Source organism: Bifidobacterium vespertilionis (assembly GCF_008698145.1).
Taxonomy (GTDB): domain Bacteria; phylum Actinomycetota; class Actinomycetes; order Actinomycetales; family Bifidobacteriaceae; genus Bifidobacterium; species Bifidobacterium vespertilionis.
Genome location: NZ_RZNZ01000001.1, coordinates 57,672 through 115,342, shown reverse-complemented (window position 1 = coordinate 115,342; position 57,671 = coordinate 57,672). Strand labels below are relative to the sequence as shown.

Genomic DNA, 57,671 nt, shown 5'->3' with positions numbered 1-57,671 from the left:
GACTCGTCCCTGTCCTTCGCGGCGGCCAAGCTGCTGGGCGGACTCGCCTTCTGCCTGGGTCTGGTGCTGGTGCTGTGCTGCGGATCGGAGCTGTTCACCGGCAACTCGCTCATGGTCTCCGGCGCGATGGAGCACCGCATCGGCTGGGGCGCGATGCTGGGCAACTGGGCCGTGGTCTGGATCGGCAACCTGCTGGGCGCCCTGCTGGCGGTGGCGCTGGTGTCCGCCGCGCACATCCTTGACCTCAACGCGGGCGCGGCCGGCACCACGGCCATCGCGGTCGCCGCGGCCAAGATCTCCCCCAGCTGGCTCACCCTGTTCTTCCGCGGCATCCTGTGCAACATCTTCGTGTGCCTGGCCGTGCGCATCGGCTTTGCGGCCCGCTCCGTGGCGGACAAGGTGCTGGGCATCCTGCTGCCGATCAGCGCCTTCGTGGCCTGCGGCTTCGAGCACTGCGTGGCCAACATGTTCTTCCTGCCCATGGGCCTCGTGGCCAAACTGACCGGCTACGCCCTGCCCTCCGGCGCCGACGCGTCCGTGGTGAGCGTCACCGGCATCCTCTACAACATCTCCGCCGCCACGCTGGGCAACATCGTCGGCGGCGCGATCTTCGTGGGCCTCGCCTACTGGTTCGTCCAGGGCCACCACGCCGATCGCGGCATCTTCGGCAAGGGCGGGGCGAACTGATTAAGCTGTTTGGTTTGGCCATCAACGACCACCAATGGCCAAACCAAACAGCCCACTATTCATTATTATTCAAAGTCCCATTTTTTAGCACTGTTACAGAGATATAAATAAAAACAACAAATAGAGAAAAAGACATGACATAGTATCCAATTACGTCATAATATCCGAGATAAAGAGACAAAACCATATCCCACACACAGTGAGACAAACAGATACCTAACAGAGCCCCCGTACAACGGTACAACAAAACAATAAAGATTGGCCATATAAATGCACGCAGTGCGGGCCATCCTTGGTATAGATGAAATACTCCACGCATCAAGCTATTTAAGATTAAAATAACCCACCATGGGATATTGCCACGCCTCAGACAAGTTACCAGTAATGCCAGTAATACAGTTTCTTCCTCCAACGGCCCAATAAAGTTATTAGCAAAAGCGAGAAACTCAGCAAAAGGCCCGATGGTAATCATTCTTGTATCAACATATTGATACTTTATATTGAAGTAAGACATAAAAAAAACTGATTACAAAGCTTAGCCTATTTGCTGCGCTAAAAAATAAACAGCCCCACAATAAAGGGCAACAATTGAATATTCCAAGGAACCTTCAATTGCCTGCATGATGGAGAAACGCGTCGACGCAACATATAAGTCGCGCCAATTGTACAAATAATTACAACAAGTCGTATGGCATGTGTATATGCTATTTCCCACTCATTCAGCGGGCCAAGATAACCACCAGCGTCTATGACCTTACCGCCATTAATATTTGTTAATGATATTTCTACACTGCCACCAAAGTCTATCCAATACAAAATGGCAATTATTGGTATGCTAATTAATGCAAGACGTATAGGATGCTTCGATGGGACAAGGCCAGTCCGATCTACTCGAACAGTATTCCAAACAGTCATCCACGCCGATTGCAATACGCGCATAACCTCAACCCCTTCTAGAATCAGCTATACAATTTATGATACCACATTCCGCCACGATCATAAAAATATTCGTCCGGGCGCACCAACGAACGTTGACGCCAGCCGCATACTCACGAATAAACCTCTGTTGCGGTTGTGAGACGGCAGCACCCTCCCCAGCCCCATTGTCCCGTATGTGGACCAAGTCCGCCGCCCGTACGGCGCGTTCGCTAGAATGTTGATGCTTAGTCAAGCCGTGAACCACAAGCAAAGGACGCATCCGTGATCACCTTCCACAGCACGCGCAGCACCACCGATTCGCTCACCGCCAAGCAGGCCATTCGCAAGGGCATCGCCGACGACGGGGGCCTGTTCGTCTCCGATTCGCTCGGCCAGACCCATGTGGACCTTGCGAACATCGCCTCCAAGAGCTATCAGGAGATCGCCCTCGACGTGCTCGGCGCGCTGCTGCCCGACTATACGGCCGATGAGCTCAAGGCCTGCATCGACGAGGCGTACGGCAGCCAGTGGTCCGATCCGGCCATCACGCCCCTGAAGCCCCTGGGCGACGACTTTGTGCTGGAGCTGTTCAACGGCCCCACCTCCGCGTTCAAGGACGTGGCCCTGCAGATCCTGCCGCGCTTCATGGCCCGCACCACGCCGGCCGGGGGCGACCCGGACGAGAAGATCATGATTCTCACCGCCACCTCCGGAGACACCGGCAAGGCCGCGTTGGCCGGCTTCGCGGACGCGGCGGGCACCGGCATCACCGTCTTCTACCCGGAGGGCAAGGTCTCCCAGGTGCAGGAGCTGCAGATGACCACGCAGACCGGCTCCAACGTGAAGGTGGCCGCGGTCAGGGGCAACTTCGACGACGCCCAGTCCGCCGTCAAGCGCATCTTCGGCGACCGCGAGCTGGCGGACAGGCTCGCCGCCGACTCGCACGTGGTGCTCTCCTCCGCCAACTCGATCAACGTGGGCCGTCTGGTTCCGCAGGTGGTCTACTACTTCTCCGCCTACGCGCAGCTGCTCCAGCAGCAGATCATCAACACCGGCGACGAGGTGGAGTTCGTGGTCCCCACCGGCAACTTCGGCGACATCCTGGCCGGCTACTACGCCAAACTGCTGGGCCTGCCGGTCAAGCATCTCGTGGTCGCCTCGGACAGGAACAACGTGCTGTTCGACTTCCTGACCACCGGCTCGTACAACCGCAACCGCCCGTTCTTCCAGACCATCAGCCCGTCCATGGACATCCTCATCTCCTCGAACCTGGAGCGCATGCTCTACTACTTCGCGGAGAAGGACACGCGTCTGATCTCCATGCTCATGAACGACCTCAAGAACTACGGCTGCTACGAGGTGCCCGAGGAGCTGCTCGCCAAGATCCGCCACGTGTTCGGCTGCGGATGGGCCAACGAGGATCAGGTGCGCCAGGCCATCGCCGACTGCTGGAAGAAGAACCGCTACGTGATCGACCCGCACACCGCCTGCGGCTACTTCGTGATGCAGCAGATGCCGGCCGACCCGCTCACCCCGCGCGTGCTGCTGTCCACCGCGAGCCCCTACAAATTCCCGCGCGTGGTCAACGAATCGCTTGGCCTCGACGCCACGGGCACCGACTTCGAGTGCATGGATGTGCTCGCCGAAGCCACCGGCACCAAGGCTCCCGCCGCCCTGCGTGGACTGGAGACCGCCGATGTGCGATTCAGCGATGTGATCGGCATCGATGAGATGGAGGACTTCGTCGCGGGCACGGCCGAAGCGCTCTGATCGTCCTTTCCCAATCGTTCGCGCCCTGATGCGTCTCATTTCGCCACCGATTCCGACAATGGCAGCGTTTCGAGACACATCAGGGCGTTTCTGCGTCTCATTTCGCTACCAATTCCAGGACCGGGTGTGACTTGAGACACGGGAGGGACTCAGGAGGGACACAGGCGGGCAATGCATGTCTCATTTCGCCGCCAATTCCGAAACCGGTGGCGAAATGAGACGCTCCGGGGCGTTTCTGCGTCTCAAAACGCATCCGGTTCTGGAATTGGCGGCGAAATGAGACAAAGGAGAAGCAGCGAGCGTCTCAAACTGCCGCCGCCAATTTCGGATTTGGTGGTGATTCGAGACATGGCAATGTCTCCGCCCACCCGCATCACACCAGCCGGGTGCGGTACTCCCCCGTCTCGGCCACGGCCTTGATGCCCTCCACGGAATGGTCAACCATCGAACGCACCGCCGCGTCCGTGTAGAACGCCATGTGCTGGGTCATCACCACGTTCGGGAACTGACGCAGGTAGGCGATGCCGCGATTGGTGAGGATGTCCGTGCGCCGATCGCGATGGATCAGCTCCTCCTCGGTCTCCACGGTGTCCAGTCCGAGCCCGCCGATCTTCTTCGCCTCGATGTTGTCGATCAGCGCCTCGAGATCCATGAGCTCGCCGCGGGCGCAGTTGATGAGCACCACGCCGTCCTTCATGCGCGCGATCGAATCGCGGTTGATGATGTGCTTGTTGGCGTTGTGCCCATGCTCGATCAGCGGCATGTGCAGGGTGATCAGATCGGACTTGGCATACAGGGTGTCGATGTCCACGTATTCGGCCACCTTGGCGGCCTCGGGGTTCGGATACGGATCGTATGCGAGGATTTTGCAGCCGAAGCCGGTGAGGATCCGGATCACCGTGCGCCCGATGCGGCCGGTGCCCATCACGCCCACGGTGAGATTGCGCATCTCGCGGCCCTGCAGACCTTCCAGCGAGAAGTCGTACACCTGTCCGCGCCACAGGGCCGGCTTGTAATTGCGCAGCACCAGCAGCATGAACATCACGGTGTATTCGGCCACGCCGTTGGGCGCGTAGTCGGCGTTGAGCACGGCCACGCCGAGCCGCTTGGCCGCGTCCAGATCGATGTGGTTCACGCCGATCGTGCGCGTGGCGGCCACGGCCACGCCCATGCCCTTGAGGATCTCCAGCAGTTCGGCGCCGAGTTGGCTGTGGCCCAGCACGCTCACGCCGGCGGCGCCACGGGCCAGCTCCGCATTGGCGGCGGTCAGCGCCTCCGCGTGCAGCTCCACCTCGACGCCCGTGCGCTCGGCGGCATTGGCGAAATCGGCGCGTTCATCTTCCCGTACATCAAAAGCAGCGATTTTCATGCGATCATTCTATCGCCGCCGTTATTTGGAATCCGGCCCCGGCGTGCTGTTGTACCGATCCTCGAGCATGCCAAGCAGGTCGATCAGCGGAATGCCGGCGGTTTTGGCGGCGACGCACACCGCATCCAATGTGGCGCCGACGCGGGCCGTGAGTTGCTCGCGCATGCGATCGGCGCTGCGATCCGCCACGAAGGTGCCCTTGCCCTGCACGTTGACGAGAATGCCGTCTTCGGCCAGCTCGTTGTAGGCGCGCGTGATGGTGAGTATGGAGATGCCCAGCTCACCGGCGAGCTTGCGCAGCGACGGCAGCGGATCGCCCGGCAACAGGTCGCCATTGAGCACTGCGGCGCGGATCTGCTGCTTGATCTGCTCATAAATCGGTTTGCCGGAGGTCTCGGAGACGGTGATTTTCATACGACGCCACCTCCTGTTGACCTGTACATCTGTATAGCATTACAGTATCACGGATTGGGGCAACTGTGCAAGTTGATTGCATAACAGCGGCCGCGGTTGCAATCCGGTGCCCCTTATGGCGCAGAATGAGCGAATCCATTGCGCCAGAGGGCAATTCAAGTCCGCTAGTCATCCGATTCGCTCACTTTGCCTTCGGCAACGTACAGAATGAGCAGATCCAATGCGCTACAGCCCAATTCACCTCCACTAAACATCAAATCCGCTCATTCTGTGCCGTCAGACATCCGATCCGCTCATTCTACGGCGCAAGGAATCCAGAATGAGCAGATTTATTGCGCTAGGTGACGATCTGAGCCCTGACGATCTGAGCCCACCAGACATCCGATCTGCTCACTTTGCCTTCGGCAACGTACAGAATGAGCAGATCCAATGCGGCACAACCCAATTCCACCCCGGTAAACATCCGATTCGCTCATTCTGCCATCCGAAGCGCACAGAATGAGCGGATCCATTGTGTCGGATGGCCCAGCGCGCCAGCCGGCCCACTTAGCCACTGAGCCACTTAGCTCAGCGCCACTTCGGCCTGCATCAGATGCACGTTGGCGCGCATGAGCTTGGCGTCCTCGCGCGTGATCTCCTTGCTTTCCAGCATCTCGCGGATCGTGTCCATCTCCATGCGCATGGCATCGGCTCGCGCGGCCTCCAGCGCGGAGGCATCGGCCATCTGCGCGGCGGACATGGAGGTGTCCAGGATCTGGTTCAGGCCCCTGCGGTACTCGATGAGCAGCTCGGCCACGAGCTCCACATCGTAGGCGTGGCTCAGCAGCAGGTCCTGCAACTTCTCCATCACATCGCTGTACAGCGGCACCTGCACGGCGCGGATCGCCCGCGTGCGTTCGGCCTCGAGACCGGGCGTGCGCTGGGCGATGCCCTCCCAGAACCGGCGGATGACCGGCATGAAGCGGCGGCGCAGCTTGGCGATCCGGAAGCCCAGGCCATGCCCGCGCCCGTTCGCGGCCGGATCCAGCCGCTCCAGCACGCCGTCGATGTGTTCCAGCAGATACTGCGCGCCCTGCAGCTGCAGTCTGGTCTCCTCGTCCGGGTTGAGGACCTTCTCGCGGGATTCGATGGCATCGCGCAGCCAGTCGCGCTCCCATTTCAGCGTCCGCACGCGCAACTCGTTGGCCTCCTTGGGCGAGGTGGCGGAGTTGATGTTCGTCTCCACGCGCTCGATGCGATCGTAATAGCCCTTGAGCACCTGTGTGACGGCCGCGTGGGTTTCGGCGGTGTCCGCATCGACGATCTTGGCGATCGTGCGGCGGAGCATCTCCACATCGCGTCTCGACCACTCCTCGTTGGAGGTGTCCTCCGGCTTGGGCGACAGCTTGGGCAGCATGACGTTGGAGAGCACGATCGACAGGACGATGTACCCGGACACGATGAACAGCAGGATGTTGCGCACGGGAACCGAGGCCCCGGCGTCGATCGAATACGGCAGCGTGAACGCCATGGCCAGCGAAATGGCACCCTTGGGACCGCCGAAGGTCATGACCACGGCCGAATGCCAGCGTTCCGGCGTCATTTTGCGGCGCAGGCCGGTGACCGTGTCCTTGGCCAGACGCAGCGTGGCGGCGCACCAGACGAAGCGCAGCAGCAGCGTGAGCACGGTGAGCAGCAGCACCAGACCGATCATGGCCCACAGATTCACGCGCGGGTCCTCCCAGATGGCGCGCATGGCGATGGGCAGCTGGATGCCCAGCAGCACGAACACCGTGCCGTTGAGCGTGAAGTCGACGAAGTGCCACACGGAATTGGACACCAGGTTGACGCGGGCCACATCACCGCCCACGCCCTTGCGCGGGAAGGTGATGACCACGCCGCAGGCCACCACGGCCAGCAGGCCGGAGATGCCCACGTGCTCGGAGATGAGGTACACGCCGAACGGCAGGAAGCTCTCCATGAGCATGCGCGTGGTCACGTCCTCAAGATTGTGCTTGCGCAGCATGAGGACCAGCCGGTCGAACAGCAGGCCCACGGCCGCGCCGATCAATGTGCCAAGCACGAAGCTGGCCAGCACCTGGCTGCTGAAACTGACCGGGGAGAATTTGCCGGTCGCCAGTGCGACGAGCATGGTCTGGAAGCCGACCAGGCTCACCGGATCGTTGAGCAGGCTTTCGCTCTGCAGCACTGACTGCTGTCTGGGCGTGAGCTTCACCACGCCGCCCAACTGGGCCACGGACACGGCGTCGGTGGGGCTGATCACCGCTCCCATCGCCACGGCGGCCATCATGGGAATGGCGGGCCAGATCTCGTGCAGGGCCACGCCGCTGATGGCCATGGTCACCAGCACCAGTCCCACGGCCAGTGACAGGGACAGGCCGATGTCCTTGCTCAGCGCCTTGCGGTCGATGTTGCGCGCCTCAAGGTAGAAGAGCGGGACGATGAACAGCAGCATGAACATGTCCGGTTCGAACTGGACGTTCTGCAGCGACGGCGTGAAATACCAGATGATGCCGAAGGCGATTTGGATGAGCGGGGTGGAGATCTTGGGCAGGAAACGACTCAGGAAGGAGGAAATCAGAACGGCGAACAGAATCTCCGTGACCAGAATCGCAGTACCCATGGCCCTAGCTCCCTTGTGGCACCCGTGCGGGCAGCCTTATCCGAGGAAATCTTACGCCGTCCGGCCGTCCGGGAACGGCATCCTAACGCAATGCGAACAAATGATGCCGTTCCCCGCAGCGCGTCCCTTACGGTTTCCTTACGCACGAATGCCCACTCGGCCATGCGCCAACCCGCCCTGCAACGTGCGCGCTACAGCGTGCGCGGCGCCTCGGAGAAATCGAACAGCACCCCGTCCGCCTCGTCGCAGATGGCGGGCCAATCACGGTCCGAGGAGTCGTCGTGCATGGCCCATACGGACATGCCCACGGACTTGGCGGAGCGGATGCCGATCAGGATGTCCTCGAACACCGTGCAGTCGCGCGGATCCACGCCCAGACGGGAGGCGGCGAGCAAGTAGACGTCGGGGCGGTCCTTGCCCACGTCGTTGGCGTCGTCCACGCTCACGATCACGTCGAACAGATCGAAGATGCCCACGTGCCTCATGGCCGGCTCCCGGAGCGCGGGCGGCAGGGAGGTGGCCACGGCGAGCCTGGCGCCGCTGGCCTTGAGATGCTCCAGATATTCCCGCGCGTGCGGCTTGGCCTCCACCATGGTGCCGTACGCCTCACGGGCCATTTCATCCCATTCGGCCATCAGCTGCTCGGGCGTGTCCGTGAGGTCGAAGCGGGCGATCGTGTATTCGGCGATCTGTCGGAACTGCATGGATCCCACTTTGATCATGTAGTCGTCCGGCACATCAATGCCTCGCTTGGCCAGCGAATCGATGTCGATCTGGTCCCACACGCCCATGGAGTCGAGCAGGGTGCCGTCCAGATCGAAGATGGCGGCCTTGCCGGCGTTGGATTGCGATGCGTTCATGGTTCTTCCTTCCCGTGGGTTGCGGCGATCACAGTTTTGACTCGGCGAGCAGCTCGCGCGCATGGTCGAGCGACGTTTCGGACTCGCTGCCGGAGAGCATGCGGGCGATCTCGCGCACACGGTCGTCGCCGTCGGCGCGGGATACGCTGGTGGACACCCCGGCCGGACGGGACTCCCCCGCGTTCCCCGCGGCCTTGCTCACCACGAACTGCGCGTCCGCCCACGAGGCCACCTGCGCCAGATGGGTGACCACGATCACCTGCGCACTGCGGGCCAGCATGGCGAGACGCTTGCCCAGCTCCACGGCGGCCTTGCCGCCCACGCCGGCGTCCACCTCGTCGAAGATGAACGTCATGCCGGATCGTCCGTCGCCGGACGCGCCGGTGCCATCGCCGGTGTTCTTCTCGCCGGAAGCTTTATTGCCACCACCTTCTTGCGGTGCGTCCGTTCCCCTTCGCTCCGCCGCCGCGAGCTCCAGCGCAAGCATCAGTCGGCTCAGCTCGCCGCCCGATGCGCTCTTGCCCATCGGCAGCTGCGGGGAGCCCGGGAACGGGGTGAACAGGAAGGAGATGTCGTCGCCGCCGTGCGCGTCCAGCGCATCGGGACCACCCAGCCGGGAGACGACCCTCACCTCCAGACCGGCCCCCGCCATGGCCAGATCCTCCAATTCGGCGCTCACCTTGCGGCCCAGGGCCTTCGCGGCCCGCACGCGGGCGCCATGCAGCGCCTCGGCGGCCTTGACCGCGGTGGCGAGCAGCGCGGCCCGCCGTTTCCCGAGCTCGTCAATCTTCTCCGGAGAGGCGTCCAGATCCTCCAGCTCCATGCCGGCCTGCTCGCGCCAAGCGAGCACGTCGTCCAGCGTGGGACCCCAGCGCCGGAGCAGTTCGTCCAAGTCGTGGATGCGCTCGTTGATGGCGTCCAGATCGGCCCCGTCCTCGCTTTCGTCGATCTGCCGTGTCAGGGAGAGCACCACGTCGGCGATCTCATCGCCGATCGACTCGAGCCGGTCGGCGCTCTCCTCGAACACGCCGCCCATGCGGATGCCTCGCAGCGACTGCACGGCCCGGTCGAGCAACTGGGAGACGCCCGATCCGCCGTCATCGTCATAGCCGGCCTGCGCGGAATCCAGCGCGGCCACGGCCCCGCCCACGCCTTGCGCGATGGCCGCGGCGTTCTCAATGCGGTCCCGCTTGGCCTTGAGCTCCTCATCCTCGCCGGAGACGGGGGCGACCCTGTCGATGCGCGCGATCGCATCCTTGAGATAGTCGGCGCGTTGGCGGGCCTCGGCCTCCTGCCCCTGCAGCTTGGCGAGCTTCTCGTCCATGGCCTTGAGCTCGCGCCACGCCGTGCGGTAGGCCTCCAGCGTGGCGGAATCGCCGGCATAGGCGTCCAGGAACTCGCGCTGGCGGGTCGGCGAGGCGATGCGCAGCTGGTCGGCCTGCCCGTGGATGGTCACCAGTTCGCCGGCCAGTTCCGTAAGCACACCCCGGGGCACACTATGGCCGTTGAGCATGGCCCTGGAACGCCCCTTGGCAGGCACACAGCGGGTGAGGAACAGTTCGCCGTCCTGGGGCCCCGACCCGGCTTCATCGGCGATGGAGGCGGCCTTGGAGCCGTCCAGCACCGCGAAGATGCCCTGGGCGCGCGTCTCGTCGGCCCCCGCGCTGATCCGTCCCGCATCCGCGGAGGCGCCGGAGATGAGCCGGATGGCGTTGAGCAGCATGGACTTGCCCGCGCCGGTCTCGCCGGTGATGGCGGTCATGCCCGGCGCGAAGTCCAGCAGGGCGTGGCGGATGGGCGCGAAATCCAGCACCGCATGGTGGATGGGCCCCAGATTGCGGATCTCCAGTTCCTCGAGCATCAGCGCGCCTCCGTCAGTCCCAGTCCGCCGGAGGCCGCGCCGCAGTCCCCGTCTCCATGCCCGCCGCGGTCCGCATGATCGGACTGCACCTGCTGCGCATGCTCGCGCCAGCCCACCACGGGCAGATCGAACTTGGTGACGAGCCGGTTCGTGAACGGCACGCCGGACAGGCGGGCGAGCCGCAGCGTGTCGCGGGACTGGCGCACCTCGATGCGCGTGCCCTTGGGCAGAACGCGCTGGCGGCGGCCGTCGCAGCAGATCCAGCCTTCGGACATGGAGTTGTCCAGCACCTCCATGGTGAACGTGGAGCCGGCGCCGATCACCAGCGGTCTGGCGAACAGCGCGTGCGCGGCGATCGGCACGAGCTGCAGGGCCTGCACGTTCGGCCAGATGATCGGGCCTCCGGCGGAGAAGGCGTAGGCGGTGGAGCCGGTGGGCGTGGAGACGATCACGCCGTCGCAGCCGAAGGAACTCATGTCCACACCATCGACCTGGATGCCAAGCTCCACCATCTTGCCGCGGTCGGCGCGCTCCACGGTGATGTCGTTGAGGGCCCAGTCCTGCAGCGTCCCGCCGCCGTCCGGCAGGGTCACGTCCACATGCGCGATCATGCGCTCGTCCACGGAATAGTCGTGCTCGGCCACGCGCCTGATCGCGTCGGGCAGCTGGAAGCTCTCGAATTCGGCCAGGAAGCCCACATGTCCCATGTTGATGCCGATGATCGGCACCTGCGTGCAGTGCACCAGCTCGGCGGCGCGCAGGATCGTGCCGTCGCCGCCCAGCACCACCACGATCTCCGTGTTCGCCTTGACCACGGGCGGCTGCACGCCGAACGCCGGGGCCGAAAGGTTGTCCACGATCGTCACCTCGAACCCCACACGGCGCAGCTGCTCCACAACCTCCGCGACGACGTTGCCGCTGGCTCGCAGGCGCTGATGGGTGACCACCACGGCATGGCGTGTGCTCATAGGGGAAATCCTTTCGACGGCGGGCGCCGATTGGCGCATGTGGTTCCAATCCTAGCGGCCCGAACGCGAAAAAACGGCGTATCATCGACACATAGTGAAACCGAGAAGGATCAGACGACCGTATGGACGCAAACCGCGCGGACCGCGCGGCGGGCTCATCCATACCCTGAAACTGCCCGGTTGGAAGCGGCGCGCGGACACCTCCGATCTGGTCACCACGCAGAGCGATTCGGCCATGGCGAACGCCAGCCGAACCACCGAGTCGGGCGCTCCGGACTGGGTGCGGCACGCGCTGCGCCTGCGCGACGACGGCGGTCGGAGGGAAGGCCCGGGACCAGTGTCCGCGCGCGCCCGGATCGACGGCATGCTCGCCCATCCCGGACAGATGTCCGCATGCTACTTCCTGGCGCTCATTCTCATTGTGGCCCTGCTGCTGTGGCTGCCGGTCTCCTCGCGCGAATTCGGATCCACATCGCCGCATGTGGCCATCTTCACCGCGGTCTCGGCACTGTCCACCTGCGGCATCCCGGTGGTCAACACGGCCGTCCACTGGACCATCTTCGGACAGGCCGTGATCCTCATCGCGGTGCAGCTGGGAGGCCTGGGCGTCATGACCTTCGCCTCCATGATCGCCATCGCCACCAGCCGGCACATCAAGGTGTCGCAGCGTCTGCTGACCGCCACGGAACTGGGCGCCACCAAGCTCAGCGAGGTCAAGAGCATCATCACCGTGGTGCTCGTGAGCACCTTCGCCATCGAGGCGATCACGTTCGCCGCCCTGTTCCCGGGACTGTACCGGTCCAACGGCGGCCGGGTGGGGCGCACGGTCTGGCAATCCCTGTTCTACGCGGTCTCCGCATACAACAACACCGGGTTCACGCCGGATGCGACCGGACTGGTGGTCAACAGCTGGGGCGTGGGGCTGCCGATCATGGCCAGCGCGTTCTGCGGCACCATCGGCTTCCCGGTGATCCTCAACGTCTTCCGCACCACCCGCGCCCGCCGGTCTCCGCGGCACTGGAGCCTGCACACCAAGCTCACGCTCGTCACCACAATCGTCGTGGTGGCGGTGTCGCTGCTGTGGTTCCTCGCGGCGGAGTGGAACAATGCGACGCTGTTCCCCGGGGCGGACGATTCCAAGCGTTTCCGGTACGCGCTGTCCGCCGCCGTGATGCCCCGATCGGCCGGATTCGACATCACCTGGGTGCCTCAGGTCAGCGAGCAGACCAAGGTGTTCATGAGCGCGGTGATGTTCATCGGCACCGGCAGCTCGTCCACGGGCGGCGGCATCCGCGTGACCACGTTCGTCGTGCTGCTGCTCATCTGCCGGGCCGCCCTACTCAACCAGCGCGACATCACGGTGTTCCATCGCCGCCTGCCCCGCCAGGTGCGTCTCATGGCGGTCAGCGTGGCCTTCACCTGCCTGATGGCCGTCTACGTGGGGGCGATTGCGCTGATCATCGCCACGGGATGCACGTTCGGCGACGCGATCTTCGAGGCGAGCTCGGCGTTCAGTCTGGGCGGCTATTCGGTGGGCGTGGCCAGCCCCGACTCCCCCGCATCGCTGTACATCCTCGCAGTCCTTATGCTGGTGGGACGACTGGGCCCGATGACGATCGCCTATACAACGTCCAAGACCAGACCGCAGTCCGTGGTCCGCTACCCGGAGGAGACGATCGGCGTGGGCTGACCGGGCCTCGACCGGCACGGACGACGGAAACGACACGGAAAACCAGAAGGAAAGAACCACAAGGAAAGGTTGGAACATGGCCAATGCGAACGCCAACAGCGTGCTGGTGGTCGGACTGGGACGCTTCGGCAGCGCCGTCGCGCAGACCCTCAATGATCTGGGCCAGGATCTGCTCGCCGTGGACAAGAATCCGACGCTGGTGGCCCGATGGTCCAGCGTGTTCAACGTGGTGGAGGCGGACATGACAGACATGCTCGCCGTGGAGCAGATCGGTGCCTCGGACTTCCAGAAGGCGGTGGTGGCGATCGGCGACGGCGTGGAGGCGTCCGTGCTCACCGCCGGCAACCTGCTCGACGCGGGGCTCACGGACATCTGGGCGAAATCGGTGTCCAAGGAGCATACGCGCATCCTGCAGCGCATGGGCGTGCGGCACATCATCAGCGCCGAATCCGACGCCGGCAAGCGCGTCGGACACCTCATCGCCGGCGACTACCTGGACTACATCGAGATCGAGGGCCCCTACACGGTCGTGAAGATCCACACGCCCGCCTCCATGGTCAACAAGACCGTGGGCCAGGCGCGCGTGCGCGAGCGGTTCGGCATCACGGTGATCGGCGCGATCACGCCCGGACTGCCCTTCCGGCACGGCGATGAGGACACCGTGATGCACCGCACGGACGAACTGATCGTGCTGGGCATGCAGGACCAGATCGACCGGTTCATCCGCGAGTAGGAACAACCCTGCCGATCCTGAGCGCAGCGAAGCGCAAGCCCGTCCCAAACCGGGCCGTGCACTGTTCATGGTGCCGGTTTGCCCCGTTCGCCTTCCCGATATCCATCCTTTACGATGATCAGCCATACTGGATAGCGAGAGAGAACCGCCAGGGGAAGGCGGGAGAAGGGGTTGGAACGGCAATGAATACAACGGTGTATGAAAACGGCGAGGTGCCCGCCGGGCAATATGGGGAACTCAGGACCTTCGGCACGGTGTCGATCGCGGACGACGTCAGTCTCGAATCGCTCAGCGTCCAGGGCGTGGCGACGGCCCACAACGTGCGCGGTGGCGTGCTGGTGGTGGACGGCACGCTGATCGTTTCGGGATCGCTGCGCGTGCACACGCTGGGAGGCAACGGGGAATTGCGGGTGGCCGGATCGGTGCGGACCGGACGCATGCAATTCACGGGCCTAATGCAAACCGAACGGGAACTGCGCGTGATCGACAGCCTGGACGTCAGCGGCATCCTGCGCAATGGCAAGCGGGTGGACGCGAACACCGTGGATGTGGACGGGTTCATGGATGTGACGCTGCTGCACGCGGTTCACACAGTGAGGATCGAGCCGCTGGACACGATGATGCTGTCCTGGGAGTGCTTCCGCCAGTACGACCACGCCAGCACGGCCGGAAGTATCACCTGCATGGATCTGGAGGCGCGCGACCTATCCTGCGCAAAGCTGAAGGCGCGCACGGTCACATTGCGGGGCAACAGCTACGTGCAGGATGTGAACTGCGCCAAAACGTTGAAGATGGATCGCTCGTCCGTGGCGCTTCAGGTCAGCGGCGGATGCGAGCGGATCACGCTCAACGAGTAGGGCCGGCGGTCAACCACAGCAGGTACTCGTGGTTGCCGTGGGTGCCGGCGATCGGCGACGGGGCGTGCGCGCGCACCGCAAGTCCCTGTTCCCGGGCGCAGTCGGCGACCTTGTTCAAGGCCCCCTCGCGCAGGGTCTCGCTCTCCACGATGCCACCCTTGCCCAGATTGCCCCGGCCCACCTCGAACTGAGGCTTGACCAGCAGGACGATCTGCGCGCCCGGCGCGGCGAGCTGGGCTATGGACGGCATCACATAAGTCAGGGAGATGAAGGAGACGTCGGAGACGATGTAGTCCGGCGCGAACGGCAGATCGGCGGGCGTCACGTCACGGATGTTGACGCCGCTCATCTCGATGACGCGCGGGTTGCGCGCAATGCGCGGATCCAGCTGACCGTGCCCCACGTCGAGGGCGATGACTTGTTCGGCCCCGCCGCGCAGCAGCACATCGGTGAACCCTCCGGTGGAGGCGCCGATGTCCAGGCACCGGCGGCCACGCGGGCCGGGCAGTCCCTGCGGTCCGAACGCATCCAGGGCGCCCAGCAGTTTGTAGGCGCCTCTGGATACGTAGTCGTCGCCCTTGTCCACGCTGATGTCCGCGGTCGCGTCGACGACGGCGGACGGCTTGGCCACAGGCTCGCCGTCCACCAGCACCGCACCCGATTTCACAAGCCGCTGGGCTTTGGAGCGGGTGTCCACAAGCCCGCGTTCCACGAGTTCCACATCGAGCCGGTTGGGCATCAGGCTCCTTCCATCATCAGGTCCGGCGACATGTTCCGGTTGGCGGCTCAGTCCCGGTGGGCGTCGAGCTCGGCGAGCAGGCGGTTGAGCGTGGCCTGCATCGTGTCGAGGCGGCTGTCATCATCCATGCCGCCCAGCTCCTGCAGATGCGGATAGCGTTCCACCAGCGGGCGGCGATCGTCCTTCACATCATGCTCGCGTGCCATGGCGGTCACTCCCCCGCAACCGGATCGATGCGGAACCCGGGCAGATCGGCGGCGTCCAGCGTCTCGCCGGCGTCGGCGCGCTCCCATGCAAGGCAGCAGGCCGCGCGCAGGGCGTCGAGGGATTCGACGTCGTTGACGGCAATGCGGCCGCCATCGAGGCGTGCCGTGGCCTCGCCGCAGGTCCACGTCCCGTCGGCCGCACGCTTCGGCTCAGCGTGGGGCGTGTTGAGACCGGTCAGGTTGCGGGCGATCATCGTCGGACGCAGTTCGGGCTTGGCCAGCATGAGCTGCATGGGATCCGCCACGCCGGTCAGCACGACCATGGAGTCGTATCCGCCGCGGTTGCCCGCCTCGATGTCCGTGTCCAGACGGTCGCCGATCGCGATGGACCGCTCCTTGGGCACCAGATCATGGCCCTCGCCCGCGTTGAGCATGCGGGCCTCGTCGTACATGGCCGATTCGGGCTTGCCGGCCGATCCGATCGGCTGCACGCCCGTGGCGGCGATCACCGCGTTGACGAGTGAGCCGCAGCCGGGCGCGATGCCCTGCTCGCGGGGGATGCTCAGATCGCGGTTGGTGACGAAGTACACGGCTCCGCGCTCCACCGCATAGGCGGCCTGCGCGAGCTCGCTCCACGGCATTTCCGGATACCAGCCCTGAATTACGGCCACCGGCCCTTCATCCACGTTGGACACCGGGACCAGCCCTGCGCGGGAGACCTCCTCGCGCAGATGCGGGGCGCCGATGGTGAGCACCTTGGAGCCGGCCGGCACCTGATGGGCGACCATGCGCGCGGCGACCACCGAGGAGGTGATGACCTGCCAGTCCTCCACCTTCAGGCCGAAGCCGCGCAGCTGGTCCGCCACCACATGCTGGAAGCGCGACGAATTGTTCGTGGTGTACTCGATCGTCATGCCGTTGCGCTCGGCCTCGGCGATGGCCTCGGCGGCGTGGGGCACCGCGTTGCGTCCGCGGTACACCACGCCGTCGAGGTCCAGCAGCGCGAGCTGGTAGGCGCGCGCCACCGAGGTGGGAACGCCCTTGAGGAAGCGGGTCATCACTCGGCCTCGACGGCCTTGGCCGGCTCGGTGACGGACTCGGCGCCATCCTCGGCCGTCTCGGCGGGAACGGATTCCTCGTCGTCGCCGGGCTCGGCATCGGCGTTGTCCACGTCGTCGGCTTCGGTCTGCGCCTCGTCCTGAGCGATCTCGGCCTCGTCCTCGGCAGCGTCGTCCTCGCGCTCGATCTTCGACTCGACCGGGCCGGGTTCGGCGTCCTCGGCGTCGTCGGACGGCTCAGCGTCGTCGGATGGCTCGGCGTCGTCAGACGGCTCGGCGTCCTCAGCGTCCTCGGACTCGGCTTCTTCAGGCTCGGTCTCCTCGGATCCGGACTCGGCGGACGGCTCGGCATCCTCGGATTCCTCATCCTGGTCGCCGGACTCGGCATCACCATCGTCCTCGGAGGACTCCTCGTCCTCATCCTCCGGATCCTCCGGCGCGAACTGGGCCTCATCCTCGGTGATGCCCAGCATATCCATCTGGTCGTCGGAGAAATCGGCCAGATCGTGGTCGACCACCATATCGTCGGAGTCCGGATCGATGTCCTCGTCCGCGTACTGGCTCTCCAGCTTGTCCAGCAGGGAATCGAGCTCGGCGGCCTTGTCCGCGTTGCCGCCCTGCTCGAGGAAGTACTGCTCGGCCTGGAAGGCGCGCATGCGGTATTCGCCGGAAATGCCCTTGGAGCGGCCCAGCGTGTCCGCGATCTCGGCGGCCTTGCTCCACAGGCCCAGATCGGACAGGGCGCCCGCGTAGACCAGGAACATCTCGGCCTTGGCCTCGCCACGCAGCTGCTTGGCCTCGTCGCCGGTGGCGATCTCCACGGCCTTCTTCGGGTTGCCCAGACCACGCTCGCAGTCGGCGATGAACGGCAGGTAGTCAAGGTAGCCGTTCATGCGGAACGCGGTGCGGAACTCCTTGACGGCCAGCTTGTAGTCGCCCTGACGGTAGGCCACGAAGGCCAGCGTCTCGCGCGCGAAATCGATGCGGGAGGCCTGGCGGGCGACCCACTTGGCATGCTCGAGGGCCCACTTCGGGTCGGACTCCTCCAGCGAGTAAGCGGCGAGGATGTGCAGGCCGATGTTCTCGGCGTGCTCCTTGCTCAGACCCCTCAGGCGTTCGCGCTCATCCTTGGAGAGCATGTACCACTCCATGCCCTTGGGCATGGTCGGCTCGCCCGGGCGCGCATCGGTGTACGGGTTCTGCGACGGGAAGGACATGGTGCCGTCTGAATTGCGGCGGGCCTTGTCCCAGTGGGCGCCGCCGCGACGGTTCTCGCGGAAGTCGCCGTTGTCGTCGAAGTGGCCGCGGCTGCGGTCGTTGCGATCGTAGCGGGGCTTTTCGTCGCGATCGCCGTCCTTGCGGAAGTCCTTCTTGAAGTCCTTGCGATCCTGGAAGTCCTTGCGGTCGGCGTGATCCTTGCGGAAGCCGCCGCGGTCGTCGTCGCGACGATCGTCGCGGTGGAAGTCCTTGCGTTCCTCGCCGTCCTTATGGAAATCCTTGTGGAAATCGCGATCCTTGTGGAAATCGCCATCGCGGTGGAAGTCCTTGCGGAATCCCCTGCGTTCCTCGCCATCCTTGTGGAAGTCCCTGCGGAAGCCGCGGTCGTCGCCGTCACGACGGAAGTTGCGACGATCGCCGCCACGGTCGTTGCGGTCCCTGCGGAAGCCGCCGCGATCATTGCGGTCTCCGCGGTCGGAACGGAAGCCGCCGCGATCGTCACGATTGCCGCGGAAGCCTCCGCGGTTGTCGCCATCGCGGTGGAAGTCCTTCCTGAAGTCCTTGCGGTAGCCGCCCTCGCGACGATCGTTCTGTCCGTCGCGCTCGAAACGGCCCTCGCCGCCCTTGCGATCATCGTCGCGGCCGTAACGGGGGTTGTTACCGCCACGGCGGAAGCCCTCGCCGTCACGACGGAAGTTGCGACGGTCGCCACCGCGATCGGAACGGAAGCCGCCCTTGTTGAAGCCACCGCGGTTGAAACCGCCCTTGTTGAAGCCGCGCTCCGGACGGTCGCCGCCCTCGGCGCCCTCGCGGGGCTGCTGGTCGTTGTCGCGCGGCTTCCAATCGCGGCGATCGTCGCGATTGAAGCGCGGGTTGTTGCCGCCACGGCGGAAGCCGCCCTGGCCACCCTGACCGCCACGGCGGAAGCCGCCCTGGCCACCCTTGCGGAACGGACGGTCGCCGCCCTTGAAACCGCCCTCGCGGTCGCGGTAGCCGCCCTCGCGACGCGGACGATCGCCGCCTTCGCCGCCCTGACGGTTGCGATCGAAGCCCTCGCCGTCGCGGTGGAAGTTGCGACGCTCGCCGTAGCCGGAGCGGCCGCCGTCCTTGCCGCGGAAGCCGCCGCCGTTGCGGGAGCCGAAGGATCGGCCGCCGCGACCGCCGTTGCCGCCGCGCGAGCCGCGGAAGCCGCCCGATCGACGCTGATAACCGCCCTGATGGGAGCCGTTGCTGTGTTCTTCTGCCATGTCGTTCTTTCTGTGAAATGCCGGCATCGAAATGCCGGCATGGTTCGTTTGTGCGTTTGCTTGCTATTGCGTCGGGTTATGCCCGCAGGGGCGCGTTCAGCGGTTCTCGACCGCTCCCAGCGCCTTCTTGCCGCGGCGGATCAGCGCGAAGCGGCCCTGCAGGAAGTCGGATTCGGACAGCGTCTGCTCCTCGTCCTCCACGCGTGCGTTGTTGAGGTACACGCCGCCGGACTTGATCGCGCGACGCGCCTCGGATGCGGACTTGAACAGGCCCGCGGTCTGGGCGGCGTCGATCACGCGATCCCCCGGCTTGCCCGCCGGGAAGATGTGATCGCCGTTCCCATCCGCCACCTTGAAACCGTCGAGCACCGACTCGAGCGTGTCCTCGTCGATGTCCGCCAGATCGCCGCCGCGTCCGAACAGGGCGGCGGAGGCGTCGATGGCCGCCTGGGTGGCCGCCTCGCCGTGCACGAAGCTCGTGACCTCCCACGCCAGCGTGCGCTGCGCCTCGCGGGCGCCCGGGTTGGTCCTGGACTCCTCCACCAGACGCTCGATCTCCGCCTTGGGCAGGAAGGTGAACACCTTGAGCAGGTTCTCCATCTCCGCGTCGGGGCGATTGAGCCAGAACTGGTAGAACTTGTACGGGCTGAGCATGGTGCCGTCCAGCCAGACGGCGTTGCCCTCCGACTTGCCGAACTTCTTGCCCTGCGCGTCGGTGATGATGGGGCTGGTGAACACGTTGACGTCCACGCCGCGCACCTTGTGGATCAGATCCAGTCCGGAGGTGAGGTTGCCCCACTGGTCGGAGCCGCCCAGCTCGAGCGTGCAGTGGTATTCGTCGTACAGGTGCAGGAAATCGTTGCCCTGCAGCACCTGGTAGCTGAACTCGGTGAAGGAGATGCCCTCCTCGGAGTTCAGGCGGCGCGCCACGGTGTCCTTGGCCAGCATGGTGCCCAGTCGGAAGTTCTTGCCCACATCGCGCAGGAAGTCGATGACGGACATCTGCGCGGTCCAGTCGTAGTTGGACACGAAGCGCACGGGATTGGCGCCCTCGGTGTCCAGGATGCCGCCGATCTGGCGCTTGAGACGCTCGGCCCAGCCTGCCACGACGTCCTTCGGGTTGAGCGTGCGCTCGCCCGACTGGCGCGGATCGCCGATCAGACCGGTCGCGCCGCCCACCAGCGCGATGGGGTGGTGCCCCGCCAGCTGCAGATGACGCATGTTGATGAGCTGCACGAGGTTGCCGATATGCAGGGAGGCGGCCGTCGGATCGTAGCCGCAATAATAGGTGATCGGCTCTCCGTTCAGCGCGTTGGCGAGTCGATCCCGGTCCGTGGACTGGGAAATCAACCCGCGCCATTCCAGTTCATCAAGCAGGTTGTCGAATCCCGCTTCCTTGAAGTTGGTGACGTGAGCCATAGCTAGGTCGCTTCTCCCTATCGAATTGTGGTAATTGAGCCTACCCAGTGTCTCAGCAGAGGGCGACACACACGCCCGGACCCCGGACCGGCCATCACAGCGGCCGTCACAGCGACCTGAGCGTCGCCTCGCCCATCTGATCGACCACGCCGTCCGCGAGTAGCTGATAGCAGCGCTTGGAGGGGTGGAAGTTGTCCGACGCCCAGAATTCCGCGTCCGTCAGTCCCGTGTCGTGATGGGTCATGTCCACGAACAGAACGCCCCGATCGGCGCAGATGGCGCGGCTGATCGCGGTCTGCGCATCCGTCATGTCCAGAATCGCCTTCTTGAGCGTGGATCCCAGCGCCGGCGAACGGTACACCTGACCGGAACTAATCACCACCACATGGTCGCTCAGCGCCTTGGCCTCATCGATGGCCGCGGTCAGGTCCTCGCGCCACTCCTTGGCGGTGCGGCGGGCCATCAGATCATTCGATCCGGCGCACAGCACCAGCAGATCGGGATGCCCCTTGACCTGAGGCAGGAAGCGGAAGCGGGCGCGTCGCATCGTGGCCCCGAGCCTGCCGTGGGAGCGCCAGTGCACGGGCCGGCCGGTGACATGCGCGATCGACCGGGCCATGTCCGGCACCAAGCCGTCGCTCTGGCGCTCCACGCCGCAACCCACGGTGAGCGAATCGCCCACGACCACCAGCGTGATCGGGTCGGTGTCCGCCGAATCCGCGGCATCGCCCTGCGCGGCACGGGGCTTCACCAGTCCCTCGCGCGGCCCTTCCGGCTCCGGCGCCAATTTGACGGTGTGTTGCGCCACCAGCGCCTCGGTCAATGCGATCGGCCTCTGCCACCACTGCAACGCCATGGTCCACTCCTCTGCCCGTCGTGCACATCTTCAACCGTTTGGGATTATACGGTCCGGCCGCCGGCCCTCCAATAGACAAACGGGCAACGACTGTCCATCACTTACCCTTGCCGCGACCCCTGCGATTCGGGTTCAGGATCTCGCGCAGCTGGTCGATGAGCTCGCGATGGTCGAAAGAGGTGAACTCGGGGAACGCGTTCAGCATGCGCCTCTGCTGGGCGGTGAACAGCTCAGCCGCCCGATCGCGCAAACGGGACAACGGAACCTGCGGCCCCGCGGCAAGCGTGCGCGTGGCGTCGCTCACGGCGGCCCCCACGGCCTGCCGCCCGGCGTTGATCGACTCGCCGGCCTTGCTGGCGTACTCGTCGACGGTCCTGCGCGCGGTTCGGCGTGCAGCCACGCCGTATTCCGCCGCGATCTGGCCGAATCGTTCCACACGCTCCATGAAGCCCTTCATGCCGGCCAGGGTGACCGCCAGATCCACGGCCAGCAGCAGGAACACCACACCGGCAATGGCATGCACGGCCGGGACGGGCACGCGGTCCGTGAACGTCACCACCAGCGGCTGTGTCCAGCGGACCACCACCACGGCGAACACGCCGAAAATCACCGCTCCCAGCAGGCACACGCGGCCGTTGATGTTGAAGCGGAACTGCGAGTAGTCCCACCAGCGTGCGTCGAACAGCTTCTCCATCACCCAGGAGGTGAGGTATTCGAGCACGGACGCCAGCAGCGCGCCCACAAGGAACAATGCCACGGGGTTGTGCAGCTGCGAGAGGGCAAGCGCGCCGCCCACCGCGCCCACGCCGTAGATCGGGCAGATGGGGCCCATGAGGAAGCCGCGGTTGATCGGCCGGCGCTCCTGGATGGACACGACGATCGACTCGTACACCCAGCCGAGGAAGCTGTAGAGCATCACCCACAGGAAGATGTATTCGAATTCCAGCAGCAGATGGGAAAGCCCGGTCATCGGGGCAGCTCCGGCTTGTTGAACCGCGACATGGACAGGGTCTCGCGCGTGGCGCTGATCTTGTCCGCCATGCACACCAGATACCCCTCGATGTAGCGCGGCGGCACCGGGGTCAGCGGGAACATGTGGTGCAGGATGCTGTTGCGCTCCACGCGGTTGAGCCGAAAATCGCGCTGGGCGTTGACCAAGGCGGCCCGCCCGTGCGTGAAGCCGTGCAGACGATGGGTGCCGTTGTCGTCGTCGTGCCAGTCGTAGAGGAAATAGTCGTGCAGCAGGGCCGCGCGGATGAGCGAGGGCAGATCCACGCGCCGCCACAGGTGCAGCCTGTCTGCCAGCCAGACCGAAAGGCACGCCACGCGGATGGAATGCGCGAAGGTGGTCACCGATCCATGCTGGTAGCAGCGCCGCTCAATCTCCATATGGCGATGGCCGATCACCTCGCCGCCGTGCCGCTGCACCAGGCCGCGTATCTCGTCGCGTGTCAGTAGACGTCCCACAAATCGTCCTTTACCGTGTTATCCGTGCGAAACTCATCAGCGCGAAACTCATCAGTTTCCGTTTCCGTGATGAATTCTAGACAGCATGGGCGGCTCGGAGCATCATCCGATGGGATGAACTTTGTTGTCATCCTGAACACCGAGCCGTTAAGCGGACGACGAAGGGCGAAGTCGAAGGATCCTTGACCTACGCACAAAGTTAAGATCCTTCGACTCGCCTCACCAGTTCAGGATGACGACGGAAGTGCCCCTGCGATGGCCCGCCCACAAACTGGGCAAATCGGAATGCTGAATTCGCGAACTGGGCAGATCCGGTATTCTACGACCGATTTTCGGCCTCCAGACGGCAGGATCCGCCCAGTTTGCGCGGCAAGCGGACGCGAACTGGGCAAATCGGGACACTGGATTCGCAAACTGGGCAGATCGGGCCGGTTCCGGGATCCGGCGTGACACGGCGTGCGACCGGGGGCGTGACCCGGCGTGCGGCGTGACCGGGTGCGTGACCCGGCGTGGGCACGCCCGGTCACGGAGTGCCGGAATCGTTGGAATAAAGCCATTTTGAAATCCCTGTGACTGGGAATGGGCACACCATGTCACACGCCCAGTCACACCACACGCCCGGTCACACGCCGGTCCACCTTCCAAAAAGAGGTTTGATCCCGAGCGGAAGCCGAAGGACGCAGCGGAAGATCCCTAATCCGGGCGGAAAGCCAAGGATCCTCCGACTGCGCTGCGGCGAGGTCCTCGCCGTGGCATCCTCGAGGATCAGCGAGATCGAGACGGGCAAAAAGTTCCCTCCCAGACTCGAACGCCGTTGCTCCGACTACCTCCACACCATCGGCGACACCCCGACAAAACCACTTGACGAACTATAGGAGCATCGCTCGAGCGATCAGAAGCTGCCGGGCGCCTTGTACGCCGGGCCGTCGGACACGGAGCCGGCGAACGTGGCGAGCGGCATGATCGCCGACTTCGCCTCGCCGATCTGCTCCACCACACGATCGTACGCGGTGCCGCCCTTGCCGTTGCGGGCGGAGACCGAGCCGTGGCTGGACAGGACCGCACGCACCTTCGGAGCCTTGTCCGCCGGCAGGAAGTCCTTGAACACGTCCACGAAGTCGGCGTCGGTCAGATCCCACAGCTCCTGGCCGCGGCCCTCGGCGATCTTCACGCAGGCGCCGGAAAGCTCGTGCGCATGGCGGAACGGGACGCCGTTCCTCACCAGCCACTCGGCGATGTCCGTCGCCAGGGCGAAGCCGGTGGGAGCCTCGGCCTCAAGCCGCTCGGAGTCGAAGCGCATGGTGGCGACCATGCCGGTGAACGCCGGCAGCAGCACCTCGAGCGTGTCGACCTGGTCGAACACGGCTTCCTTGTCCTCCTGCAGATCGCGCGCATAGGCGGTGGGCAGGCCCTTCAAGGTGGCGAGCAGACCGGTCAGGTCGCCGATCAGACGGCCGGACTTGCCACGTGCCAGCTCGGCGATGTCCGGATTCTTCTTCTGCGGCATGATGGACGAGCCGGTGGAGTAGCCGTCGTCCAGCTTGACGAACGCGAACTCCTGGGTGTTCCAGATGATGATTTCCTCGGACAGGCGGCTGATGTCCACACCGGCCATGGCGGCCACGAACGCGAACTCGGCCACAAGGTCGCGGCTGGCGGTGCCGTCGATGGAGTTGGTGGTCACACGGCTGAAGCCGAGCTCATGGGCCACGGCCTCCGGATCGAGGCCGAGCGTGTTGCCGGCGAGGGCGCCGGAGCCGTACGGGGAGGCATCGACGCGCTTGTCCCAATCGACCAAGCGCTGCACGTCGCGCAGCAGCGGCCAGACGTGGGCCATGAGCTGGTGCGCCAGCAGCACGGGCTGGGCGTGCTGCATATGGGTGCGGCCGGGCATCACGGTGCGGCCGGCACGTTCGGACTGGACGATCAGCGCGTTGGCGAGGGACAGCAGCTGGCCGGCGATGACGCGCGAATGGCGGCGCAGCCACATGCGGATCAGGCAGGCGATCTGGTCGTTGCGCGAGCGGCCGGCACGCAGCTTGCCGCCCAGCTCGTCGCCGGCGATCTCCAGCAGTCCGCGCTCCAGCGCCGTGGCCTCGTCCTCATCGTCCTCGACGGGCGCGAAGCTGCCGTCGTCCACGCGGCGCTGCAGCTCGTCCAGAGACTCCTCCATGCGGTCGAGCTCGTCCTCGGTCAGCAGCCCCGCACGGCCGAGGGCACGGGCGTGGGCGCGCGAGCCGGCGATGTCGTCGTCCGCAAGACGCCAGTCGAACTGGGTGGACTTGCTCAGACGCGCAAGTTCGGGCGACGGCCCGGACGTGAATCGGCCTCCCCACAGGGCGAGGTGTTCGGTGTTGTCGGCAGACGGCTGCTTGGGCTGTTCGGCCATGGCGTGCTCTCCTTGGGTTTCGCTTCGCGATTCATGGTGCAATGCGTTCGCACAAACTGAAGGAAGCATACCAGCGCGCCGCTACAGACGGCTAGTGTTGTTCCGCGGTGGCGTCGGCGTTGTCGCTGCCCTGCCGGTGTTTGCGTCCGATCGCCGTGTTCGCAATTCCCAAGATCACGACGGACCAGCCCAACACTTGGGCTGCCGTCGGAATCCATGCCGGCGTCTGTCCGGTGGCCAACGCGACGCCGAAACAGACCGTCACCGCAAGGAAGCCGAGCGCAATGCACAATTGGACAATGAATCGCGGCACGGCAAACGGTTCGTTCTGTTTTCTTTCTCGCAGATCGACGTACCCACGTACGATCATATAGGCCGCTGACAGCACAACGCACAGCAGCAAGCTCACAAACAGGGGAATCGCCATACCGGGGGCGGATTCGAGAGCCGAAGCCGCAACGAGGGCGAACGCGCCCGTCAGGATGGTCATGATCAGCAGGGCCGATGTGACTTTGTTCCGTCGTTTCATTGCAGATACTCCTTATTCATAAGGTATTAAATAGTGGGTTTGCAATACCTAATGGTTCGCAAACACACCAGCATCATCCCAAATGTCGCGGAATTAATGCCGAGTAGAATAGGTACTATTTACATCCGGAATATCGTTGTAAGCACTATAGTCGAAATACATAAACGGGCCATATGTTTCACCGGTATTGGCCCTAAAAGTCCATGTATACTCAGTATATGGTGTACCAAGGAACGGCTGATTAACGCGAATTCTTACCGTTACAGCACCTATTGCACCAGCAATGATTCCAGCCAACGCCGGTGCTCCTGCTCCCTGAGACCACGTAATGTGATGGGTTGACGTTCCGATATCAACCCAACCATAGCGCAAGGATGTTGGCATGTCTTCACTGCTGATCACTGTACATGACGATGATTCGCACTAGGATGAAATGGCTCCACTGCAATCGCATTTGGAACTAGACAAAATGAGGCTATAACAGAAGTCGTAATAAAGATACTTTTTTTCATTGTAAACCCCTAAAACTTCATTGTCGAGGTGCCTCATTTGAAAGTGAGCGTGAAATCCGGAGCGGTGCCTCACTTGGGGTGAGCGCGAAATCCTAGTCCTTGTCGGCTTCTGGGGTTTCGTTGTCTTCCGGTTCGACGCCCGCGATCCGGGCGAGCGTCTTGTTCAAGTATGCCATGTCCGGGCACGCGCGCCTAGCCAGCCGCGCGGTGCGCGGCGCTGCCATGTCCTCGAGCCGGTCCTGGATGTCGTGGATGCGGCGGACGAGTTCGGCCGGGTTCACGGTCGCGAGGATCCGTTCGATCTCCTCGCGCCTGCCGTCGGGGATGAAGCCGGGGCCGCCGGCGGCCCTGTCCTGTTCGTCGAACTCCCTGAGCCGCTCCCACGGGGTGCGCGGCCTGTCGTAGACGCGGCGGGGCCGGCCGTCCCGGGTGCTTTCGCGCGCGACCGGCTTCTTGGATGGGGTGAACAGGTTGGTCTTGACGCGCTACCGGTTCCCACAGTTCGTTCAGCAGGTCGAGCTCGTCGGCGGTGTACCGGTAGTAGAACGCGTGGCGGCGCACGACGTGGTTGTTCCTGGACTCGAGACGGTGGCCTGGTCGTTCTTCCTGTACGGCCGGCTTCTGGTCTGCTCGATGTCGCGCTCCTGCAGCCACGCGATCATGTCCCGGTTGATGAACTCGCTGCCGTTGTCCGAGTCGTACGAGCGGATGCGCAACGGCAGGCGGGCCTCGATCAGGGCCTGCGCCCTGGAGAAGTTCGCGAACGCGTTGTTCCTGCACGACGCGTTCTCGGTCCATCCGGTGGCGATGTCGACCACGGTCAGGGTGCGGCAGAACTCGCCTTTCAGGCTCGGCCCGCAATGGGCGACGGTGTCGGCCTCGACGTTGCCCGGCAGCCCGTCGAGCTCGTCGCTCGCCTTCCTGATCGTGATCGAGTTGCGCACAAGCTCGCCCGCGGGCCTCGTGCCCGCCAGTCCCTTCGGCTTGGCGGCGTCCCTCGTCCGCTTGAGATACCGGTCCATCGTGGCCGGGCTCATCGCCATGAGTTCGTTGAACGCGAACCCGTCGTATTCGGAGAGCTCGCCGTGGGCCCTGAGCGCGGGCAGCCACAGGGACAGCATCTGCTTGAGGTATTTCGCGCACGGCATGTCCATCATCATCCACACCCGCACCAGCAGCTCGCGGGACTGCTCCGAATACCGTTTCGGCCGTGTCTTCCTGGCCGCCGGCAGCTCGCGCGGCTGCGTGCCGGCTTCGGCGAGCCTGCGTCGCGCGGTGCTCCTGCCGATCTTCAGCACGGAGCACATCTCGTCGAGGATGCGCCCCTTGTCCTTCTTCGAGGCCTTCATGTACTCGTCCCTGAATCTCAGGGTGACCTGCCGCTTCGTTGCCATGCTGATCTTGCCTTCCATGTGACAAGCCAAACAGGACCGGTACCGTTCGCGCTCATTCCCGATGAGGCACCACTAGCCATTTCGCGCTCAAAAAACGTGAGTCACGTCGATTGTTTATAAAATTTTTAAATTATGTAATAATATATATCATCATTCGGTAAACAAATAATAGATTTTAAATGAATATGCAATGAAGCTTTTGTAATGAATCTCTGTCTGCCACTTCATCATTCAATAATCCTCACAGAAGAAGCATTATCAAAAGCCCTCCCCCGCAGTCGAAAACCGCTGCGAAGGAGGGCGCGAAAGCACCGCCGGGAAACCGGACGAAGTCAACCGCCGAAAGGCGTCACTCCACGGTGTTGTCCGGCACCTCGATGGCGTTGCCGAACCTGACGTCGCGGGCGGCGGCCACGCGGCTGGGCAGGCCGTAGATGTCGATGAAGCCGTTGGAGGACTTCTGATCGAAGGTGTCGCCGGAATCGTAGGTGGCCAGCTTGTAATCGTACAGGGAGGCGTCGGAGCGACGGCCGGTGACGACCGCGCGGCCGCCGTGCAGGACCATGCGGATCTCGCCGGAGACGTACTTCTGGGTGTCCTCGATGAAGGCGTTCAGGGACTGGGTGGCCGGGGAGAACCACTGCGCATCGTAGACCAGCTCGGCCCAGCGCTTGTCGATGTCGCGCTTGATGCGGTGCTGCTCGCGCTCGAGGCAGCAGTTCTCGAGCTCCTGGTGCGCGGCGATCAGGGCCACGGCACCCGGGGCTTCGTACAGCTCGCGGGACTTGATGCCCACCAGACGGTCCTCGATCAGGTCGATGCGGCCCACGCCCTGGGCGCCGGCGCGGCGGTTCATCTCCTCGATGGCCTGCAGCGGGGTGACCTCGCGGCCGTCGATCTTGACCGGGATGCCCTGCTTGAACTCGATGACGACCTCATCCTCGACGGGCGGGAAGGCCGGATCGTCGGTGTAGGTGTAGCAGTCCTTGGTGGGGGCGTTCCACGGATCCTCGAGGAAGCCAGTCTCGATGGCGCGGCCCCACACGTTCTGGTCGATGGAGTACGGGCTCTTTTCGGTCTGCTCGATGGGCAGCTTGTGCTCCTTGGCGAACGCAATCTCCACGTCGCGGGTCAGGGACAGGTCGCGGATGGGGCTGATGGCCTTGAGCGTCGGGTCGATGGAGGCGATGGATACCTCGAAGCGGACCTGATCGTTGCCCTTGCCGGTGCAGCCGTGGGAGATGGTGTCCGCGCCGAACTGGTGGGCGGCGCGCACCAGATGCTTGGAGATGAGCGGGCGGGAGATGGCGGAGACCAGCGGATAGACGCCCTCGTACATGGCGTTGGCCTTGAGGGCCTTCATGCAGTACTCGTTGGCGAACTCGTCGCGGGCGTCCACCACGTACGCCTCCACGGCGCCGCAGGCCAGCGCGCGGTTCTTGATGGTCTCCAGGCTCTCGCCGCCCTGGCCGACGTCGAGCGAGACGGCGACGACGTCCTTGCCGGTGCGCTCCTTGAGGTACGAGATGGCGACGGAGGTGTCCAGACCACCGGAATAGGCCAGTACGATGCGGCTGTTATCTGCCATTGGATGTTCCCTTTCATAATCGGGCCAAGTAATGACCACAAGTATATGCAGAACTCTGTATAAATATGCAATCGCGGCGGGGCGTGTCCACAATGCGGATGAACGTGTGCCGGTCAGCCCCTCGACGCCAGCGACAGCAGCCACTCGGCCCGCTGGACCGCCGCCTCGTCGCTCTCCGTGATCACCAGCACCGTGTCGTCCCCGGCGATGGTGCCGAGCACGCCGTCGATCGTGTGGCGGTCGATCACGCTGGCCACGTACTGCGCGGCGCCGGACGGCGTATGCACCACCACGAGGTTGCGCGCGGCGGCGGCCGATGTGAGCAGGCCGTTGAGGATCCGCCCCATCTGCGCCTCCGCCTTGCCTTCCGCGGCGGGCCCCTTGCCCTGGGCCACGTCGCCGATCATCGACGGCGTGGCGTAGGCCATGGTGCCGTCCGGCCTGCGGACCTTGGTGGCGTGGATCTCGTCCAGATCGCGGCTCAGCGTGGCCTGCGTCGCCTCGATGCCCTGCTGCGCCAGCACGTCGGACAGCTGCTGCTGCGACGTGATGACGTACCGGGCCAGCGCATCCTCGATGGCGCTGTGGCGCGCCGCACGCGAGCTGGGCCGCTGCAGCGCGCCGTTCGTCTGTTCGGACATGATCGGAGCGTCCCTGCCGTCAGGCGAGGTCGCCCAGCAGGCTCATGTCCCCGCGCTGCTGCGCGACGAGCCAAGTGAGCAGGGCCTTCTGGGCGTGCAGGCGGTTCTCCGCCTCGTCCCAGACCACCGACTGCGGGCCGTCGATCACCGAGGCGGTGACCTCCTTGCCGCGGTAGGCGGGCAGGCAGTGCTGGAACAGCGCGTCGGGCTTGGCGAGGGCCATGAGCTCGTCGTTGACCTGATAGTTCCAGAACGGCTTGGAGCGGATGGCGTACTCGGCCTCCTCGCCCATGGAGACCCAGGTGTCCGTGAACACGCAATCGGCGTCCTTCACGGCCTCCTTGGCGTCGGTTGTCACAAGGATGGAGCCGCCGTTCTCCGCGGCGATGCGCTCGGCGTCGGCAACGATAACCGGATCGGGCAGGTAGCCCTGCGGGCCGGCCACGCGCACGTGCATGCCGGCGACAGCGCCGCCGAGCAGGTAGGAGTTGGACATGTTGTTGGCCGCATCGCCCACGTAGGCGATGGTCTTGCCCTTGAGGGCGTCCACGCCGCCGCGGAACTGCGCGATGGTCAGGAAGTCCGCCAGAATCTGGCAGGGGTGGAACTGGTCGGTCAGGGCGTTGACCACCGGGCAGGTGGCGTACTTGGCCATCTCCTCGACGCGGTCCTGACCGAAGGTGCGCCACACGATGCCGTAGGCCATGTGGGTGAGCACGCGCGCGGTGTCCGCCACCGGTTCGCCGCGGCCCAGCTGGGAGCTGGACTTGTCGATGACGAGCGGGTATCCGCCCAGTTCGGCCACGCCGATCGAGAAGCTGGAGCGGGTGCGGGTGCTGGGCTTGTCGAACAGCACGGCCACGGCCTGCGGGCCTTCGAAGGGACGGGAATAGAAGCGGTTGGCGCGGAAGCGCATGCCCAGTTCGAGGATCTGCTTCTGCTCCTCGTGGTTCACGTCGTCGTCGCGCAGCATGTGGCGAAGCTGTCCGGTCATGTCACGTTCTCCTTAATGCGAATGGGTCGCGGGTGAAGCCCCGCGAATATGGTTGTTGCGAATGGTTTGGTCTTTGGCGCTCGGTCGTCTCAGTCGTTCTTGAGGTCCGTGGGGGCCTGTGCGAGGACGGCGATGAGCTGGTCCACGTCCTGCTCGGTCACGATCAGCGGCGGAGCGAAGCGCAGGGCGTCCGGAGCCACGGCGTTGACGATCAGACCGCGTTCCAGCGCCCAGTTGGCCAGCGCGTGCGAGCACGGATGGGCGAGCTCCACGGCGTCCAACAGGCCGCGGCCGCGCGTGGAGACGTACAGCGGGTTGCCGGTCTTCAGCAGGCCCTCGCGCAGCTGCTCGCCGCGCTGTTCGGCGTTCTGGAGCAGGTTCTCGTCCTGGATGGTCTTCAGCGTGGCCAAGGCCGCCGCGGCGCCCAGCGGGTTGCCCGCGAAGGTGGAGCCGTGAGAGCCGGGCGTGAACAGGCCGGAAAGCTTGGAGCCGAAGGCGATCAGGCCACCCATCGGGAAGCCGCCAGCCACGCCCTTGGCGAAGGTGACCGCATCCGGGACGATGCCGCCGGACAGGTCCTCGCGCTGGAACGCGAACCACTTGCCGGTGCGGCCGATGCCGGTCTGCACCTCGTCGATGATGAGCAGTGCGTTGTGCTTGCGCGTCAGCTCGCGCACCTGGCGCACGTAGTCGGCGCCGAGCGGACGCACGCCGGCCTCGCCCTGAATGAGCTCCATGATCACGGCGGCCACCGGGCCCTTGCCGTATTCGCCCTTGCCGGTGGCCGCGAAGGCGTCGCGCATGGCCTGGATGTTTCCGGCCTCCACGAACTCGATGCCGGGAACCAGCGGCTCGAAGGGCTTGCGGATGACGGGCTTCCAAGTGGCGGACAGCGCTCCAAGCGTGCGGCCGTGGAAGCCGTGGGTGAGAGCGAGGATGCGGGCGGGCTTGCCGCCCAGGTCCGGCAAGGCGCCGTGCAGCGTGCGGCCGTACAGCTTGGCGAGCTTCAGGGCCGCCTCATTGCCCTCCGCGCCGGAGTTGCCGAAGTAGACGTGCGAGCCTTCGGGCGCTCCGGCCAGCTTCACCAGTTCCGCCGCCAGCTCGATCTGCGGCTGGGTGGCGAAGTAGTTGCTGGTGTGCGCCACCTTGGCCGCCTGCTCGGAAACCGCCTTCACCCACGCGGGATGGGCGTAGCCGAGCGCGTTGACGGCGATGCCGCCCAGGAAGTCGAGGTATTCGTTGCCGTCGACGTCCCAGATGTGCGCGCCCTTGCCATGGTCCATCACGCGCAGGGGCGTGCCGAACACGTTCATGTGGACGTCGCGGTACTCGCCGATCCACTTGCTGTCCTGGGGGCCGAGCTGCTCAGTCGCCGTAATAGCCATAGGAACTCCTCATTTCGATGCCGTCTTCGGGGATGACCATCGTGCCGATGCCGGCCGACGTAAAGATCTCGTTCAGGATGGAATGCGGCTTGCGGCCGTCGATGATGTGCGCCTGGGGCACGCCGCCGTCGATCGCGCGCACGCACGCCTCCATCTTGGGGCGCATGCCGGATTCGAGATCCGGCAGCATGTCGCGCAGGTTCTCCACGCCAATCCGTCCGATCAGCGAGTTCTTGTCCGGCCAGTCGGCGTACAGGCCGTCCACATCCGTGAGGATGACCAACTTGCGCGCCCCCACGGCCGCGGCCAGCGCGGCGGCGGCGGAATCGGCGTTGACGTTGAGCACCTCGGTGGCGTCGTCCTCGTTCGGGGCGACGGAGGAGACGACCGGGATGCGGCCGGCGGCGATCAGATCCTCCACGGCGGAGGCATCCACGCTCATCACATCGCCCACAAGGCCGATGTCCGTGGGCTTGCCGTCGATGACGGGCTTGCGCTGCATGGCGGAGAACAGGCCGCCGTCCTCGCCGGACAGGCCGACCGCGTAGGGTCCATGGGTGTTGATCAGGCCCACGAGCTCACGGGAGACCTTGCCCGTCAGGACCATGCGCACCACGTCCATGGCCTCGGGCGTGGTGACGCGCAGGCCGCCCTTGAATTCGGATTCGATGTTCAGGGCCTTGAGCATCTTGGAGATCTGCGGTCCGCCGCCGTGCACGACGATCGGCTTGATGCCCACCTGGCGCAGGAAGACCATATCCTCGGCGAAGCACTGCTTGAGATGCTCGTCCACCATCGCATTGCCGCCGTACTTGACGACGATGCGCTGCCCGGAGAACTCCTCGAGCCACGGAAGGGCCTCGATGAGCACCTCCGCCTTCTGGTCGGCGCGCAGATCCGTGTGCACGTCGAAATGGAACCCGGGTCCCTTGACCTCTGCCAATTCGCTATCCTTTCAAATCCTTGCGTTCAGCTCTCGTAGTCCGCGTTGATGTGGACGTACTCGTGCGTCAGATCGTCCGTCCAGACCGTGGCCTGGGCATCCCCCGCATTGAGGTCGATGTCGACGTGGACCTCGCGAGGGGTCATGTCCACCTCGGAGCGGTCGCGGCCGGCGCCGCCGTTCTCGCAGATGCGCACGCCGTTGACGTCCACGGTGACCTTGTTGGAGTCGTAGGGGGCCACGTCCTGCGGCACGGTGCCCAGGGAGCTGACGATGCGGCCCCAGTTGGGATCGTTGCCGCTGATCGCGCACTTGAGCAGGTTGGAGGCCGCCACCGCACGGCCGCAGGCCAGGGCCGCCTCCTCGCTGGTGGCGCCGGAGACGACGATGCGGATATCATGGCTCGCGCCCTCGCCGTCGCCGATGATCTGGCGGGCCAGCGAGGCGCACGCCTTGGCGACGAGCGCCTTGAACTCGTCCGGATCGGCCTGGACGTCCGAGGCGCCGGAGGCGAGCAGCAGGACCGTGTCGTTGGTGGACATGCAGCCGTCCACGTCGATGCGGTTGAACGAGGTCTCCACGCCGGCATGCAGCGCGGCCTTGGCCAGATCGGCGTCCACCACCGCATCCGTGGTGATGACGCACAGCATGGTGGCCAGCTGCGGGGCGATCATGCCCGAGCCCTTGACCATGCCGCCGATGCGCCAGCCGGCCCCGGATTCGAGGGTGACGGTCTTGGGCTTGGTGTCCGTGGTCATGATGGCGTGCGAAGCGTCCGCGCCGGCCTGATCGTCCGACGCGAGGGCCTGATAGGCGGCCTTGGCGCCGGCGAGCACGTTGTCCAGCGGCAGCAGCTCGCCGATCAGGCCGGTGGAACACACCGCCACATCCTGCGGCTGGGCGCCCACCAGCTCTGCCACGGCCTTGGCGGTGGCTTCGGACTGCTCGTAGCCGGGCTTGCCGGTGCAGGCGTTGGCGCCGCCGGAGTTGAGGATCACGGCCTTGACACGCCCGTCCGCCACCACGCCGCGGGACCACTGCACAGGGGCCGCGCAGAAGCGGTTCGAGGTGAACACGCCCGCGGCCACGTCCAGCGGGCCGTTGTTGACGACGAGGGCCAGATCCTTCTTGCCCTCCACGGAAGAGATGCCCGCGGCCACGCCGGCCGCGGAGAAGCCTTGTGCGAACGTTACGCTCACGGTGCCACTCCGATCTTCGTCAGGCCCTGGTCTTCGGGAAGGCCGAGGGCGATGTTCAGGGACTGCACGGCCTGTCCGGCCGTGCCGCGGTTCAGATTGTCGATGGCCGCGAAGGCGATGAGCCGGCCGGCGTGGCGGTCCGTGACCACCTGCACATGCGCGGCGTTCGATCCGATGATGTTCGCGGTGGCGGGCAGGACGCCCTGCGGCAGCACGCTGATGAAATCCTGGCCGGCGTATGCGTTGGTCCACACGTCCCGGATCTGCTCGTCCGTAAGATCCAGACCCTTTTCGGACAGCTTGGCGGAGACGACCGCGAGGATGCCGCGGGCCATGGGGGCCAGCACCGGGGTGAAACCGAGCGTGAATTCGCCGGCGGCCGCGGCGTTCTTGCCGGCGGCGTGCGCGAAGTTCTGCAGGATCTCCGGGATGTGGCGGTGGGTGCCGCCCACGCCATAGGGCACCGCGGAGCCGAAGGCCTCTGCGGCGAGCAGGTTGGTACGCTTGAGGTTCTTGCCGGCGCCGGAATAGCCGACCACCAGATCCGCGACGATGTCCTTGGGATCGACGAGCCCCTCGGCTACGGCGGGCTGGAGGGCCAGCGTGGTGGCGGTCACGTTGCAACCGGGTCCGGCGATGCGCTTGGAGCCCGGCAGGGCCTCGCGCTGGCGCGTGTAGGCTCCGGAAGCGTCCTTGCCGGTGATGAGCTCGGGCATGCCGTAGGTCCAGTGCTCGTAGAAATCGCCGCCGTAGAAGGCGTCCCACACACTCTTCTCCTCCAGGCGATGGTCCGCGCCGAGGTCGACCACCACGGACGAGGGGTCCAGCTGCGCGGCGAGCTTGCCGGAGGCGCCGTGCGGCAGGGCGAGGATGATCACGTCATGGCCGTTGAGGACCTCCGGGGTGGTGTCCTCCACCGTCAGATCCGCCAACTGGGGAATGTGCGGCATGTGCTTGCCGAGCTTGTCCCCCACCGACGAATGGCCGGCCACGCAGGTCACTTCGAATTCGGGGTGCGCGGCCAGAATGCGCAGCGCCTCGCCTCCCGCATAGCCCGTGGCACCGGCCACGGCTACCGTGTATTTCGCCATTTCACGTCCTTTTCATGCGTTGGTACCTGCACGACTATACACTTCTATGCATCCTTATGCATAACTATGCAATGCGGTGTTTCGCATGGCGGAACGACGGCGGCCGCGATGCGAAGCGCGGCCTCAGATCCGCATGGTCTGCTGCACGTCGGTTCCGGTGGAGCCGCCCGTGGAGGGCTGGTAGCCGTACATCTGCAGGATCAGATCCTCAAGGCCCATGCCCTTGGACGCCGCCCACAGCATGAGCAGCGAGGTGATCACATTGATGATCACGGCGGCCAGCGCAAGGCCGAAGCCCTTCATGCGGAAGGTCTTGGTGCGCCACATCGCCAAACCGCCCATCACAGCCGGCAGGATCGGCATGGTGGAGAACAGGATCGCGAACACGAACGACAGGATCGCGTAGGCGTCCCAATGGCCGTACAGCGGGTTCTGCCGCGGGTCGTCCAGATCGACGCCGTAGCGCTGGCTCGCCTTGTCCAGCGGGCGCTGCGGGTAGGGATTCTGCTGCTGGTATGGATTCTGCTGACCCTGATAGGGGTTCGGCTGACCGTACGGGTTCTGACCGTACGGGTTCTGTCCGTATGGATTCTGGCCATACGGGTTCTGCCCGTATGGCGCATACGGCTGCTGGCCATAGGGCTGGTACGGCTGGTACGGCTGCTGCGGCGCGCCGTACTGCGGATTCTGCTGGCCGTACTGCGTATTCTGCTGCGCGCCCGGCATGCCTTGCGCATTCGGCGCGGCCGGATTGCTCGGCGCGGGCTTCGGATCGGGGGCACCATACAGATAGGGGTTGTACGCCGGGTAGTCGCTGCGCATGGCCCCATACTCGGGCTTGCCCGAGCCGTTGCCGCCGTTGGTGTTGTGTTGATCCGAATCGCTCATGTCGTCCTTTGGAAATGTATGGAAAGTATTGCGAACAATATACGGCAAGGGGCCGCCCCGCCGCATGGCGGAACGACCCCTCGAGACTCAGGCGCGGAGCTGCGCACCCAGCGTCGCGGCCTTGTCCACGATCGCCTTGCGCAGCGCCTCGCTGTCGTCGGCGGTCAGCGTGCGGTCCGGCGCGCGGAAGGTGACCGAGAAGGCCAGGGACTTCTGGTCGTCGCCCACCTGCTCGCCGGTGAACACGTCGAACAGGCTGATGGATTCGAGCACGTCGCCTGCGGCCTGCGCGATCGCATCCTCAAGCTGGGCGGCGGTCACGTCCTTGGAGACGGTGAAGGCCAGATCCTGCTTGACGGGCGGGAACGTGGAGATCGGCTTGGCCTGGAACGGCTTGTCGTCCAGGGAGGCCAGCAGGGCGGTCAGATCGATCTCGAAGGCCGCGGTGTGGGCCGGGAAGCCGAGTGCCTCGTTGACGTGCGGGTGCAGCTCGCCCACCTCGCCGATATGGGTGCCGTCGGGCAGCGTCACATAGGCCATGCGGCCCGGATGCCACTGGACGGGCACGTCCTCGGCCTTGGGCTGGTCCAGCGTGAGCTTGGCACCCAGACGGTCGGAGATGCGGTTGACGGCCTCGACGGCGTCGGACCAGTCCACGGCGCGCTTGCTCTTGAGCCAGCCGGAATCCACGGCGTTGCCGGTGAGGATGGCCGCCACCTGGTCGGGCTGGTCGGGCAGGCCGGCGTCGAGCGCGGCGAGGTCCTCCTCGGAGGGCAGCTGGCCACCAGGCAAGGCCGGGATGGCCGGGGCGTTCGGATCGAGCTTGTAGACATGGCCGATCTCGTACAGGCTCACGTTCTCCAGACCGCGGCGCAGGTTGCGCTGGACGGTCTGCGCGAGGGTGAGCAGCAGCGAACGGCGCAGGAACTTGCGATCGCCGTACAGGGAGTTGACCAGTTCGACGCTGGTCTCCTTGGTCGCCTCCGGATCGTAGCCGAACGCCTTGTAGTCCTCGTCGCCCACGAACGGGTAGCTCAGGGTCTCCACCAGACCGTATTCGGCGAGCGTGTTGGCGACCCAACGGCGGCGGGCCTGCGCGGTGGTGAGGCCACCGTCCATCATGATCGCTGCCGGGGGCACGCGCACGGGGATCTTGTCGTAGCCGATGAGTCGGGCGACCTCCTCCACCAGATCGCACGCCTCGGTCAGATCCGGGCGCCAGGTGGGCGGGGCGACCAGGAATTCGCCGTTGCCGCCGCCACCGAGCTGGCAGCCAATGTCCGTAAGCACGCCGCTGATGGTGTTGAGGTCCAGATCCAGACCGGACAGGCGCTTGACCTCGCTGGCTTTGAAGTGGATGGACTTGGGCTTGACGGTGTTGTTGAGGTCCGCCGGATGCTCGGAAGCCACGCCGTTGCCGTAGCGGGTGAGCAGCTCGGCGGCCATCTGCGCGGCGGCCGGCTGCAGCTGCGGATCGACGCCGCGCTCGAAGCGGCGGGACGCCTCGGACGGGGTCTTGTGGCGGCGGGCCGAGCGGGCGATGGACACCTGGTCGAAGTGCGCGGCCTCGAGCAGGATGTTCTTGGTCTCCGCGGTCACCTCGCCGTACAGGCCGCCCATCACGCCCGCGAGGCCGATGATGCGCGAGGAGCGCTGGCCGTTCGGCGAATCAGTGATGAGCAGATCCTCGGGGCTGAGCACATGCTCCTTGCCGTCGAGGGTGGTGAGCTTCTCGCCCTCGTTCGCGCGGCGGACCACGATGGGGCCCTCCAGCTTGTCCAGATCGTAGGCATGCATGGGCTGGCCCAGATCAAGCATCACGTAGTTGGTCACGTCCACCGCAAGGGAGATGGAGCGCATGCCGGCGCGGGTGAGGCGGCGGCGCATCCAGTTCGGGGTGCGCGCGGACGGATCGAAGCCGTGGATCGCGCGGGCGTAGTAGCGATCGCAGCCCACCACGCCGTGGATCGGGTTGTTGTCCTCCACGGCCACTTCGACGTCCGGCTCGACGGCGGGGTTCTCCGCATCCGCGGTCAGGTCCGGAACGTGCTTGTTGAGCTCGATCACCGGATCCGTGTACTCGGCGCCGGTGGAATGGTGGAACTCGCGGGCCACACCGCGGTAGGAGAACGCGTAGCCGCGGTCCGGGGTGATGTTGATCTCCAGCACCGGCTGGTCCAGATGCAGCAGGCTCATCGCGTCGTCGCCGGGCTTGAGCTCCTCGTACTGCTCCGGGGTGAAGCCGTAGTTGCGCAGCAGGATGATGCCGTCGTGGTTGTCGCCAAGGCCCAGCTCGCGCTCGGAGGCGCACATGCCGTCGGAGACGTGGCCGTAGGTCTTGCGCGGCTCGATCCTGAAATCGCCCGGCAGCACGGCGCCCGGCAGGGTCACGACGACCTTCTCGCCGGCGGCCATGTTCGGGGCGCCGCACACGATGCCGCGCGGCACCTTGTTGCCGTTCTCGTCGGTCGCGTTGTACTGGTCGCCCACGTCCACATGGGTCCAGCTGATCGTCTTGCCGTTCTTCTGCGGCTCCTTGACGCAATCGACCACGTAGCCGACCACGATCGGGCCGGTCACCATGGAGTGGTGGATCTCCTCCTCCTCAAGGCCCACCTTCACGAGGTCCTTGGCGAGCTGGTCGTAGGTCTGGCCCTCGGGAACCGCAACGTGCTCCTTGAGCCAATCGATGTCTACCATAGGCATGTCGAGATCACTCCCCCATCACAAACTGTTCGCTGAATCGCACGTCGCCCTCCACAAGGTCGTGCATGTCGTTGATGTCGTGGCGCAGCAGCAGCGTGCGCTCAATGCCCACGCCGAACGCGAAGCCGGAGTAGACCTTCGGGTCGATGCCCGCGGACTTCAGGACGTTCGGGTTGACCATGCCGCAGCCGCCCCACTCGATCCAGCCGGGGCCGCCCTTCTTGTCCGGGAACCACAGGTCCATCTCGGCGCTGGGCTCGGTGAACGGGAAGTAGCTGGGGCGCAGACGGGTCTTGGCGCCCTCGCCGAACATGGCGACGGCGAGCTTGTCCAGCACGCCCTTGAGGTCCGCCATGGTGAGGTTCTTGTCCACCGCGAGGGCCTCGCACTGGTGGAACACCGGGGAGTGCGTGGCGTCGAGCTCGTCCGTGCGGAACACGCGGCCGGTGCACGCCAGGTACAGCGGAACGCCGTGCTTGATGAGCGAGCGGACCTGGTCCGAGGAGGTCTGCGTGCGCATGACCATGTTGGAGCCCACGAATCCGGCGGCGTCGCGGGCCTTGTCGCCCTTGACGTAGAAGGTGTCCTGCATCTGGCGGGCCGGGTGGTCCGGGCCGAAGTTCAGGGCGTCGAAGTTGTACCATTCGGTCTCCACCTCGGGGCCGTCCGCGATGATCCAGCCCATCGAGGTGAAGAAGTCCTGCACGTCCTCCATGAGCTTGGCCAGAGGGTGGCGCGCGCCCAGCGGGCGGCGGTCCACGGGCAGGGTCATGTCCACGGTCTCGGCGGCCAGCGCGGCCTTCTCCTCGGCGGCCTTGACCTCGGTCTCACGCTCGGCGAAGGCACGGCCGAAATCGGCGCGCAGCTTGCCCATGAGCTTGCCGGCGTCCTTCTTCTGGTCGGCGGGCAGCGAGCCGATGGCCTTGCTCGCCTGCGTCATCGCCGAATCCGCGCCGGCGTACTGCGTCCTGAGGGATTTCAGTTCCTCCGTGCTGGAGGCGTGTTGGATCTTCTCGATGCCCTCGGCGACCTGCTTGGTCACTTCGTCGGCATCGAATCGCAACTGTTCTGCCACGAGAACCCTTTCGTTATTTACCGTCAAACCGCCAAAATTGTCCCAGCATGACTCGACATGGCCAGGCTCATGAGCATGACCGCCGCGCTCGTGCCAAGGTTCAATGATTCGGCCTTGCCATAAATCGGAATGGAGACGATGCGGTTGCAACGCTCCAGTTCGCCGGTCTCCAGACCGCGCGCCTCGTTGCCGAACAGCACGGCCTTCGGACCCTTGCGGGCCTTGGGATCGGCCAGCACCGCGGGCAGCTGCTCGGGCGTCCGGTCCGGTGTGCCGTACACATCGGCCGCCCACACCGGCACGTTGCGATCGTGCGCGAACGCGAAGAACCCGTCCGTGGACATGGTCAGCACCGGAATGTGGAACAGGGAGCCCGCGGTGGATCGGATGGTCTTGGGATTGAGCCGGTCCACGCAATCGTCCACGAGGATCACGGCCGCGCACCCGGCGGCGTCGGCGGCGCGGATCACCGTGCCCGCATTGCCCGGGTCGCGCACCTGCCAGAATGCGGCGATCAGCGCGTCCCCGCGGAGTTCCAGATCGTCCGGATCGGTCTCCATGGCCGCCAGATTGCCCACGGCCACGATGCCCTGCGAATCCTTGCTGATGCGCGCCATGACCTGGCTGGTCACATGATGGACATAGATCGTGGAATCCTGCGATTCGTCCTCGATGCGCTGGACGGTCAGGGACACCGGACGATCGTTGCCAAGCGCCTGGGTCACCTCGACGTACAGGTCCTGCACCGCATCGGGCCGCCATCGCACGGCCTCGCGCACGGACTGCGGACCCTCGATGAGGAACCGCCCGCTGCGCTCGCGGGTCTTGCGCGATGCGAGATCGGCCACGCGTCTGACGCGCTCTGATTTCGGATTGTCGATTACTCGGGTGTTGATGGGCATGCGTTCCAGTCTAACCATCACCCATCCGCAGCGCGGAACGTTTGGTCCGTTTTGGCCTGAAAAATCGGGCTCAAAACGTACCAAACGTTCCGCGCTGCACAGACGATGGCTGCTATGCAAGGGGGACGCCGGCGAGATCGAGCTTGCGCCTGACCAGCAGCTGGTCATGTTCGAACTCCATGAACGACGCCCGCACGAATCTGATGTTGCCGCGCAGTCTCATATTGCTTTCGCGTTCCTTCTCGGCCAACAACGCATCCACCACATCACCATCGCCGAGCATGGCCGAATTCATGTACTTTTCGCGACCGTCAAGTTCCAGAACGATCATCTCGCCGTTCGGCAGTATCCAGAGGAAATCCACCCGGTACCTCCGACCCGTCACCGGATCCGTGATCCATTGCTGCAGCAGCGGAACCGCATAACCCCATTGGATCAGCCGGGCCCGCACGATGGATTCCCCGCCGTTCTCGCTTCGGCCGTCTGCATGGGCCGCCACCAATCTGGCCGCCGCGATGCCCTTCGATCCCGCGCGCCGGCCGATGAACGCCTCCAGCTCGTCGCGCCTGAGCCCATGCAATCGCATCGCCGCATCGCAGATCGCGAGCGCCTGCGGGAACGGCAGCATGCGCGCGCAATCGAACACCGTCTGCAGCAGACCGGTGACGCGGATGCCTTTGACGATCGCCGTCTCGAATTCCGGCAATTCATGGAACACGAAATAACGGCTGTTGCGGCGATGGGTGCGCCGATCGGTGGCGATGTGCACCGCATCATGCATCCGATACGTCTCGTTCAGCCCCCATACGGCCGCGGCGCTGATCTGCCCCAGCACCCAATCGGGATGCGCCGCCGCAACCGAGCGCAGGATGTGCATGATCCGTTCGCCGAAAACGAGGGCGTCCCAATACTCCTTGCGGGCGAACAGATCATCGCGCACGGCGACCAATGTGCCCTGCGCGACCCGGCGTCTGAGGATCCTGCGGCTGCGCGCATTACGGGATCTCAGGCATCTGCCATTGCGCTCGGCGTTCTCCAATGCCTCGGCCAATCGTTCGTCATTGCTCTTCATGCGGCCACGCTATGCGGCGCGGATCGACTTTGAAAAGTCCGAACGGGCATTGTGGTCGAACGTACCCCACTTGCCCATGGTTTCGGGCGTGTCGCGCTCCGGTTATCCACAATGCGCGCTTGTCCACATCGTTCGTGCCGAATGTGCCTCCACACAATCAACACATACGCACACCACGCACGCGCGCAAAGCACAGCGCGGAACGTTTGGTCCGTTTTGGCCTGAAAAATCGGGCTCAAAACGTACCAAACGTTCCGCGCTGCACAGAGTACGCGGTCAGGCGCCGCCCATGAACGAGAAGGTGCCGGCGAACCCGGCGGCGATCAGCGCGACCGTCGGGATGGCCAGGCAGAGCGCGATGAACGCCTTGTCCCTCGCGTGGACCTCGCTCACGCGGGCGTGGCTGCGCGGGCCGGTCCCGCCGAAGCCGCGGGCCTCCATGGCGGTGGCGAGGGTGGTCGATCGGCGCACGGAGAGCACGAGCAGCGCGAAGGCCTGGGGACCGAACGCCTTGAACTTGTTCTCGTCGCCCAGTCCGCGCGACCGGCGGGAGGCGGTGAGGGCGGCCCAGTCGTCCTGCAACACGGAGAACAGGCGCAGTCCGGCCAGTCCGCCGTAGACGAACCGATCGGGCAGATGGAGGATCTGGCTGAAGGCGTCGGCGAGGTCGGTCGCGTCGATGCCGAGCACGGTGATGATGGCCGGCACGCCGATCGCCACGATGCGCACGGCCGTGGCCACGGCGAGTTCGGCGGACCGGTCGGTGACGTGCATGAGCCCCCACTGCCACCATGTGTCGCCGCCGGACTTGCCGTACAGGAGCACGGCCAGCGCGCTGGTGGGCGCGCCCACCCAGATGGGCCAGGTCGATCTGACGATCCGCCATGGCGTGAACCCGATGCCCATGAGCAGCACGGCCTCGATGGCCACGGCCACGGTGGCGGACACCCAGTCGAGGCTGAACAGCAGCGGGATGGAGATCACGAATGCGCCGATCAGACGATGGACCGGATTGAGCGAGGCGAGCAGGGGCGATCGGCTAGACGCCTTGGGCGGTTCGGTGCGGGCGTTGACTTCGCTGACGCGGACCACGCTCGCGGGGATGGTGGGTGAGACAGCCGCGGCGGGCGGGACAGCCGCGGCAGGTGAAGTAGCCGCGACTGACGAATCGGATGCGGCGGACGAGGCACCCGAAACAGACGCGGGATCCTCATCGCCACCGCCCTGCCACTCCCCCCGCGCCCGCTCGGGCACGAGCTCCACCAGCCGCGCGCCCAGAGCCGTGACGAGCTCGCGGTCGTGCGTGACCACGATGATGCTCACGCCGTCGGCGCGAAGCGTGTTGATGAGCGTGACGATCTGCATCCACGTGCGCCTGTCCTGGCCGAACGTGGGCTCGTCGAGCAGCAGCACGCGCGGGGCGGCGGCCAATGCGGACGCCACGGTGAGACGGCGCTTCTCGCCGCCGGAGAGGGTGTACGGGTTGGCGTTCGCGTACTGGCTCAGCGAGAATCGTTTGAGCAGCTCGCGGGCGCGCGATTCCGCCTTCTGCGGGCTCATGCCGCAGCGCAGCGGGGCCACCATGACCTCCTCGAGCACGCTGCCCTTGGCGAACTGGTGCTCGGGATTTTGGAACACGTAGGAGATGCGGGAGGCGAGTTCGGTGGATTTCCACGCGAACGGCGAGCCGCCCTGGGCGCCCGCGGCCAGCGCCGGGGAGGCCTCGACGGCACCTGCCACTGGTTCGAGCAAACCCGCGAGGGTGAGCGACAGCGTGGACTTGCCGGCGCCGTTCGCGCCCACGAGCGCGGTGATCTGGCCGGCGGAGAAATCGAGGTTGATATGTTCGGCGATCGCCTTGCCACCGCGTCCGATGGCCAGGTCCCGGCAGCTCAGCAGCGTCTCGCCGGTGCCCAGCGCGGGGTCGGTGTCCGGCTCGCCGGGCGTGTGGATGCGCCGGATCTCGTCCTCGGGCCGGCGATATCGCTCCGGCACCCAGATGCCCAGCGCCGCGAAGTCTATGGACGGGTCGCGGAAGATCTGATCCGGCGTGCCGTCGGCCACCACCACGGTCCTGCGGAATCCGGAGCGATCGATGTCGCCTTCGCGCCCGGTGCCGTTGACGCGTGCGGCGGTCTGCTCGCTGCTTTGCAAGCCAAGCACCACTACGCGGTCGATCAGGTCGATCCACGGGCCGGCGCGATGCTCCACCAGCACCATGGTGGAGTGGTGGGACGCGAGGACCTGCCCCACCGCATCCACGATCTGATCCACGCCGTCGGGATCCAGATTGGCCGTGGGCTCGTCGAGCAGCAGCACGCCGGGGCGCATGGCGAGGGCTCCGGCCAGGGCGATGCGCTGCTGCTGGCCGCCGGAGACGTGCATGGTGGAGCGATGCAGTTGAACGCCCTTCATGCCCACCGCGTCCAGCGATTCGCGCACACGCCGCCAGATCTCCTCGCGCGGCACGTTGAGGTTCTCCGGTCCGAAGGCCACGTTGTCTCCGAGTCGCTGGAACACGGCCTGAGCGTCCGGATCCTGCAGGACCAGTCCCACGCGACCGCGCGCCTTGCGCACGGGCACGCCATCCACAAGGATGCGGCCTTCGGTCACGCCGCCGTCGGAATCCTCGGAGCCGGTGCCCGCGCCGCTCGCCCCGTCATTCGCATCGTCGGAGCCCAGCAGACCGGCCGCGCCCTCGAGAATGGTCGATTTGCCGATGCCCGAGGCGCCGAGCAGCAGCACGCGCTGCCCCGGTTTGATCTCGAGCGTCAGATCGCGCACGGCGAAGTGCTTGCGCGAGGCGTGGCGGTATCCCCATCCCTCGAACGTGAGCGAGGCGTTGTCTTCCATGGTCGGTCCCTTCTGAGGCGGTGCGGGCGGCGATCCCGATCGGCGCCCCGAAACAGCATAAAGGCCCCCTGTTGTCAGGGGGCCGGATCAATCGAATGTCAGGCGTTGCGCACTTCGCGGCCGGACGCGAACTTGTCCAGCGCGCCGGTCTTGGCGATCGCCACATACAGGTACCACATGAGCACGCCGGCGAACACGATGCCGGAGATCACGGTGGTTGCGAGGTACATCACACCATAGGAGCCGCCCAGATCGATGGCCTGCAGGTTGGTGAAGAAGGAGTAGCCCCAGCAGCCCACGCCGGCCAGCGCGCCGGAGAGGATGGTGACGGGCAGGTTCCATTTGCGGTACGCGAAGGCGAGGAACGCGACCTCGGCGAGCACGCCCTGCACGAGGGCGATGAGGAAGGTGGCCGCGCCGCCCCACATGTTGCCCATGAGGGCCTCGAGCACGCCGGCGATGACCTCGGCGTAGATGGCCGCGCCGGGCTTGCGCACGATGATCGCGGCCAGCGGACCGGCGAACAGCCACAGGCCGTTGAAAAGGCCGGGCAGGCCGGGGACGAGCAGATCCATGGCCTCCCAGGGGCCGTAGGTGAGGATGGCGACGAGCCAGTAGATGAATGCGCTGGCCACGCCGATCACGGATGCGACGGCGATGTCGACGACGCGCCACTTGAGGTTCGGCTGGGCGTTGGTGGTTGCAGTGGACATATAGAGTGCCTTTCTATCTTCTTCAAGGCACGGGGAGAGCAACGTCCGTCCCCGGCATTGCCCGGCGACGTTCAATCGGTCGAGGCGCTGTGCCTCCTCTCAGCCGCGGCGACCGCCATTCGGCGGTGGCTCGCAGCTCCCGTGTCATCGGACACCATAGCATGCATCGCGCGATCGTCAAAGGGTTGACGGGCAATTCGGGGAAGAAAACCGTCATCCTGAGCGAAGCGAAGGATCCTTAACCTTTCGCGCAAAGCAACCAGTGCACAATGACGAAGGATCCTTCGACTCCGCCCTAAAGGGCTGCGCTCAGGATGACGTGGCCAGCCTTCGGCTCCGCTCAGGATGATGAAGAGTACTTCCACCGTCATCCTGAGCAAAGCGAAGGATCCTTAACTCTCTGCACGTATTAAGGATCCTTCGACTCCGCCCTAAAGGGCTGCGCTCAGGACGACGCGGGAAGGATACCAGCGCGACTACAGCCGCTTCTGGATGAACGAGGCCATGTTCCCGCGCGCGAGCGCCATGCACCCGATCGTGGTCAGAAAAAGCGCCACGCAGAACGATGCCCCCGCGGTCATGGCCAGCGTGCCGATCATGTCCGGAAGGGACCGGTGCGTCCAGGCGAAGATCAGGATCATCCACAGGAATCCGGCCACATGCCCAACCAGCAGGATCAGCGCGCCCGAAATCGCATGGATGAGCGCGGTGGGGTTGGCCCCGGCCCCCACGCTGCGGTAGAGCGCGAATTCGTGGCGCCGGAAGACCAACGGCATGAACAGCGCGAGGAAGCACACCAGCCCGGACGCCAGCCAGAACCATCGCGAGATGCGGCCGCGGTACTGTTCGAGCGGCGGCACGGCGTTGGTGTCCTCGGCGAGGAACGGCGTGATGGATACGATCGTGCGACCGTCGTCCAGCGCCGCGGCGACCATCTTCCGGGAGTCGTCCGAGTAGGCGCCCGGCTCGAACTCCACCAGGCATTCGCCCACCGTGCCCGTGGTCGGCCCCGCCGCGTACAGCACCTGACTCTCGTTGAATTTGCGCGCGGACATGTCCAGCAGATGGGCGGTGACCGTCCGCGTGCTGGCCTCCCCGCCTGCGCCGCTGGTCGTGAGTCCTATCCGCATGCCTTCGGCGATGCCGATTCGCCCGGCCAGCGCGGCGTCGATGTAGACGCCGTCGTCGAACCGGGAGGCGGAGGACGGGTCCAGCATGGGCGCGAAGTCGCCGACCACGTGCTGCACGCTCATGTACTCGCCGGGCGCCTTCGCGATGGTCGCGGACAGGTACGTCGTTTCGCCGCTGGCGAACCCTGTGGCGGTTTTGACGCCGGGCACCCAGTTGAGTCCGGCGCATGCGGCCGCGGACAGCAGCCCCTCGCCGGTTTCGGTGCGCGCGGATGCCTTGAGCACGTATTGGCCGGATGCCGTGAGGCGCGACTGGTAGTCGAATGCACTCTGCCGCATGTTCGCCTCGGCGAGCCCGAGTCCGCCGCCGACCAGCGCGGTGACGAGCACGAGCAGCAGCGCCATGCCCGGCTGGCCCAGCAGCGTGCGCCGTACCTGACGCCATACCGCGCCCAGCGGCCATTGGGATTGCGTTGTCGTGCGCCGCGAGGTTCCGCTGCCATTACGCCTGGCCATGATCAGCTCCGTCCGTTTGCTCCCCGGCCATATTCCCGGTTACATCCCGGGTCATTCCCCCGGTCATGCGATCGCCGGACACGCCGCCGTCCTCCAGCGTCACGACGCGCTCGCACAGACCGGCCACATACATGTCATGCGTGACGATCACCACGGTGGTGCCACGGTCTCGGGCGGCTCGGATCGCGTCCATGACCACGCCGGTGGTGGTGTGGTCGAGCTGCCCGGTGGGTTCGTCGGCCAGGACGAGCGGCGGCTTGGAGGCGAGCGCGCGGGCGATCTGCACACGCTGCTGCTGGCCGCCGGAAAGCCGGTTGACGGGCATGTCCGCGAAGTCCTCCAGTCGCACGTCCCGGATCATCTCCTCCACACGGTCGGCGCGCTCGCTCCGACTCCACGGGCAGGAGACGACCGCGATGTCGATGTTGTGCCGCACGCTCTGCCGGGCGAGCAGGGTGGGGGTCTGGAACACCCATCGCATGTCCCCGGGCGCGGTGGTGTTGCGGATTGTGCCGGCGGTCGGCTTGAGAATGCCTCCGATGAGCTGCAGCAGCGTGGTCTTGCCGGATCCGGAGGGGCCCACGAGCGCGATCATCTGCCCGTCGGGGATGGTGAGGTCCACGCCGGAGAGGATGTCGGGACCGTGCGGATCATAGCGGAAGCGCACGGATTCGAGTGTCACCGGCATGATGGCGTCTCCTGCATCACGGCGAGCGGATCGGCCAGCACGTAGAAGTCCCGCAGTCCGTCCGTGGGCTCGAGGTGCGTGACGCCCAGCGATCCGCCGGCCACCGTCACCGGTTTGGCCTGATAGGTCGTGTCCTCCGGTCCGTTCTTGCCGTACACGCAGGTGACGGATCCGTCTCGACCGGTCATGACGGCGGACGACGGCACGGACAGCAGGGTGACTGCGGTTTCGCGACGCAGTGACACGGCATAGGTGCGGCTTGCGGCGAGAGCGCCGGAGCCGCCGGCAGGGCCCGATTCGTCCTGGGCCTTGAGTTTGCCGATCAGGTCGAGGTTCACGTCCGATTCGGATCGGATGGTGGCCACATCCGCGCCGGATTGCCCGAGGATGTACGCGCCCGATTGGAAATCAAGGCTGCCGGTCTTGCCGGCGATGGCGATGTTCTCCACACTGGGGGCGGTGGAGAAGATCGGCGATCCCTGTGTGGGAACGGCCTGGTTGACGGCCGCGTTGACGGTTTGCGCCTCAAGCCCCTCCGATGGAAGCCAGACCATCCACAACGGGTCGAACGCGCCTGTGGGCTCGCCGGGGACGCCGATGCGCTTTTCGAGTTTCTTGACCGCGCCGGCGGTAGCCTCATCGTATGCCTGATTGGCGGTTCCCTTGAACAATCCCATGGTGCCGAGCGCCGATTCGAGGCTTTTGACGTCCTCACCCTTGTCCCCCGTCGCAAGGGCCCGGTAGAACGGCGACGGGGTGGCCGCGGCGATGCGCGTGACGCCGTCGATCGCCAGCAGCGGCGTGCCGGTGGAGACCGGGGTCCCCGGTGTCACGTCCACGCGGGTGACGACGCCGCCCTGCCATGCCGGGGCGGTCACGGTCAGGCCAGCCTTGAGCGTGGCGGTGATAGTCGCGTCCGTCTCGCCGTCGTCGCTGATGGCGGTGGGCTGCTGGAGCACCGCGACGGGCTTGGGCGCCAGGGTTTCCGGGTCCTGCGCCTGCACCCACGAAAACACACCCGCCCCGGCCAGCGGAACCGCGATCAACAGCACCACAACAATCCATGTCAGCACCTTGCGCATCGCAACCACCCTTCTTCTTCGACGGGATCGCCCTGATTTCAGCGTATCAGCGCGATTCGCCTCATCTTCGAGACGCTGTAGCCCGACGGACTACAGGCCGCCGCCAAACTGGGCAGATCGGGACATTTGTTTTGCAAACTGGGCAGATCTGGGCATGTGGAGGACCAAATCGGCCTCCAGATCGCAGGATCTGCCCAGTTTGTAAGAAGGGCGTCCGGATTTGCCCAGTTTGTGGGGAGTCCTCTCCCTCATCCTTAACCTTCGTGCGTATGTTAAGGATCCTTCGACTCCGCTGCGCTCCGCTCAGGATGACGTTGGCCGGCCTTTCGTTGCGATCAGGATACGGCTCAGCGCTCAGGCCCGGCCGGCGCCCAGCTTGGCGAGGAGCAGGGCCTCGGCGATCACGTTGTGCTTGAGGCCGAACAGGCCTACCGACTCGTTGGGACTGTGCGCGTTGGACTTCGGATCCTCCGGGCCGGTGACCAGCACCTGGGCCTTGGGGAACAAACGGCGCAGCTCGGGGATGAACGGAATGGAGCCGCCCTGGCCCTGATTGATCGGGGGCACGCCGAACGCCTCCTCCATGGCCTCCAGAGCGTCCTTGGTGGCCTCCGCGTCGGGGTCCATGGCCCAGCCCATGCCGTTGTCCGACGGCACGACCGTGACCTGCGCACCAAAGGGCGCGTGGGCGACGAGGAAATCGGCCAAGGCCTTCTGGGCCTCCTCGGGGCGCTGGGTGGGGGCCGTCCTCAGGGACAGGCGGAACGTGGCCTCGTTGTCGATCACGTTGAAGGAGCCCTCCACCGGCTGGGCGTCGAAGCCGATCACGGTGACGGACGGCTTGGTCCACAGGCGGGAGGCGAGCGATCCGGTGCCGGCCAGGCGGTATCCGGGGACGATCGAGGCGTCCGCGCGCACCTGGGCCTCGTCGAGGTCGCACTGCAGGCCGCCGATCGGCTCGTCAGCCTTGACGCCGGGGATCGCCAGATCGCCGGACCCGTCGTACATGGAGGCGATGAGCATGGCGGCGAGCGTGTTGGCGTCCAGGATCGGGCCGCCGTACTGGCCGGAGTGGACGGGGTGGTCGAGCACCTTCACGGTCACATCCACGCCGGTGTTGCCGCGCAGGGACGTGGTCAGGGACGGAATGCTGTCCGCCCAGTTGCCCGAATCGGCCACGATGATCACATCGGAGTCGAACTCGTCGCGGTGCGCCTCGATGAACGGGATGAAGCTCGGCGAGCCCATCTCCTCCTCACCCTCGATGAACACCTTCACATTGACCTTCAGATCGTCGCCCAGAGCCTTGAGCGCGCCCGAATGGATGGCCAAGCCGCCGCCGTCGTCGGCGCTGCCGCGGCCGTAGAGGCGGCCGTCGATCTCGGTGGCCGTCCACGGATCGGTGTCCCACGCGGACGGATCCGGCACCGGCTGCACGTCGTGATGGGCGTACAGCAGCACGGTGGGCGCGGCCGGGTCCACCGTGCGCGATCCCACGACCTCCCACGCGCCCGGGGTGCCGTCCGGGTTGCTCGACTGGACCACCTTCGTCTCCACGCCCACCTTGGCGAGCTCCTCGGCCACGAACTCGGCGGACCGCCTCATGTGCTCGCCGGTGATGCCTTCGGCCGAGACGGCCTTCAGGGCGATCTTGCGGGCGAGCACGTCGAGGATGCGCTTCCAATCCCCTTCCACCCGGTCGCGGATCACAGTCGCGTCAATCGTTTTTCCAGCCATGGGTCTCCTTTGCCTGCCGGGACCGCCCGGGGCGCCCCCGCCGCGGTCGATGTGGTCGAAATGCCCGGTATTACGCGCTCCGAGCGTCTAGACGTCACCGTAACCTGCTCGTATGACATGGAACCCGTTCAAGCGTAAAGAAGAAGAGAAAGAGGCCCAGAAGCCCGTCGAGACGCCCGCGAAGGAGGGCGGCAAGGGCCGGCCCACCCCCAAGCGCAGGCAGGCGGAGGCGGAGAATCTGCGCCCCATCGTGCCGGCCGACCGCAAGGCCGCGAACAAGGCCGCCAAGGCGAAGCTGCGCGCCAAGCAGGACGCCGAATACGAGGCCATGCAGACCGGCGACGTCAGGAACATGCCCAAGGCCGAGCGCCTGCCGTGGCGCATCTACATCCGCGACTATGTGGACGCCCGCTGGAACGTGGCCGAATGGTTCATGCCCGTGGCCGGCGTGCTCATGATCGCCGCGCTGATCATCTCCTCCGCCTTCCAGTACACCACCTTCGCCATGACCTCCTCCATGGTCATCTTCGTGCTGCTCTACGGCTACGTGATCGTGGCCGGCATCGACCTGTGGTTCATGTGGCGCAAGCTCAAGCCGCTGCTGGTGGCCAAGTACGGTGAGCGCTCGGTGGCCAAGGGCATGCGCTCCTGCTCCTACGCGTGCAGCCGCGCCATGCAGCTGCGTCGCTGGCGCATGCCGAAGCCTACGCAGCCCAAGCGCGGCAACTGGCCCAAGTGATCCGCGCCCCGCGAAGACGCGCAATGCAACGCAACGCCCTTCGCGTAAACCATATGCCCAAGGCCGTCCCGCACAGGGGCGGCCTTTACCATTGATGCACAGGAAAGCAAGCAGGCGGCGGAAGGAGTGCATGCCATGAGCGATCAGTACGACGTCATCATCATCGGCGCGGGGCCGGGAGGCTATTCCACGGCCCTCAGGCTGGCCGAGCTGGGCCGCAGGGTGGCGATGGTGGAGCGGGACGCGACCGTGGGAGGCACGTGCCTCAACCGCGGGTGCATCCCCACCAAGGCGCTGCTGACGGTCTGCCACACCCTGGATCTGGCCAAGCGGTCGCGCGAGCTGGGCGTGGATCTGGAGATGGCCGGCATCGACTACGGCAGGCTGGCCGACTACCGCCGCTCCACCGTGGATGTGATGGTCAAGGGGCTCACCGGGCTGCTGGCCCACCGCGGGGTCACGGTGATCCACGGCGATGCGGTGCTCTCCAGCGAGCGCACGGTGAGCGTGACGGAGCATGACGGAACGGTCGCGCAGCTTGAGGCGAACGATGTGGTGCTGGCCACCGGCGCCCATGCGCGCGCACTGCCCGCGGCCCCGTTCGGCGCGGCCGTGATCGATTCGGACCAGGCGCTGACGCTGGACGAATTCCCCGCATCGGCGATCGTGATCGGTTCGGGCGCGGTGGCGCTGGAATTCGCGAGCATCTGGCATTCGGCCGGCTGCGAGGTCACGCTCATGATTCGCAAGGACCGCGTGCTGTCCCGGTGGAACCGCCGCACGTCCGTGATGCTCACGCGCGAGTTCAAGCGCCAGGGCGTTCAGGTGCTGGACCGCACGGCGGTAACCGGCATCGACACGGGAGCGAATCTGGGTGCCCGCGTGCACTACACGCGAGGGGACGATCCCGCCGAGCTGACGCGCGAGGCGGAGCTGGTGCTCGTGGCGATCGGACGCGATCCGAACACCGGCGCCCCGTGGCTGCGCGAGCGCGGCGTGAAGCTGGACGATCGGGGCAACGTGGTCACCGACCCGTGGGGACGCACGTCGGTGCCGGGCGTGTGGGCCGTGGGCGACATCACCGAGGGCCCCCAGCTGGCGCACCGCGCGTTCGAACAGGGCATTGTTGTGGCCGAATCGATCGCGGGCGTCTCCCCCGCCCCCGAACCGGTGGACAACATGACCATCCCGCAGGTGGTGTTCAGCCACCCCGAGGCCGCCAGCGTCGGGCTTACGGCGGACGAGGCGGCCGCACGAGACGACTTCGTGAGCGTGACCGAAACGCAGTACCCCATGCTGTCCAACTCGCGGGTGCTCATGAGCGGCGCGAACGGATCGCTCTCGCTCGTCACCGGCTGCGACGCGGCCCACCCGGACACCCCGCTGGTACTGGGCGTGCACATGGTGGGGCCGAACGTCTCGGAGATCATCGCCGAAGCCGAGCAGCTGGTGGGTAACCGGGTGCCTGTGAGCCGGGCCGCGCGTCTGATCCACCCGCATCCCACGGTGTCCGAATCGCTGGGCGAGGCCCTGCTCAAAGCCGACGGGCGTCCGCTGCACACCCGGTAGGCCGCCGCACGGCGTCCGCGGCCGGCGTCTGCACGAGCCGCTAAACTGTTGAGCCAGTGTGTTTTCACCCGCATAGCTAAAGGACTGGTGGTATGGCAGAGAAGACCGACAAGAAGGCGGAGAAGGCCGCCAAGAAGGCCGAGCGCAGGAAGAACGGCACGCTCGCGCGCATCAAGCAGATCTACGCATTCACGGCGGAGACGGACAAGAACCTGCCTTGGATCCTCATCGGCTCGTTCCTGGCTCCGGTGCTGGTGTTCGCGATCATCTGCCTGGTGGCCCGCGTGGGCGTGGTCGGCTGGATCATGTGGATGATTACCGGCGTCATGGGCGGCCTGCTCGCGGCCACGTGGATGCTCACCCGCCGAGCGGACATGGTCGGCTACCGCCGCATGGAAGGTCGTCCGGGCGCGACCGGCGCGGTCCTGAGCCAGATCACGCGCGGCGGTTTCTACTTCCCGCAGGAGCCCATCTGGATTGATCCGCGCACCAAGGACGCGATCTGGCGCGGCTCCGGCCGCACCGGCGTGTATCTGGTGGGCGAGGGCGACTACCACCGCGTGATGCGCGCCATCGACCGCGAGGAGAACAAGATCAAGAGCATCACCCGCGGCTCGGCCATCCCGATCTACAAGTTCTCCGTGGGCGACGGCCCCGCCCAGATCAAGCTGCGCGATCTGCAGAAGAAGGTCATGCGCCAGAAGGTCAAGCTCACCAAGGCGGAGCTGGACGAGCTCAACAACCGCCTGCGCACCCTGCAGGAGCACAAGGGCTACGGCATCCCCAAGGGCATCGATCCCACCCGCCCGCAGCGCGTCTCCCGTCGAGCGATGCGCGGTCGCTGATCGGACGCCGTCCGAACGCCTCGCGCACATTTGCGACATTATTGTTACAAGCCCGGAATCGGCATGATTCCGGGCTTTTTCGTATCCCAAGCACGATCGGATCCCATCGCGGAGAACCGTTAAGTAACATGCTCGTAACCCAAATTGCACGAACGCGAAACCACAAAACCTACACTTAACATTCGTAAGTTCTCATGAAAGGAGCGGTCCCGTGACCGAACTCAAGTCCAAGGAAGACGCCGAGGCCCTTATCAATAAGGAAGGCATCGAGTATGTCTCCGTTCGTTTCACCGATCTGATCGGCGTTCAGCAGCACTTCACCGTGCCCGCCAGCGAGTTCCTCAAGGACGCCTTCACCGACGGCATGCCGTTCGATGGTTCGTCCGTGCAGGGCTTCCAGGCCATCAACGAGTCCGACATGAAGCTGGTCCCGGACGTGACCACCGCCTTCGTCGACCCGTTCCGCAAGCACAAGACCCTCGACGTGGCCTTCTCCATCGTGGACCCGCTGACCGACGAGCCTTACTCCCGCGACCCGCGTCAGGTCGCCGGCAAGGCCGAGGCCTACCTGAAGTCCACCGGCATCGCCGACACCGCCTCCTTCGCGCCCGAGGCCGAGTTCTTCATCTTCGACAAGGTGCGCTTCGAGAACTCCATGCAGCGCTCCTTCTACGAGGTCGACTCCGTTGAGGCCCCGTGGAACTCCGGCATCGACACCGAAGAGGACGGCACCCCGAACATCGGTTTCAAGAACCGCGTCAAGAGGGGCTACTTCCCGGTTCCGCCGATCGACCACTCCCAGGACCTGCGCGACGACATGGTCGCGAACCTGCAGAAGGTCGGCCTGATCCTCGAGCGCTCCCACCACGAGGTGGCCGGCGCCGGCCAGCAGGAGATCAACTACCGCTACAACACCCTGCAGCACGCCGGTGACGACCTGATGAAGTACAAGTACGTCGTCCACGAGACCGCCGCCCTCGCCGGCAAGGCCGTGACCTTCATGCCCAAGCCGATCGCAGGCGACAACGGCACCGGCATGCACTGCCACCAGTCCCTGTGGAAGGACGGCAAGCCGCTGTTCTACGATGAGAAGGGCTACGCCGGCCTGTCCGATCTGGCCCGTTGGTACATCGGCGGCCTGATCAAGCACTCCTCCTCCGTGCTGGCCTTCACGAACCCGTCCCTGAACTCCTACCACCGTCTGGTCCCGGGCTTCGAGGCCCCCGTCAACCTGGTGTACTCCGCCCGCAACCGCTCCGCCGCCATCCGCATCCCGCTGGCCGGCACCTCCCCGGCTGCGAAGCGCATCGAGTTCCGCGCCCCGGATCCGTCCTGCAACCCGTTCCTGGCCTTCTCCGCCCAGCTGATGGCTGGTCTGGACGGCATCCTGAACCACATCGAACCCCCGGAGCCGGTGGACAAGGACCTCTACGAGCTGCCTCCGGAAGAGCATGCCGGCATCAAGCAGGTGCCCGCCTCCCTCGGCGAAGCCATGGACGCCCTTGAAGAGGACCACGACTTCCTGACCGCCGGCGACGTGTTCACCGACGATCTGATCGAGACCTGGCTGGACCTCAAGCGCGGCGAGATCGATCAGGCCCGTCTGGCCCCGACCCCGCTCGAGTACGAGCTGTACTTCCACATCTGAGTTTCGCCCACGCGAAATCCAAACGCTGGACATCGGGAAAGCCCTCGGCATTGCGCCGGGGGCTTTCCCGTTTTTGGGGCGGCTCAGCGCTCAGGATCACGGTCCTATGTCCACAAGCCGGACATTTCCGGCGCGACCTCCCCTGCGTAACGATTTCATAACAATAGGGTCCCATGCTGGCAACCGCATTGGGGGTGTGGATGTTTGCGAACGTCCAGAAGAATCCCCTCATAAAGGGAAAGGAACATCCCGCATGGGATTCAGCCAAATCGGATTCAAATCGTCAGTCATCAGGGTCACCGCGCTCGTGGCATCGGCGGCCGCGGTGGTCGCACTTGCGGCGTGCGGCGGCAATGGGACAAGCAATGCAACCGGAACCGGCTCCTCCATCACCGAGGAGCCGGCCGAGGGCGTGCCGTCCAACTATTCCGGTACATTCCCGAAGCCGGTGCAGGGCAAGGCATACAACAACCCCACTGACCGCGACAAGGTCAAGGACGGCGGCACGCTCACGCTTCCGATCGGCGAGATCGGGCCCAACTGGAACCTGAACGCGGCCAGCGGCAACACGCAGGACATGGCCGATCTGTGGGCCTTCTACATGCCGCAGCTGTACATTTCCTCCTCCGACGGCAGCAAGGTCGAGCCGAACACCGACTACCTGACCAAAGTGGAGCAGACCAGCGACAGCCCCGAAACCGTGGTGCACACGCTCAACGACAAGGCCACTTGGAATGACGGCACGCCGATCGACTACACCGCCTTCGTGTCCACATGGAAGGCCATGAACGGCGAGGATTCCGCATATAGTCCATCCGCGACCGACGGCTATCGCGACATCGAGTCCGTGGAGCGCGGATCGAGCGACAAGGAGGTGAAGGTCACCTTTAAGAATCCGTTCTATCCCATCGAATCCGTCTTCTCCGTCCTGCTGCCCCCACAATCGGCATCGGCCGACACCTTCACCAGCGGCTGGCAGAAGAACCCGCACTCCGAGTGGAGCGCCGGCCCGTTCAAGGTGGAATCCGCCACGGACAGCGAGGTCGTGTTCGTGCGCAACGAGAAGTGGTGGGGCAACAAGGCCAAGCTGGACAAGATCATCTTCCGCCAGATGGAATCCTCAGCCGCGATCAACGCCTTCAAGAACGGCGAGATCGATGCGACCGGAGCCGGCACCGCGGACACGTTCAAGACCGTGAAATCGATGGACAACGTGCAGATCCGCCGCTCATACGGCACGTCGATCACCACATACACCATCAACGCGAAGACCGTTCCGGACATCAACGTGCGCAAGGCGATCGTGCAGGCCATCGATCGTCAGAGCCTTGCGAACATCGGATTCGCCGGCATTGAATGGACCCCGGACGTGCTGCCCGGTTCGGTGCTGGTTCCCACCTTCCAGGCCGGATATGAGGACAACATGCCCGCCGATGCGAAATTCTCGGCGGACAATGCCAAGAAGACGCTTGAATCCGCCGGCTACACGATGGGCTCGGACGGCTACTACGCCAAGGACGGCCAAACGCTGACCATCAAATACACCACGTTCTCCGATTCACCGGTGATCAAGGCCACCGCAAACGCCATCATCAAGATGGGCAAGGACGCGGGCATCAAGATCGAAGGCGACATCAGGGCGTCCAATGACTTCTCCACCACCATGTCCTCCGGCAACTATCAGCTCGTCGGCATGGGCTGGGGTTCCTCCGGCCCGTACAACTACGTATACGGCTGCCAGATCTACTGCTCCACCTCCGACTCGAACTACTCGTTCATCGGCAACGCGGACATCGATCAGAAGATGCAGTCGATCAACACCACGAAGGACACCTCCGAGGCATTGAAGAAGTTCAACGAAGCCGAAAAGGAAGCGCAGCAGC

Annotated in this window: 48 protein-coding genes and 1 pseudogene (2 of these 49 cut by a window edge); 11 read left to right on the top strand and 38 right to left on the bottom strand. The window is 65.3% G+C overall.

Going from position 1 to position 57,671, the window contains the following annotated elements; all coding sequences use genetic code 11:
• Positions 1-687, top strand: partial view of a formate/nitrite transporter family protein gene (locus EMO90_RS00440; protein ID WP_150353171.1) — the 3' portion only. 174 nt of this gene lie to the left of the window's left edge; the window shows 687 of its 861 coding nt (coding positions 175-861); its start codon lies off the left edge, out of view; it ends in the stop codon at positions 685-687.
• Positions 688-742: 55 nt separating this feature from the next.
• Here EMO90_RS00440 and EMO90_RS00435 read toward each other — a convergent pair whose 3' ends face one another.
• On the bottom strand, positions 743-1,201 hold the full coding sequence (locus EMO90_RS00435; RefSeq protein WP_150353172.1) for a CPBP family glutamic-type intramembrane protease: 459 nt from the start codon (positions 1,199-1,201) through the stop codon (positions 743-745).
• Between the two features lie 38 nt (positions 1,202-1,239).
• Positions 1,240-1,602, bottom strand: coding sequence for a hypothetical protein (locus EMO90_RS00430; protein WP_150353173.1), 363 nt, complete (start codon positions 1,600-1,602; stop codon positions 1,240-1,242).
• Between the two features lie 285 nt (positions 1,603-1,887).
• Between EMO90_RS00430 and thrC the strand changes: the two genes are divergently transcribed.
• The gene (gene thrC, locus EMO90_RS00425; RefSeq protein ID WP_150353174.1) at positions 1,888-3,375 is read left to right on the top strand and encodes a threonine synthase; all 1,488 of its coding nucleotides are present in this window, start codon (positions 1,888-1,890) and stop codon (positions 3,373-3,375) included.
• 373 nt (positions 3,376-3,748) lie between these two features.
• Here the strand turns inward: thrC and EMO90_RS00420 are convergent, their stop codons facing one another.
• Positions 3,749-4,744, bottom strand: a complete 996-nt coding sequence (locus tag EMO90_RS00420; protein WP_150353175.1) for a D-isomer specific 2-hydroxyacid dehydrogenase family protein — start codon at positions 4,742-4,744, stop codon at positions 3,749-3,751.
• Between the two features lie 21 nt (positions 4,745-4,765).
• Positions 4,766-5,158: a GntR family transcriptional regulator gene (locus EMO90_RS00415; RefSeq protein WP_150353176.1), complete on the bottom strand. Its 393-nt coding sequence runs from the start codon at positions 5,156-5,158 to the stop codon at positions 4,766-4,768.
• Between the two features lie 319 nt (positions 5,159-5,477).
• Between EMO90_RS00415 and EMO90_RS00410 the strand changes: the two genes are divergently transcribed.
• On the top strand, positions 5,478-5,660 hold the full coding sequence (locus EMO90_RS00410) for a hypothetical protein (protein ID WP_150353177.1): 183 nt from the start codon (positions 5,478-5,480) through the stop codon (positions 5,658-5,660).
• A gap of 60 nt (positions 5,661-5,720) precedes the next feature.
• On the opposite strand, the gene EMO90_RS00405 is transcribed toward EMO90_RS00410, so the two are convergent.
• The 4 genes from EMO90_RS00405 to EMO90_RS00390 all read right to left on the bottom strand — a co-directional run bounded on the left by EMO90_RS00405 (position 5,721) and on the right by EMO90_RS00390 (position 11,470).
• A complete protein-coding gene (locus EMO90_RS00405) occupies positions 5,721-7,781 on the bottom strand; it encodes a cation:proton antiporter (protein WP_150353178.1) in 2,061 nt (686 codons plus the stop codon).
• A 191-nt stretch (positions 7,782-7,972) separates the two neighbouring features.
• Positions 7,973-8,641, bottom strand: coding sequence for an HAD family hydrolase (locus EMO90_RS00400; protein WP_150353179.1), 669 nt, complete (start codon positions 8,639-8,641; stop codon positions 7,973-7,975).
• 28 nt (positions 8,642-8,669) lie between these two features.
• Positions 8,670-10,502: a DNA repair protein RecN gene (locus EMO90_RS00395; RefSeq protein ID WP_150353180.1), complete on the bottom strand. Its 1,833-nt coding sequence runs from the start codon at positions 10,500-10,502 to the stop codon at positions 8,670-8,672.
• Entirely contained in the window at positions 10,502-11,470 is a 969-nt protein-coding gene (locus EMO90_RS00390; RefSeq protein WP_150353181.1) for an NAD kinase, read from the bottom strand. Before EMO90_RS00390 ends, EMO90_RS00395 begins: the two co-directional genes overlap by 1 nt.
• A gap of 364 nt (positions 11,471-11,834) precedes the next feature.
• On the opposite strand from EMO90_RS00390, the gene EMO90_RS00385 reads away from it, so the two are divergent.
• The 3 genes from EMO90_RS00385 (at position 11,835) to EMO90_RS00375 (ending at position 14,750) form a co-directional block, all read left to right on the top strand.
• Complete coding sequence (locus EMO90_RS00385; protein WP_449495024.1) at positions 11,835-13,160, top strand: TrkH family potassium uptake protein; 1,326 nt, start codon at positions 11,835-11,837, stop codon at positions 13,158-13,160.
• 76 nt (positions 13,161-13,236) lie between these two features.
• The gene (locus tag EMO90_RS00380) at positions 13,237-13,893 is read left to right on the top strand and encodes a potassium channel family protein (protein WP_150353182.1); all 657 of its coding nucleotides are present in this window, start codon (positions 13,237-13,239) and stop codon (positions 13,891-13,893) included.
• A 182-nt stretch (positions 13,894-14,075) separates the two neighbouring features.
• Complete coding sequence (locus EMO90_RS00375; protein ID WP_150353183.1) at positions 14,076-14,750, top strand: hypothetical protein; 675 nt, start codon at positions 14,076-14,078, stop codon at positions 14,748-14,750.
• On the opposite strand, the gene EMO90_RS00370 is transcribed toward EMO90_RS00375, so the two are convergent.
• The 30 genes and pseudogenes from EMO90_RS00370 to EMO90_RS00235 form a co-directional block, all read right to left on the bottom strand.
• Entirely contained in the window at positions 14,740-15,489 is a 750-nt protein-coding gene (locus EMO90_RS00370; protein WP_150353184.1) for a TlyA family RNA methyltransferase, read from the bottom strand. The two genes, EMO90_RS00375 and EMO90_RS00370, sit on opposite strands and share 11 nt — an antisense overlap.
• Positions 15,490-15,536: 47 nt before the next feature.
• The gene (locus EMO90_RS12065) at positions 15,537-15,695 is read right to left on the bottom strand and encodes a hypothetical protein (RefSeq protein WP_190971919.1); all 159 of its coding nucleotides are present in this window, start codon (positions 15,693-15,695) and stop codon (positions 15,537-15,539) included.
• Between the two features lie 5 nt (positions 15,696-15,700).
• Complete coding sequence (locus EMO90_RS00365; protein ID WP_150353185.1) at positions 15,701-16,753, bottom strand: HAD-IIA family hydrolase; 1,053 nt, start codon at positions 16,751-16,753, stop codon at positions 15,701-15,703.
• A 290-nt stretch (positions 16,754-17,043) separates the two neighbouring features.
• A pseudogene (locus EMO90_RS12690) lies at positions 17,044-18,756 on the bottom strand (helicase); the annotation flags it as partial.
• Positions 18,757-19,314: 558 nt separating this feature from the next.
• Complete coding sequence (tyrS, locus tag EMO90_RS00355; RefSeq protein WP_150353186.1) at positions 19,315-20,637, bottom strand: tyrosine--tRNA ligase; 1,323 nt, start codon at positions 20,635-20,637, stop codon at positions 19,315-19,317.
• Positions 20,638-20,743: 106 nt separating this feature from the next.
• Complete coding sequence (locus tag EMO90_RS00350) at positions 20,744-21,493, bottom strand: SGNH/GDSL hydrolase family protein (protein WP_150353187.1); 750 nt, start codon at positions 21,491-21,493, stop codon at positions 20,744-20,746.
• Positions 21,494-21,590: 97 nt separating this feature from the next.
• Positions 21,591-22,463, bottom strand: coding sequence for a putative ABC transporter permease (locus EMO90_RS00345; RefSeq protein ID WP_223849654.1), 873 nt, complete (start codon positions 22,461-22,463; stop codon positions 21,591-21,593).
• Positions 22,460-22,960: an HD domain-containing protein gene (locus EMO90_RS00340; protein ID WP_150353188.1), complete on the bottom strand. Its 501-nt coding sequence runs from the start codon at positions 22,958-22,960 to the stop codon at positions 22,460-22,462. Before EMO90_RS00340 ends, EMO90_RS00345 begins: the two co-directional genes overlap by 4 nt.
• Positions 22,961-23,852: 892 nt before the next feature.
• Complete coding sequence (gene argH, locus EMO90_RS00335; protein ID WP_150353189.1) at positions 23,853-25,349, bottom strand: argininosuccinate lyase; 1,497 nt, start codon at positions 25,347-25,349, stop codon at positions 23,853-23,855.
• Positions 25,350-25,440: 91 nt separating this feature from the next.
• Positions 25,441-25,878: a hypothetical protein gene (locus EMO90_RS00330; protein ID WP_150353190.1), complete on the bottom strand. Its 438-nt coding sequence runs from the start codon at positions 25,876-25,878 to the stop codon at positions 25,441-25,443.
• Positions 25,879-26,482: 604 nt separating this feature from the next.
• Complete coding sequence (locus EMO90_RS12280; protein ID WP_223849655.1) at positions 26,483-26,671, bottom strand: hypothetical protein; 189 nt, start codon at positions 26,669-26,671, stop codon at positions 26,483-26,485.
• A gap of 225 nt (positions 26,672-26,896) precedes the next feature.
• Positions 26,897-27,784 carry a DDE-type integrase/transposase/recombinase gene (locus EMO90_RS00325; RefSeq protein WP_223849656.1) on the bottom strand — a complete coding sequence of 296 codons (888 nt, stop codon included), beginning with the start codon at positions 27,782-27,784 and terminating at the stop codon, positions 26,897-26,899.
• A 349-nt stretch (positions 27,785-28,133) separates the two neighbouring features.
• The gene (locus EMO90_RS00320) at positions 28,134-29,372 is read right to left on the bottom strand and encodes an argininosuccinate synthase (RefSeq protein ID WP_150353191.1); all 1,239 of its coding nucleotides are present in this window, start codon (positions 29,370-29,372) and stop codon (positions 28,134-28,136) included.
• Between the two features lie 113 nt (positions 29,373-29,485).
• The gene (locus tag EMO90_RS00315; RefSeq protein WP_150353192.1) at positions 29,486-30,013 is read right to left on the bottom strand and encodes an arginine repressor; all 528 of its coding nucleotides are present in this window, start codon (positions 30,011-30,013) and stop codon (positions 29,486-29,488) included.
• 19 nt (positions 30,014-30,032) lie between these two features.
• The gene (gene argF / locus EMO90_RS00310; protein WP_150353193.1) at positions 30,033-31,007 is read right to left on the bottom strand and encodes an ornithine carbamoyltransferase; all 975 of its coding nucleotides are present in this window, start codon (positions 31,005-31,007) and stop codon (positions 30,033-30,035) included.
• Between the two features lie 89 nt (positions 31,008-31,096).
• Positions 31,097-32,392: an acetylornithine transaminase gene (locus tag EMO90_RS00305; protein WP_150353194.1), complete on the bottom strand. Its 1,296-nt coding sequence runs from the start codon at positions 32,390-32,392 to the stop codon at positions 31,097-31,099.
• The gene (gene argB, locus EMO90_RS00300; RefSeq protein ID WP_449495023.1) at positions 32,373-33,299 is read right to left on the bottom strand and encodes an acetylglutamate kinase; all 927 of its coding nucleotides are present in this window, start codon (positions 33,297-33,299) and stop codon (positions 32,373-32,375) included. The genes EMO90_RS00305 and argB overlap by 20 nt, the downstream gene beginning before the upstream one ends.
• A gap of 62 nt (positions 33,300-33,361) precedes the next feature.
• Positions 33,362-34,534 (bottom strand): bifunctional glutamate N-acetyltransferase/amino-acid acetyltransferase ArgJ, encoded by a 1,173-nt coding sequence (gene argJ / locus EMO90_RS00295; protein ID WP_150353196.1) that lies wholly within the window; start codon positions 34,532-34,534, stop codon positions 33,362-33,364.
• A complete protein-coding gene (gene argC / locus EMO90_RS00290; protein ID WP_150353197.1) occupies positions 34,531-35,625 on the bottom strand; it encodes an N-acetyl-gamma-glutamyl-phosphate reductase in 1,095 nt (364 codons plus the stop codon). The genes argJ and argC overlap by 4 nt, the downstream gene beginning before the upstream one ends.
• A 123-nt stretch (positions 35,626-35,748) precedes the next feature.
• On the bottom strand, positions 35,749-36,513 hold the full coding sequence (locus EMO90_RS12060) for a DUF4190 domain-containing protein (protein ID WP_190971920.1): 765 nt from the start codon (positions 36,511-36,513) through the stop codon (positions 35,749-35,751).
• 87 nt (positions 36,514-36,600) lie between these two features.
• The gene (pheT, locus tag EMO90_RS00280) at positions 36,601-39,219 is read right to left on the bottom strand and encodes a phenylalanine--tRNA ligase subunit beta (RefSeq protein ID WP_150353198.1); all 2,619 of its coding nucleotides are present in this window, start codon (positions 39,217-39,219) and stop codon (positions 36,601-36,603) included.
• 7 nt (positions 39,220-39,226) lie between these two features.
• Positions 39,227-40,294, bottom strand: coding sequence for a phenylalanine--tRNA ligase subunit alpha (gene pheS, locus EMO90_RS00275; RefSeq protein ID WP_150353199.1), 1,068 nt, complete (start codon positions 40,292-40,294; stop codon positions 39,227-39,229).
• A 23-nt stretch (positions 40,295-40,317) separates the two neighbouring features.
• Positions 40,318-41,196 (bottom strand): TrmH family RNA methyltransferase, encoded by an 879-nt coding sequence (locus tag EMO90_RS00270; RefSeq protein WP_150353200.1) that lies wholly within the window; start codon positions 41,194-41,196, stop codon positions 40,318-40,320.
• A gap of 112 nt (positions 41,197-41,308) precedes the next feature.
• A complete protein-coding gene (locus EMO90_RS00265) occupies positions 41,309-42,268 on the bottom strand; it encodes a hypothetical protein (protein WP_150353201.1) in 960 nt (319 codons plus the stop codon).
• A 276-nt stretch (positions 42,269-42,544) separates the two neighbouring features.
• Entirely contained in the window at positions 42,545-45,121 is a 2,577-nt protein-coding gene (locus tag EMO90_RS00260) for an ATP-binding cassette domain-containing protein (protein WP_150353202.1), read from the bottom strand.
• A gap of 98 nt (positions 45,122-45,219) precedes the next feature.
• Positions 45,220-45,834, bottom strand: coding sequence for an ECF transporter S component (locus EMO90_RS00255; protein ID WP_150353203.1), 615 nt, complete (start codon positions 45,832-45,834; stop codon positions 45,220-45,222).
• Positions 45,835-46,310: 476 nt separating this feature from the next.
• Entirely contained in the window at positions 46,311-47,480 is a 1,170-nt protein-coding gene (locus tag EMO90_RS00250; RefSeq protein WP_150353204.1) for a hypothetical protein, read from the bottom strand.
• Entirely contained in the window at positions 47,467-48,168 is a 702-nt protein-coding gene (locus tag EMO90_RS00245; protein WP_150353205.1) for an ABC transporter ATP-binding protein, read from the bottom strand. The genes EMO90_RS00250 and EMO90_RS00245 overlap by 14 nt, the downstream gene beginning before the upstream one ends.
• Positions 48,159-49,250: a peptidoglycan-binding domain-containing protein gene (locus EMO90_RS00240; protein WP_150353206.1), complete on the bottom strand. Its 1,092-nt coding sequence runs from the start codon at positions 49,248-49,250 to the stop codon at positions 48,159-48,161. Before EMO90_RS00240 ends, EMO90_RS00245 begins: the two co-directional genes overlap by 10 nt.
• Positions 49,251-49,604: 354 nt before the next feature.
• Positions 49,605-50,987, bottom strand: coding sequence for a dipeptidase (locus EMO90_RS00235; protein WP_150353207.1), 1,383 nt, complete (start codon positions 50,985-50,987; stop codon positions 49,605-49,607).
• Positions 50,988-51,099: 112 nt separating this feature from the next.
• Between EMO90_RS00235 and EMO90_RS00230 the strand changes: the two genes are divergently transcribed.
• The 5 genes from EMO90_RS00230 to EMO90_RS00210 all read left to right on the top strand — a co-directional run.
• Positions 51,100-51,726, top strand: coding sequence for a DUF3043 domain-containing protein (locus EMO90_RS00230; protein ID WP_150353208.1), 627 nt, complete (start codon positions 51,100-51,102; stop codon positions 51,724-51,726).
• Positions 51,727-51,861: 135 nt separating this feature from the next.
• Positions 51,862-53,295: a dihydrolipoyl dehydrogenase gene (gene lpdA / locus EMO90_RS00225; RefSeq protein ID WP_150353209.1), complete on the top strand. Its 1,434-nt coding sequence runs from the start codon at positions 51,862-51,864 to the stop codon at positions 53,293-53,295.
• A gap of 92 nt (positions 53,296-53,387) precedes the next feature.
• Complete coding sequence (locus tag EMO90_RS00220) at positions 53,388-54,140, top strand: DUF4191 domain-containing protein (protein WP_150353210.1); 753 nt, start codon at positions 53,388-53,390, stop codon at positions 54,138-54,140.
• 211 nt (positions 54,141-54,351) lie between these two features.
• A complete protein-coding gene (glnA, locus tag EMO90_RS00215; protein WP_150353211.1) occupies positions 54,352-55,788 on the top strand; it encodes a type I glutamate--ammonia ligase in 1,437 nt (478 codons plus the stop codon).
• Positions 55,789-56,041: 253 nt separating this feature from the next.
• On the top strand, positions 56,042-57,671 hold the 5' portion of the coding sequence (locus tag EMO90_RS00210; protein ID WP_223849657.1) for an ABC transporter family substrate-binding protein. The gene runs 143 nt beyond the window's last position; 1,630 of the gene's 1,773 nt are visible here — the first part of the coding sequence; it begins with the start codon at positions 56,042-56,044; its stop codon lies off the right edge, out of view.

Excerpts from the sequence above, each read along its gene's own strand:
- EMO90_RS00435 (WP_150353172.1), bottom strand. The coding sequence starts at position 1,201 with ATGTCTTACTTCAATATAAAGTATCAATATGTTGATACAAGAATGATT.
- EMO90_RS00430 (WP_150353173.1), bottom strand. The coding sequence starts at position 1,602 with ATGACTGTTTGGAATACTGTTCGAGTAGATCGGACTGGCCTTGTCCCA.
- EMO90_RS00420 (WP_150353175.1), bottom strand. The coding sequence starts at position 4,744 with ATGAAAATCGCTGCTTTTGATGTACGGGAAGATGAACGCGCCGATTTC.
- EMO90_RS00415 (WP_150353176.1), bottom strand. The coding sequence starts at position 5,158 with ATGAAAATCACCGTCTCCGAGACCTCCGGCAAACCGATTTATGAGCAG.
- EMO90_RS00410 (WP_150353177.1), top strand. The coding sequence starts at position 5,478 with ATGAGCAGATTTATTGCGCTAGGTGACGATCTGAGCCCTGACGATCTG.
- EMO90_RS00405 (WP_150353178.1), bottom strand. The coding sequence starts at position 7,781 with ATGGGTACTGCGATTCTGGTCACGGAGATTCTGTTCGCCGTTCTGATT.
- EMO90_RS00400 (WP_150353179.1), bottom strand. The coding sequence starts at position 8,641 with ATGAACGCATCGCAATCCAACGCCGGCAAGGCCGCCATCTTCGATCTG.
- EMO90_RS00395 (WP_150353180.1), bottom strand. The coding sequence starts at position 10,502 with ATGCTCGAGGAACTGGAGATCCGCAATCTGGGGCCCATCCACCATGCG.
- EMO90_RS00390 (WP_150353181.1), bottom strand. The coding sequence starts at position 11,470 with ATGAGCACACGCCATGCCGTGGTGGTCACCCATCAGCGCCTGCGAGCC.
- EMO90_RS00385 (WP_449495024.1), top strand. The coding sequence starts at position 11,835 with ATGCTCGCCCATCCCGGACAGATGTCCGCATGCTACTTCCTGGCGCTC.
- EMO90_RS00380 (WP_150353182.1), top strand. The coding sequence starts at position 13,237 with ATGGCCAATGCGAACGCCAACAGCGTGCTGGTGGTCGGACTGGGACGC.
- EMO90_RS00375 (WP_150353183.1), top strand. The coding sequence starts at position 14,076 with ATGAATACAACGGTGTATGAAAACGGCGAGGTGCCCGCCGGGCAATAT.
- EMO90_RS00370 (WP_150353184.1), bottom strand. The coding sequence starts at position 15,489 with ATGCCCAACCGGCTCGATGTGGAACTCGTGGAACGCGGGCTTGTGGAC.
- EMO90_RS12065 (WP_190971919.1), bottom strand. The coding sequence starts at position 15,695 with ATGGCACGCGAGCATGATGTGAAGGACGATCGCCGCCCGCTGGTGGAA.
- EMO90_RS00365 (WP_150353185.1), bottom strand. The coding sequence starts at position 16,753 with ATGACCCGCTTCCTCAAGGGCGTTCCCACCTCGGTGGCGCGCGCCTAC.
- tyrS (WP_150353186.1), bottom strand. The coding sequence starts at position 20,637 with ATGGCTCACGTCACCAACTTCAAGGAAGCGGGATTCGACAACCTGCTT.
- EMO90_RS00350 (WP_150353187.1), bottom strand. The coding sequence starts at position 21,493 with ATGGCGTTGCAGTGGTGGCAGAGGCCGATCGCATTGACCGAGGCGCTG.
- EMO90_RS00345 (WP_223849654.1), bottom strand. The coding sequence starts at position 22,463 with ATGACCGGGCTTTCCCATCTGCTGCTGGAATTCGAATACATCTTCCTG.
- argH (WP_150353189.1), bottom strand. The coding sequence starts at position 25,349 with ATGGCCGAACAGCCCAAGCAGCCGTCTGCCGACAACACCGAACACCTC.
- EMO90_RS00330 (WP_150353190.1), bottom strand. The coding sequence starts at position 25,878 with ATGAAACGACGGAACAAAGTCACATCGGCCCTGCTGATCATGACCATC.
- EMO90_RS00325 (WP_223849656.1), bottom strand. The coding sequence starts at position 27,784 with ATGGCAACGAAGCGGCAGGTCACCCTGAGATTCAGGGACGAGTACATG.
- EMO90_RS00320 (WP_150353191.1), bottom strand. The coding sequence starts at position 29,372 with ATGGCAGATAACAGCCGCATCGTACTGGCCTATTCCGGTGGTCTGGAC.
- EMO90_RS00315 (WP_150353192.1), bottom strand. The coding sequence starts at position 30,013 with ATGTCCGAACAGACGAACGGCGCGCTGCAGCGGCCCAGCTCGCGTGCG.
- argF (WP_150353193.1), bottom strand. The coding sequence starts at position 31,007 with ATGACCGGACAGCTTCGCCACATGCTGCGCGACGACGACGTGAACCAC.
- EMO90_RS00305 (WP_150353194.1), bottom strand. The coding sequence starts at position 32,392 with ATGGCTATTACGGCGACTGAGCAGCTCGGCCCCCAGGACAGCAAGTGG.
- argC (WP_150353197.1), bottom strand. The coding sequence starts at position 35,625 with ATGGCGAAATACACGGTAGCCGTGGCCGGTGCCACGGGCTATGCGGGA.
- EMO90_RS12060 (WP_190971920.1), bottom strand. The coding sequence starts at position 36,513 with ATGAGCGATTCGGATCAACACAACACCAACGGCGGCAACGGCTCGGGC.
- pheT (WP_150353198.1), bottom strand. The coding sequence starts at position 39,219 with ATGCCTATGGTAGACATCGATTGGCTCAAGGAGCACGTTGCGGTTCCC.
- EMO90_RS00270 (WP_150353200.1), bottom strand. The coding sequence starts at position 41,196 with ATGCCCATCAACACCCGAGTAATCGACAATCCGAAATCAGAGCGCGTC.
- EMO90_RS00265 (WP_150353201.1), bottom strand. The coding sequence starts at position 42,268 with ATGAAGAGCAATGACGAACGATTGGCCGAGGCATTGGAGAACGCCGAG.
- EMO90_RS00260 (WP_150353202.1), bottom strand. The coding sequence starts at position 45,121 with ATGGAAGACAACGCCTCGCTCACGTTCGAGGGATGGGGATACCGCCAC.
- EMO90_RS00255 (WP_150353203.1), bottom strand. The coding sequence starts at position 45,834 with ATGTCCACTGCAACCACCAACGCCCAGCCGAACCTCAAGTGGCGCGTC.
- EMO90_RS00250 (WP_150353204.1), bottom strand. The coding sequence starts at position 47,480 with ATGGCCAGGCGTAATGGCAGCGGAACCTCGCGGCGCACGACAACGCAA.
- EMO90_RS00245 (WP_150353205.1), bottom strand. The coding sequence starts at position 48,168 with ATGCCGGTGACACTCGAATCCGTGCGCTTCCGCTATGATCCGCACGGT.
- EMO90_RS00240 (WP_150353206.1), bottom strand. The coding sequence starts at position 49,250 with ATGCGCAAGGTGCTGACATGGATTGTTGTGGTGCTGTTGATCGCGGTT.
- EMO90_RS00235 (WP_150353207.1), bottom strand. The coding sequence starts at position 50,987 with ATGGCTGGAAAAACGATTGACGCGACTGTGATCCGCGACCGGGTGGAA.
- EMO90_RS00230 (WP_150353208.1), top strand. The coding sequence starts at position 51,100 with ATGACATGGAACCCGTTCAAGCGTAAAGAAGAAGAGAAAGAGGCCCAG.
- lpdA (WP_150353209.1), top strand. The coding sequence starts at position 51,862 with ATGAGCGATCAGTACGACGTCATCATCATCGGCGCGGGGCCGGGAGGC.
- EMO90_RS00220 (WP_150353210.1), top strand. The coding sequence starts at position 53,388 with ATGGCAGAGAAGACCGACAAGAAGGCGGAGAAGGCCGCCAAGAAGGCC.